The organism is Methylobacterium sp. J-070 (genome assembly GCF_022829385.1).
Taxonomy (GTDB): domain Bacteria; phylum Pseudomonadota; class Alphaproteobacteria; order Rhizobiales; family Beijerinckiaceae; genus Methylobacterium.
In genome coordinates this window covers 1-42,038 of the sequence record NZ_JAKSXX010000046.1, presented here as the reverse complement: position 1 = coordinate 42,038, position 42,038 = coordinate 1, and the positions used below count along the sequence as shown (strand labels likewise).

The 42,038-nt window shown below is 72.2% G+C and carries 45 protein-coding genes and 1 tRNA gene; 24 read left to right on the top strand and 22 right to left on the bottom strand.

The window, feature by feature from the left end; all coding sequences use genetic code 11:
* Positions 1 to 272: 272 nt before the first annotated feature.
* From MKL01_RS02675 to MKL01_RS02665, 3 genes are all read right to left on the bottom strand, one after another.
* Entirely contained in the window at positions 273 to 875 is a 603-nt protein-coding gene (locus MKL01_RS02675; protein WP_243903691.1) for a hypothetical protein, read from the bottom strand.
* Positions 876 to 945: 70 nt separating this feature from the next.
* On the bottom strand, positions 946 to 1,167 hold the full coding sequence (locus MKL01_RS02670) for a hypothetical protein (protein WP_243903690.1): 222 nt from the start codon (positions 1,165 to 1,167) through the stop codon (positions 946 to 948).
* A gap of 442 nt (positions 1,168 to 1,609) precedes the next feature.
* The gene (locus tag MKL01_RS02665; protein WP_243903689.1) at positions 1,610 to 1,765 is read right to left on the bottom strand and encodes a hypothetical protein; all 156 of its coding nucleotides are present in this window, start codon (positions 1,763 to 1,765) and stop codon (positions 1,610 to 1,612) included.
* 876 nt (positions 1,766 to 2,641) lie between these two features.
* Here MKL01_RS02665 and MKL01_RS02660 point away from each other — a divergent pair.
* The 4 genes from MKL01_RS02660 to MKL01_RS02645 are packed head-to-tail and all read left to right on the top strand — an operon-like array spanning position 2,642 to position 4,042.
* Positions 2,642 to 3,061 carry a hypothetical protein gene (locus MKL01_RS02660; RefSeq protein ID WP_243903688.1) on the top strand — a complete coding sequence of 140 codons (420 nt, stop codon included), beginning with the start codon at positions 2,642 to 2,644 and terminating at the stop codon, positions 3,059 to 3,061.
* Positions 3,058 to 3,444, top strand: a complete 387-nt coding sequence (locus MKL01_RS02655; RefSeq protein ID WP_243903687.1) for a hypothetical protein — start codon at positions 3,058 to 3,060, stop codon at positions 3,442 to 3,444. The genes MKL01_RS02660 and MKL01_RS02655 overlap by 4 nt, the downstream gene beginning before the upstream one ends.
* On the top strand, positions 3,441 to 3,851 hold the full coding sequence (locus MKL01_RS02650; RefSeq protein ID WP_243903686.1) for a hypothetical protein: 411 nt from the start codon (positions 3,441 to 3,443) through the stop codon (positions 3,849 to 3,851). Before MKL01_RS02655 ends, MKL01_RS02650 begins: the two co-directional genes overlap by 4 nt.
* Positions 3,842 to 4,042 carry a hypothetical protein gene (locus MKL01_RS02645; RefSeq protein ID WP_243903685.1) on the top strand — a complete coding sequence of 67 codons (201 nt, stop codon included), beginning with the start codon at positions 3,842 to 3,844 and terminating at the stop codon, positions 4,040 to 4,042. Before MKL01_RS02650 ends, MKL01_RS02645 begins: the two co-directional genes overlap by 10 nt.
* A 475-nt stretch (positions 4,043 to 4,517) precedes the next feature.
* Here the strand turns inward: MKL01_RS02645 and MKL01_RS02640 are convergent, their stop codons facing one another.
* The 5 genes from MKL01_RS02640 to MKL01_RS02620 all read right to left on the bottom strand — a co-directional run bounded on the left by MKL01_RS02640 (position 4,518) and on the right by MKL01_RS02620 (position 10,463).
* Entirely contained in the window at positions 4,518 to 6,239 is a 1,722-nt protein-coding gene (locus tag MKL01_RS02640) for a PAS domain-containing protein (RefSeq protein WP_243903684.1), read from the bottom strand.
* Between the two features lie 140 nt (positions 6,240 to 6,379).
* Positions 6,380 to 6,598: a hypothetical protein gene (locus MKL01_RS02635; RefSeq protein WP_243903683.1), complete on the bottom strand. Its 219-nt coding sequence runs from the start codon at positions 6,596 to 6,598 to the stop codon at positions 6,380 to 6,382.
* Between the two features lie 122 nt (positions 6,599 to 6,720).
* A complete protein-coding gene (locus MKL01_RS02630) occupies positions 6,721 to 7,773 on the bottom strand; it encodes a LacI family DNA-binding transcriptional regulator (protein ID WP_243903682.1) in 1,053 nt (350 codons plus the stop codon).
* A 503-nt stretch (positions 7,774 to 8,276) separates the two neighbouring features.
* A complete protein-coding gene (locus MKL01_RS02625) occupies positions 8,277 to 9,140 on the bottom strand; it encodes an SMP-30/gluconolactonase/LRE family protein (protein ID WP_243903681.1) in 864 nt (287 codons plus the stop codon).
* Positions 9,141 to 9,155: 15 nt separating this feature from the next.
* On the bottom strand, positions 9,156 to 10,463 hold the full coding sequence (locus tag MKL01_RS02620) for a sugar MFS transporter (RefSeq protein ID WP_243903680.1): 1,308 nt from the start codon (positions 10,461 to 10,463) through the stop codon (positions 9,156 to 9,158).
* 162 nt (positions 10,464 to 10,625) lie between these two features.
* On the opposite strand from MKL01_RS02620, the gene MKL01_RS02615 reads away from it, so the two are divergent.
* Together MKL01_RS02615 and MKL01_RS02610 are read left to right on the top strand one after the other, a co-directional pair.
* A complete protein-coding gene (locus tag MKL01_RS02615) occupies positions 10,626 to 11,774 on the top strand; it encodes an aldose epimerase family protein (RefSeq protein ID WP_243903679.1) in 1,149 nt (382 codons plus the stop codon).
* Positions 11,771 to 13,570, top strand: a complete 1,800-nt coding sequence (locus MKL01_RS02610; RefSeq protein ID WP_243903678.1) for an IlvD/Edd family dehydratase — start codon at positions 11,771 to 11,773, stop codon at positions 13,568 to 13,570. Before MKL01_RS02615 ends, MKL01_RS02610 begins: the two co-directional genes overlap by 4 nt.
* 161 nt (positions 13,571 to 13,731) lie before the next feature.
* Here the strand turns inward: MKL01_RS02610 and MKL01_RS02605 are convergent, their stop codons facing one another.
* The gene (locus MKL01_RS02605; protein WP_243903677.1) at positions 13,732 to 14,472 is read right to left on the bottom strand and encodes a FadR/GntR family transcriptional regulator; all 741 of its coding nucleotides are present in this window, start codon (positions 14,470 to 14,472) and stop codon (positions 13,732 to 13,734) included.
* A 144-nt stretch (positions 14,473 to 14,616) separates the two neighbouring features.
* On the opposite strand from MKL01_RS02605, the gene MKL01_RS02600 reads away from it, so the two are divergent.
* The 6 genes from MKL01_RS02600 to MKL01_RS02575 all read left to right on the top strand — a co-directional run bounded on the left by MKL01_RS02600 (position 14,617) and on the right by MKL01_RS02575 (position 21,705).
* The gene (locus MKL01_RS02600) at positions 14,617 to 16,212 is read left to right on the top strand and encodes an aldehyde dehydrogenase (NADP(+)) (protein WP_243903676.1); all 1,596 of its coding nucleotides are present in this window, start codon (positions 14,617 to 14,619) and stop codon (positions 16,210 to 16,212) included.
* Positions 16,213 to 16,295: 83 nt separating this feature from the next.
* Positions 16,296 to 16,706 (top strand): hypothetical protein, encoded by a 411-nt coding sequence (locus tag MKL01_RS02595; RefSeq protein ID WP_243903675.1) that lies wholly within the window; start codon positions 16,296 to 16,298, stop codon positions 16,704 to 16,706.
* 1 nt (position 16,707) lies between these two features.
* Positions 16,708 to 17,634, top strand: a complete 927-nt coding sequence (locus tag MKL01_RS02590) for a Gfo/Idh/MocA family protein (protein ID WP_243903674.1) — start codon at positions 16,708 to 16,710, stop codon at positions 17,632 to 17,634.
* 424 nt (positions 17,635 to 18,058) lie between these two features.
* On the top strand, positions 18,059 to 18,259 hold the full coding sequence (locus tag MKL01_RS02585) for a hypothetical protein (RefSeq protein ID WP_243903673.1): 201 nt from the start codon (positions 18,059 to 18,061) through the stop codon (positions 18,257 to 18,259).
* 461 nt (positions 18,260 to 18,720) lie between these two features.
* Positions 18,721 to 18,990, top strand: a complete 270-nt coding sequence (locus tag MKL01_RS02580; RefSeq protein ID WP_243903672.1) for a hypothetical protein — start codon at positions 18,721 to 18,723, stop codon at positions 18,988 to 18,990.
* 453 nt (positions 18,991 to 19,443) lie between these two features.
* Positions 19,444 to 21,705: a cyclic nucleotide-binding domain-containing protein gene (locus tag MKL01_RS02575; protein WP_243903671.1), complete on the top strand. Its 2,262-nt coding sequence runs from the start codon at positions 19,444 to 19,446 to the stop codon at positions 21,703 to 21,705.
* 19 nt (positions 21,706 to 21,724) lie between these two features.
* Here the strand turns inward: MKL01_RS02575 and MKL01_RS02570 are convergent, their stop codons facing one another.
* The gene (locus MKL01_RS02570) at positions 21,725 to 22,120 is read right to left on the bottom strand and encodes a DUF3307 domain-containing protein (protein ID WP_243903670.1); all 396 of its coding nucleotides are present in this window, start codon (positions 22,118 to 22,120) and stop codon (positions 21,725 to 21,727) included.
* A gap of 320 nt (positions 22,121 to 22,440) precedes the next feature.
* Here MKL01_RS02570 and MKL01_RS02565 point away from each other — a divergent pair, with 320 nt between their 5' ends.
* Together MKL01_RS02565 and MKL01_RS02560 are read left to right on the top strand one after the other, a co-directional pair.
* Positions 22,441 to 22,578, top strand: coding sequence for a hypothetical protein (locus tag MKL01_RS02565; protein WP_243903669.1), 138 nt, complete (start codon positions 22,441 to 22,443; stop codon positions 22,576 to 22,578).
* Between the two features lie 2 nt (positions 22,579 to 22,580).
* On the top strand, positions 22,581 to 23,366 hold the full coding sequence (locus MKL01_RS02560; RefSeq protein WP_243903668.1) for a GNAT family N-acetyltransferase: 786 nt from the start codon (positions 22,581 to 22,583) through the stop codon (positions 23,364 to 23,366).
* Positions 23,367 to 23,378: 12 nt separating this feature from the next.
* Here the strand turns inward: MKL01_RS02560 and MKL01_RS02555 are convergent, their stop codons facing one another.
* Together MKL01_RS02555 and MKL01_RS02550 are read right to left on the bottom strand one after the other, a co-directional pair.
* Entirely contained in the window at positions 23,379 to 23,687 is a 309-nt protein-coding gene (locus MKL01_RS02555; protein WP_243903667.1) for a hypothetical protein, read from the bottom strand.
* On the bottom strand, positions 23,684 to 24,424 hold the full coding sequence (locus MKL01_RS02550) for an SGNH/GDSL hydrolase family protein (protein WP_243903666.1): 741 nt from the start codon (positions 24,422 to 24,424) through the stop codon (positions 23,684 to 23,686). The genes MKL01_RS02555 and MKL01_RS02550 overlap by 4 nt, the downstream gene beginning before the upstream one ends.
* A gap of 346 nt (positions 24,425 to 24,770) precedes the next feature.
* On the opposite strand from MKL01_RS02550, the gene MKL01_RS02545 reads away from it, so the two are divergent.
* Positions 24,771 to 25,535, top strand: a complete 765-nt coding sequence (locus MKL01_RS02545; RefSeq protein WP_243903665.1) for a 3-hydroxyacyl-CoA dehydrogenase — start codon at positions 24,771 to 24,773, stop codon at positions 25,533 to 25,535.
* A gap of 7 nt (positions 25,536 to 25,542) precedes the next feature.
* On the opposite strand, the gene MKL01_RS02540 is transcribed toward MKL01_RS02545, so the two are convergent.
* Positions 25,543 to 25,791 carry a hypothetical protein gene (locus MKL01_RS02540; RefSeq protein ID WP_243903664.1) on the bottom strand — a complete coding sequence of 83 codons (249 nt, stop codon included), beginning with the start codon at positions 25,789 to 25,791 and terminating at the stop codon, positions 25,543 to 25,545.
* A gap of 165 nt (positions 25,792 to 25,956) precedes the next feature.
* Between MKL01_RS02540 and MKL01_RS02535 the strand changes: the two genes are divergently transcribed.
* The 3 genes from MKL01_RS02535 to MKL01_RS02525 all read left to right on the top strand — a co-directional run bounded on the left by MKL01_RS02535 (position 25,957) and on the right by MKL01_RS02525 (position 29,577).
* A complete protein-coding gene (locus MKL01_RS02535; RefSeq protein WP_243903663.1) occupies positions 25,957 to 26,526 on the top strand; it encodes a PepSY domain-containing protein in 570 nt (189 codons plus the stop codon).
* A 361-nt stretch (positions 26,527 to 26,887) separates the two neighbouring features.
* Positions 26,888 to 27,172, top strand: coding sequence for a BrnA antitoxin family protein (locus tag MKL01_RS02530; RefSeq protein ID WP_243903662.1), 285 nt, complete (start codon positions 26,888 to 26,890; stop codon positions 27,170 to 27,172).
* 113 nt (positions 27,173 to 27,285) lie between these two features.
* Positions 27,286 to 29,577 carry a xanthine dehydrogenase family protein molybdopterin-binding subunit gene (locus tag MKL01_RS02525; protein ID WP_243903661.1) on the top strand — a complete coding sequence of 764 codons (2,292 nt, stop codon included), beginning with the start codon at positions 27,286 to 27,288 and terminating at the stop codon, positions 29,575 to 29,577.
* 59 nt (positions 29,578 to 29,636) lie between these two features.
* Here MKL01_RS02525 and MKL01_RS02520 read toward each other — a convergent pair whose 3' ends face one another.
* The 6 genes from MKL01_RS02520 to MKL01_RS02495 all read right to left on the bottom strand — a co-directional run bounded on the left by MKL01_RS02520 (position 29,637) and on the right by MKL01_RS02495 (position 36,247).
* The gene (locus tag MKL01_RS02520) at positions 29,637 to 30,773 is read right to left on the bottom strand and encodes an aldo/keto reductase (RefSeq protein WP_243903660.1); all 1,137 of its coding nucleotides are present in this window, start codon (positions 30,771 to 30,773) and stop codon (positions 29,637 to 29,639) included.
* 49 nt (positions 30,774 to 30,822) lie between these two features.
* The gene (gene larB, locus MKL01_RS02515) at positions 30,823 to 31,503 is read right to left on the bottom strand and encodes a nickel pincer cofactor biosynthesis protein LarB (protein WP_243903659.1); all 681 of its coding nucleotides are present in this window, start codon (positions 31,501 to 31,503) and stop codon (positions 30,823 to 30,825) included.
* The gene (locus MKL01_RS02510) at positions 31,500 to 32,318 is read right to left on the bottom strand and encodes an adenine nucleotide alpha hydrolase (RefSeq protein WP_243903658.1); all 819 of its coding nucleotides are present in this window, start codon (positions 32,316 to 32,318) and stop codon (positions 31,500 to 31,502) included. The genes larB and MKL01_RS02510 overlap by 4 nt, the downstream gene beginning before the upstream one ends.
* On the bottom strand, positions 32,315 to 33,628 hold the full coding sequence (locus MKL01_RS02505; protein WP_243903657.1) for a LarC family nickel insertion protein: 1,314 nt from the start codon (positions 33,626 to 33,628) through the stop codon (positions 32,315 to 32,317). The genes MKL01_RS02510 and MKL01_RS02505 overlap by 4 nt, the downstream gene beginning before the upstream one ends.
* A gap of 122 nt (positions 33,629 to 33,750) precedes the next feature.
* Positions 33,751 to 34,461, bottom strand: coding sequence for a Crp/Fnr family transcriptional regulator (locus MKL01_RS02500; protein WP_243903656.1), 711 nt, complete (start codon positions 34,459 to 34,461; stop codon positions 33,751 to 33,753).
* Between the two features lie 616 nt (positions 34,462 to 35,077).
* Positions 35,078 to 36,247, bottom strand: a complete 1,170-nt coding sequence (locus MKL01_RS02495; RefSeq protein WP_243903655.1) for a YihY/virulence factor BrkB family protein — start codon at positions 36,245 to 36,247, stop codon at positions 35,078 to 35,080.
* A 291-nt stretch (positions 36,248 to 36,538) separates the two neighbouring features.
* On the opposite strand from MKL01_RS02495, the gene MKL01_RS02490 reads away from it, so the two are divergent.
* Positions 36,539 to 37,300 carry a sigma-70 family RNA polymerase sigma factor gene (locus MKL01_RS02490; protein WP_243903654.1) on the top strand — a complete coding sequence of 254 codons (762 nt, stop codon included), beginning with the start codon at positions 36,539 to 36,541 and terminating at the stop codon, positions 37,298 to 37,300.
* A 296-nt stretch (positions 37,301 to 37,596) separates the two neighbouring features.
* Here MKL01_RS02490 and MKL01_RS02485 read toward each other — a convergent pair whose 3' ends face one another.
* The 3 genes from MKL01_RS02485 to MKL01_RS02475 all read right to left on the bottom strand — a co-directional run bounded on the left by MKL01_RS02485 (position 37,597) and on the right by MKL01_RS02475 (position 38,966).
* Complete coding sequence (locus MKL01_RS02485) at positions 37,597 to 37,845, bottom strand: NepR family anti-sigma factor (protein WP_243903653.1); 249 nt, start codon at positions 37,843 to 37,845, stop codon at positions 37,597 to 37,599.
* 59 nt (positions 37,846 to 37,904) lie between these two features.
* A complete protein-coding gene (locus tag MKL01_RS02480; protein WP_243903652.1) occupies positions 37,905 to 38,201 on the bottom strand; it encodes a hypothetical protein in 297 nt (98 codons plus the stop codon).
* Positions 38,202 to 38,408: 207 nt separating this feature from the next.
* Positions 38,409 to 38,966 (bottom strand): metallophosphoesterase, encoded by a 558-nt coding sequence (locus tag MKL01_RS02475; RefSeq protein ID WP_243903692.1) that lies wholly within the window; start codon positions 38,964 to 38,966, stop codon positions 38,409 to 38,411.
* 264 nt (positions 38,967 to 39,230) lie between these two features.
* Between MKL01_RS02475 and MKL01_RS02470 the strand changes: the two genes are divergently transcribed.
* From MKL01_RS02470 to MKL01_RS35600, 5 genes are all read left to right on the top strand, one after another.
* Positions 39,231 to 39,899: a DNA-3-methyladenine glycosylase 2 family protein gene (locus MKL01_RS02470; RefSeq protein ID WP_243903651.1), complete on the top strand. Its 669-nt coding sequence runs from the start codon at positions 39,231 to 39,233 to the stop codon at positions 39,897 to 39,899.
* A 37-nt stretch (positions 39,900 to 39,936) separates the two neighbouring features.
* Positions 39,937 to 40,012: transfer RNA gene (locus MKL01_RS02465), tRNA-Ile, on the top strand.
* A gap of 172 nt (positions 40,013 to 40,184) precedes the next feature.
* Complete coding sequence (locus tag MKL01_RS02460) at positions 40,185 to 41,315, top strand: acyltransferase family protein (RefSeq protein WP_243903650.1); 1,131 nt, start codon at positions 40,185 to 40,187, stop codon at positions 41,313 to 41,315.
* Between the two features lie 94 nt (positions 41,316 to 41,409).
* The gene (locus MKL01_RS02455; RefSeq protein WP_243903649.1) at positions 41,410 to 41,622 is read left to right on the top strand and encodes a molybdopterin-binding protein; all 213 of its coding nucleotides are present in this window, start codon (positions 41,410 to 41,412) and stop codon (positions 41,620 to 41,622) included.
* A gap of 92 nt (positions 41,623 to 41,714) precedes the next feature.
* Positions 41,715 to 41,840, top strand: coding sequence for a hypothetical protein (locus tag MKL01_RS35600; protein WP_279604365.1), 126 nt, complete (start codon positions 41,715 to 41,717; stop codon positions 41,838 to 41,840).
* Positions 41,841 to 42,038 lie beyond the last annotated feature (198 nt).

Below are 42,038 nucleotides of genomic sequence, written 5' to 3'. Positions count from 1 at the left end.
CGCCCACGTAGAAAAAACAGCCACAGCAGGATGACGATGGGGATCGGCACTCCGATGAGCCACAGCAGGCTGCCTGTCAGCATGTCGCCCTCTCTCCAACCTGCCGAGCAACTCGGCGATCGAGAGTCCGTTCCACGCCGGGCCTACGCGATGGCGGCCAACAGTGGGCAGGCGTAGCGCATCCCGGCAGGGTGACCGCCGGGGTGACGGTGTCGAGAAATTTCAAAAAATCGCGCGCGACCTATATTTCTATTGAGATAAAATAGAAGAAGTTAAGGAAAGACAGTAGCTGCAATCTGCATGTACGAAGAGTCAAATACTTGGCCGACCATTGTATCAGGCAAATCAAGATTTCTAGCGATACCCGCTGCGCCTAAATTCGCGAGCGAACCGTCCGATATCATTCGCTGACGAACTGAAAAAGGGAGCAAAATTTCCATCGCACAAACTTCTGCAAGGCGCTCTGCGTTGACCGCCATCCCCAGTGCCGACCCAGATTGAACGCTACTATATAAAGCCAGTGTAGTTATCAAGGTTGTGACAGCCTGCGCAGAGACAGTATGAGCACCAGATCGACTGTCCATAGCGTGGCACAGTTCTTTTGTGACCACAAATCTACGCCATTCGACAGGCAAATGATTTGCGTATCGAATTTCGACAAGTTCTTGTCTTCCGCGGTAAGGAAGAAAAGACGTGAACCGCAGGAACTCGCCCCATATAGGATTTGTTGGACTGACGTTGTATCCCAGAAATCTCACGTCATCTATCTGCGTGTATGCCTCTATCGCATTCGAAACCTGCTGCAGGGTGAATGTATCAGTAGTTGGGAAGGTCTTTCTGCACGCATCGCGAACGGCAATAACTGCGGGAACCATGATGAAGCCCAAAAACAACAAAGGCGGGCCTTGGCCCGCCTAAGCTAGTAGATGCGCGGATTATTTGATGTCAAGCTTCGTAGCTTGACCCTTCCGCCGGCGCATCGCCATTCCATTTGAAATGGCGCACGCAATTGCCGGACGAGATCGCATCTTCAATCTCATTAAGCCCGGCAAAAATCTCCTCCGGCTGGACCGCCCTCGACGGGTGGAAGAGAAACTTCACATCCACCAGCCCTTCCTGACGGGCAGTTTCGAGCCGAGCGAGAAACTTTTTCTGCTCGCTCATCATATCACCTCACCCTGTAACGAAGCCCCCGCTTCGCGAATGGTTCGAACGCGCAGCTCCCATGGCCGGTTCGCCCATTCCACGCCGATTTGGCAGGAATGGAAAAAACCGTCAATGCGCATCGTATGCCATGTTCGCAACATGACACGAGAAATTAAATGGGGTGCTAATTCTCGGATGCAAATTTGTCCGCGGGAAATTTGCGCCATGCTCCTCAGCCCGCAAGAGTTTTTCATCCGAGGGGCTGTTTCAAATTCACCTTTGGGTTTCGCCCCTATGCGTTCTAATCGCGCACACGCTTACTCGGCTGCTGTCTTTCGTAGCCGCACCCCCGGCCCCTCGCCGTTCTCCTCGATGAAGATGACGCCAGCGGCCTCGAAGAGGTTGTTCCGCGGAACAATTCGGCCCAGCCTTCAGCGCCTTTTCCTCGAGGCGGGGGATGGGGTCAGGCCTCGTCCCCAGTGATGTCGTCCTTGAAGCCGTCGAAGCCCGGCAACGGCACACCGGTCCTGAACACGTCGTACTTGCGGCCGATCGCGTCGAGCTGCTTCCCCTGGGCCCTCTGCACGCGGTCGCGATCGTCCTGAGAGACCTCTCGCATCAGACGTTCACGGAACGCGGGATCGGGCTCAGGATCGCTCATACGTCCCCCTACGACTGCTTCGCCTTCATCGCTACTTCTACCAGCCGGCGTATGGCTTCGGAGTGGGCTGGCTTCCATCTGCCCCGAGCCCCTTCAACGGCACGCCAGTTCTGAACCGATCGTACTTGCGGCCGAGGACATCGAGCGTAGACCCGCGCGCAAAAAGCGCAGTGTGGCGATCGTTTTCGGCGACCACGCGCAGCAACCGTTCGCGAAAGATATCGTCAGGCTCAGGGTCACTCATTTCAGATAGCCCTTCGCCGTCAGGTGCTCAGTGAGCCGAGCTATTAAAGCGCATCCAAAATCCACGCCGCTCCCATCATCGCGCCTCCGCCGATCATCAAGGCGACTACGATGTAGGCGTGCAGGCGATCGTAGATGGATATGGGCATCGCAGGCAGCCCCAATCGAGCGAAGTCGTATGATCTCGCGGGCTTAGGGACGCGCCATCAGCATATGTTAACAAGCCGTAAATCCACGAGCCGCGTGATCTGGTTGCCACAGTTTCGGCTCATTTTAACAGGTCCGGAGCAGGCCCTCGCCCAGTAATTACGACTGCCTCGCCTTCAAGGCTTCCTCTACGAGGCGGCGGATGGCTTCTGAGCGTGATGGCTTGTCAGGCTGGCCCTCGCGCCAATCGTCGATGCCGTCACGCAGGGTGTCCGACATACGGAAACCGTACATGGGATCGCGTCCTGTCGCCGGGCGACCACGCTTTTTTGGTTCAGCCATAATTGACAGGAGCATCTTTTAGGTTTAGCAGAAAAGGCGAGCCGGAGCAAGGCTGCAACCTCGCTCACGGCTCTAACCACGCAACGCCTTGGGAACCGTCACATGGCTATCCACCACCCTACACCGCGCCTCGGCGGCGGTGAACGCCCGCGCTTGCCTTCAGCACAGGTAGGACCGGTCACACAGGCCATCCGCGCCATGCGGGCGGCCGAGCCGGTCAAGAAGAGTCGCCAAGTTGTCGACTCTACTGTCCTCAGTCACGGCGCCTTCGTTCACGGCATCCGCGCCCTGTCCCGCACCGAGGTCGAGGATCTGATCGGCGGCCTGATCGACCTCCTCGACGCGATGGACGGCGACACGGACTTGGAGGCCGATTACGCGCACACCGGGCGCAAACGTGACGGTAGCCTCTGCACCTTGGGTAGGAGCAGCGACGACGAAGGGTTCACCGACGACAACGGCATTGCCGACCTTGAAGCGGCGGCCGAGCAGGGCTTCCCGGGCTATGGGGGCTGCTTATGAGCGGCCCGGCCAACCGCCGCGGGTTCCTGCGCGGCCTCACCACGCTCCCGCTGATCGGCGGCAGTGTGGCTCTCATCGGCACCCCGGTTCGGGCGGCCCAGCCCGTCACACCCGGCATGCTCGCGACCTACTCGGCGTGGCTGCACTTCGAGCAGCGCGCCATCCAATGCGCGGTGGGCATGGAGAACGGCACCTTCATCCCGTGCCTCAACCCGGGCTCGCACTTCCATTTCGACCACTTCAGCAAGGATCGGTTTGCGCTTGATGCGCAGTTGCGCGCGCCGGTCGTGTTGTCGGCGGTCGGCTGCCCGCTCACCTCAGTAGAGGCTGAGGAGGCTTGGGCGACGACGTTCCGGCCGGTGGTACAGGAGGGTAGACGATGACCGCCCCCACCCGCCGCGCCGCTCTCGGCGCCATACTGGCCACTCCGCTCACAGGAGGGGCTGTCATGGCCCTCCCTTCCGTAGCGGCCGCACCCCGATCTGACCTGGCCGAAGCTTGCCTCTGGGCCATCCGGCATATCGACTACATCAACACGGCCGCCGTCTCAGACCATTGGGATGACGACCGGATCAGTGATGAAGGCGACCGGTCCGACGCGGTGGTAGATCGGGCCATCGCGGAGCCGTCGCGTTCGCTGTCAGATCTGCAGGCCAAGGCACAGCTCTGCCTCAAGGACTTCGCGGATCACGCGCTGCCCTTCAAGGATAACCAGGACGAGAGCGCCCTCGACGTAGGACAGCGGCTTGTCCTTACCGTCCTGCGGGAGGTGATCAAGCTATGCGGCTGATCCGCCCGTTCATCATCGCGGTGGCGTGGTGGCACACGCGGCGGGTCCGCCGTGCCACCCACGACATGCGCAGGGCGAACTACTACGCCACGCGCAGCCTGCGGACGCTGGTCGCTGTCGGGCGTGGTCCGATCCCGCTCACCGCCAGCGGCGTGCCGGCGATCCCGACGATGCCGGTGCTGTGCCAGTAGGGGGGGGTGGTGAATACCCACCCCCTTGGCATCCACGCCCGCCCTGCCTCGGCGGAGACGTTGTCGGGCGGGCGTGGAGTTCAGCTAGGCCCGTCGGCAACCTGCTGACTCGCTCAGCCTACGCACTGCCGAGCAAATGCGAAACAGTTTCGCTTTTCGAAAAACGGAAACGGTTTCCGTTTTGCTGGCCCCGGCCCGGTTGCTCGCGCGGTCGGCTCACTCTTCAAATCTTATGAGCAGCAGTTTGAACCCAGCCGGGCCTCACGACAGCCCTCGGCATCCACGCCCGCCCCTCAGCCTTGTGAGGGAGGAGCCTCGGGACGAGCGTGGAAGGCCGGGGTGGATCCACCGACGAAGAAGCCTTGCACGCCAACTTTGCCGGTTGATGTCCGCCCTTCACGAACGCCGCTCACGCATCCGGTGCGGGCGGTAGAGTCCACCGGCTTTCACTCCCGCTTATTGGACATTTTCTGGTTCAATCATCTGCCATTTCAGCATAAGTTGCTGATTTATATATATCTTCGGCTTCGATTTTCTTTTGATCGGTGCCGGGATCGGGCACCGCCGTCCACATCACCACCCGGCGCTCGCCGGCCTGCGTCAGGACGCGGTCGACGAAGCCGGTCACCCGCTCGCCGGCCGCGAGGCGGGCCACCACCGCGGCGGTCTCGGCATGGTCGGCCGGATCGACGAGGGCCGCGAACGGACGGCCGAGGAGGTCCGGCTCGCTCCAGCCGAGCATGCGCGTCCAGGCCGGGTTGACGCTCTTCAGGAAGCCGTCGAGGCCGGCCGTGCCCATCAGGTCGTTGGTGGTCTCCCACAACCGGTCGCGCTCGCGCGTGCGCTGCGTGACCTCGGTGAGCAGGGCGGTCTCGACCCGCTTGCGGTCGGTGATGTCCTGCACGAACACGTGGAAGCCGTCGACCGCGCCGTCGGCGTCCCGCCGGGGCAGGTAGCGGATCTCGGCGTCGCGGTGGCGCCCGTCCGCGTGAGGCCACACGGTCTCGAACAGGACCGCCTCGCCGGCGAGCGCCCGGGCCATGTAGGTCCGCCGCACCTCCGCGTTCGCCGGGCTCAGAAGGTCGCGCACGTCCCGGCCGACGATCTCGGAGGGCGGGCGGTAGAACCAGTCCTGGTAGGCCGCATTGGCGAAGCGGTAGATGAAGTCCCGGTCGATGAAGGCGATGAGCACCGGCAGCGCGTCGGCGACGAGGCGCAACTCGCGCTCGTTGGCCTCGGCCCGCAGCTCGGCCAACTTGTGATCGGTGATGTCGCGCACCGCCCCGACGAACCGGACCGCGCGTCCGGCGCCGTCGCGCTCGAACTCGCCCCGGCGGGCGATCCAGCGCTCCTCGCCGGTATCGGCCCGGCGGATGCGGTAGGCGACGTCCCGCGCGACGAGGCCGGCCCGGCGGTCGGCGGGCTGCGAGACGATCCCGGCATCCTCGGGGTTCACCAGGCGGATGATGGCGTCGGTGAAGAGCCGCTCCTGCTCCCGCAGGCCGTACAGGCGGAAGAAGTTCGGCGTGGCGTGGACGGTGTCGCTGGCGATGTCGACGGAGAAGATCCCGACCCCGCCGGCCTCCTGGGCCCGGTGCAGCCGGGTCTCGGAGGCGCGCAGCGCCGCCTCGGCGCGGGCCTGGGCGCCGATCTCGGCATTGACCCCGAACCAGCGCACCACCCGGCCGGTGGCGTCCCGCAGGGGCACGATCCGCGTGAGGAACGGCCGGAACACCCCGTCGGCCCCGCGCAGGGGGAAGACCATCTCGAAGGGCGCGCCGGTGGCGATCGAAGCGGCCCAGACCTCCATGACCCGCGGCAGCTCGGCGGGATCGTGGACGCTCCGCCAGCCCCAGCCCGCCATGGCCTCCTGCGTGGTGCCGCAATAGTCGAGCCAGCGGCGGTTGTACCAGAACAGGTAGCCGTCGCTGCGGGCGAGCCAGCACAGGATCGGGAGGTGATCGGCGAGGCGGCGGAACTCGGCGTCGTCGATCCGCTCCGGATCGGGCTCGGACAGGATCGTGTCGATCCGGGCGGACACGTGCCAGAACGCGCGGCCGAAGGCGGTCTCGTCCGCGGGTTCGACCGCGACCCCGGTCCCGGCCCGGTCGGCCGCGAGGGCGGCGCGCAGGCGCTCGACCTCCTGCGCGAGGGCGCGGTTGCGCCGCCGGAGATCCGCCGTCTCGTCCGCGCTCATGGCGCAGGGCGCCCGCCGCGTCGGCCGGCGGCGGTCGGCGCACGGGCGCGGGCGGATCTGAAGACGTGACGCCGTCTCATGGCGGCCTTGTTGCAGAACCGGCCGGCCCTTGCCAGCCCGCGGCCGCGGATCGGATCGTCTCAGCGTCCGCGGGCGCCGCCCGCGTCGGGGCGCAGGTGCAGGAAGCTGCGCTCGCCCGTGGCGGCCTCGGCCACGTGCTGGATCGTGTCGAGCAGCTCGGTCACGGCCTGCGGCGCGGCGGGGCGGAACTCCGCCTTCGGCTCGACCCAGCGCTTCCGGGTCCGTCCCGCGGCGATCTGCGCCTCGCTCAGTGCGTCGAAATCCCGGCGTCGGGTCATGGCTCAGCCCTCCGGCCGAGAATCTGTTCGGGATATGGTTGATGAACGGTTAACGGCGGGCGCCCGGGCGCGTCCGTCAGGCTCGGTCCCGCCCGTGGAGCGGGCCGCCAGGCGGCCCGCCCCTAGGAGAGCTGCGCCCGCCCGTCGGATCCGGTGGACTCGCGCACGACGAGGCGGGTGGGGAAGTGCCGCTGCGCCAGGTCGTCCGGGGCGCGCGTGCCCTCGATGACCTCCACCAGGGTCGCGAAGGCGAACCGGACCATCTCGAGGGTCGGGACCTCGATCGAGGTCAGGCTCGGGATCGTGTAGGCGCTCTGGATGGAGTTGTCGAAGCCGACGACCCGGATCGCCTCGGGAACCCGGATGCCGCGATCGTGCAGCGCCTTCAGCACCCCGAACGCCACCCGGTCGTCGGCCGCCACGATCGCGTCCGGCCGGACCGGGCCGTCGAGCAGGCGGAGCGTCGCGCGATGGCCGCTCTCGGATGTCCAGTCGCACGGGACGACGAGGTCGTCCCGCAGCGGCAGCCCGGCCTCCGCCAGGGCCTCCCGGTAGCCCCGGAACCGCTCGGCGACGGTCCGCATCCGCCTGCCGTCGCGCTTGCCCTCGAGAAAGCTGATCGCCCGGCTGCCCGTCCGCGCGAGGTAGCGCACGGCCTCGTAGACCGCATCGCGCTCGGCCCGCATCGCGAAATGCGCGCCGGGCGTGTCGAGGCCGAAGATCACGAAGGGGAACCGCTTGGCCTGCAGCATCGCGATCAGCGGATCGTCCCGGCGCTCGGCGAAGAGCACGAGGCCGTCGACCCGGGCCTCGCTCACCAGGCTGGTGATCCGACCCACGCTGTCCGGGTCGTCGCTGCACCAGCGCCGGTGGACCAGCGTGTATCCGTGCTGGTCGGTCACGTACGCGAAGGCCTGCAGCAGGCCGCCCTGGTCGGCCTCCTGCATCAGGCCGGACGCGTCGGCCCGCGCGCCCACCGAGAACACGCAGGCGATGCTGCGGCTGGGCTTCTTGCGCAGCGAGCGGGCCGCGAGGCTCGGCACGAATTCCAGGTCGCGCATGGCGGCCTCGATGGTCTCGCGCGTGGTCCGGGCGACCTTCTCGGGGTGGTTCAGGACCAGGGAGACCGTCTGGAAGCTGACGCCGGCCCGCCGGGCGACGTCCTTGATCGTCATCTGGCCCATCGTCACCTCAGCCGCGGTCGGTCCGGCAGGCCCGGCGCGCCCGGGACGCGCGCCGCGCGAAGCCCAGAGACGGCCATGTCCGTTCGACCAGTCTAGGACCGGCCCGATCGGAGATAAAGCTGCGGACTGAGCGCCGACAGACCAACGAATAATCCGAATACCGGCGCGCCGGGCTCGAAAACCGGCATCGCCGCGACGGCGCCGGGACCTCCCCGCCGGCGCATGCGGGCCGGTCCGCCCGGCGCGGGCATCGAACCCGACAAGAAACCCGCCGCGGCACGGGCCGGGCGGGTCTGAGGCGTCTCGTCTCGGAGATGGCACGACCGTAGGGGCCGGGCCGGGGCGGCGCATCCCTCATCCGGATGACGTCGCCGGCCCGAAGCCGCCCGGAAGGCGACCGGCAGGGGCGCGGAGCCGCTGGTCCGGGCGGCGTCGGATGCCGCCCGGACCAGCGGCACGCGGGCGTGGTGGGGCGAGTCCGGAGTAGAACCCGTTCAGCCCCCGAAGGCCCGCGGCGGCAGGCCCCGGACGCCGGCGTCGAGTTCGAACAGGGCCCCGGCCTCCGGCACGTCCTCGGCGCCCCGGGCGGCCGAGGTCACGAACAGGCGGTCGAGCCCGTCCCCCGCGAAGGCGCAGCTCGTGATGTTGGGGGCGGGCAGGGGGATCGCCCGCATCAGGCGCCCCTCCGGATCCACCCGGCTGAGCCGGCCGCCGCCCCAATGGGCGATCCAGAGGCAGCCCTCTTCATCCGTGGTCATCCCGTCGGGCCAGCCCCAATCGTCCGGGAAGCGCAGGAAGGTCCGCTTGCCCGTGAGAGTCCCGTCCGCGGCGAGGTCGAAGGCGTAGACCGTCCGGGCGGCGCTGTCGCTGTGATAGAGGATCCGGCCGTCGAGGCTGAAGGTCGGGCCGTTGGCGACCCCGTAACCGCCGTCCATCCGCCGCCAGGTCAGGTCGGGGTCGAGCCGGTGCAGGGAGCCCGAGACCGCCGTCTCGGCCTGGTGCATGGTCCCGGCCCAGATCCGGCCGGCGCGATCGACCTTGGCGTCGTTCAGGCGGTTGTCCGGGTGGTCGGGCTCCGGATCGCCGATCGGCGTGATGCGGTCGGCCTCCAGGTCGTAGGTCGAAAAGCCGCTCTTCAGCCCGACGATGAAGTCCCGCCGTCCGGCGCGGGGGATGATCCAGCCCAAAGGCTCCGGGAAGGGCCGGGTGCCGGTCCCGCCGCCGGCGAGGTCGAGCCAGTTCAGGGCCGGCGCGTCGATGTCGACCCAGAACAGACGCCCCCGCTCCGGCACCCAGACCGGGCCCTCCCCGAGCCGGTCACGGCCCGTGCGGGCGACGATCCGGATCCCCGCAACCATGGCCGGCCGCGCCGATCAGGCCGGTTGCCCGGGGGCCGGCCGGCAGCCCCAGAGCGCGTAGAAGAGGACGTAGAGTTCGCAAGCCGCGGTGATCAGGAAGGACGGCTGCAGGCCGAACCGGTCCGCCGCCCAGCCCTGCACCACCACCAGCGCGCCGCCCGCGATCGCCATGATCAGCAGCCCCGCCCCCTTCTCGGTGAGCGGCCCGAGGCCGCGGATGCCCAGGGTGAAGATCGTTGGGAACATGATCGCGTGGAACAGCCCCACCGAGATCAGCGCCCACATCGCCAGATGGCCCGTGGCGAAGGTCGCCACCAGCATCACCGCGCCGGCGCCGACCGCCGCCCCGGCCAGCACGGTCTCGGCCGGCCGGGTCTGCATCAGGTAGCTGCCGACGAAGCGGCCGACCATCATCCCGCCCCAGAGCAGGAACAGGTAGCGCGCGGCCTGGGCGTGCGTCAGGTCGCCGATCGCCGGCTGCGAGACGAAGTTGATGAACAGGTTCGAAACCCCGATCTCGGCGATCAGGTAGATGAAGATCGCCGGCACGCCGAGCACGAGGTTGCGGTGCCGCCAGAGCGACGGGCCGGCGCGCCCGGCCTCGGCGGCCCGGCCGGTGCCGCCGCCGATCGCGGGCAGCGGGAAGCGGGCGATCGCCACGGCGAGGACCACCAGGATCGCCGCCACGATCAGGTAGGGGAGCTGCACCGACTGCGCGTCCGCCAGGCGCTCGGCCGGGCTCAGCACGGTGCCGGCCGCCGCATTGCCCGAGGCGGAGCGGCCGAGGATCAGGTAGCCGCCGAACAGCGGCGCCAGGGTGGTCCCCAGCGAGTTGAACGCCTGCACGAGGTTGAGCCGTGCCGGGGCGCTCTCGGCCGGCCCGACCACCGCCACGTAGGGGTTGGCGGCCACCTGCAGCAGCGTGATGCCGCTCGCGATCACGAACAGCGCGGTGAGCGTGATCGCGTACGAGACCCGGTGCGCGGCCAGGACCATGCCGAGCGTGCCGAGCGCCATGATGCCGAGCCCGGTCGCCAGGGCGCGCTGGTAGCCGATCCGCGCGATCAGCTTCGCCGCCGGCAGCGAGGCCATGAAATAGGCGATGAACCAGACCGACTCGATCAGGGTGGTCTGCGTGTAATCCAGGTCGAACACGCTGCGCAGGTGCGGCAGCAGCGTGTTGTTGATGACGGTGATGAAGCCCCACATGAAGAACAGGCTTGCGAGCAGCGACAGGGCCGGGCGGTGGCGGCCCTGATCGCGCGTCGCGGCCTCCGCCGTCCCGCCCGCGGACGGCCCGGCGTTCGCCATCGGTCCTGCCATCCAGCCTGTCTCCCTGGCCATGCCCTCTTGCCGGGGCCCCGTGTTGTCGAACGCAATTGTCTGAGTATATAGCGGAGTCGCGGTCGTCAACCGCGACCGCCCGCTCGAGCCGCCTCAGAAGCGGCAGGGCGGGCGCGGTCATCACCGGAGGGGGAGGAATCGATGCGGAGCGTGGGAATGGCGGCGCTGTGCGCCTGCGTGGCGATCCCGGCGGCCCGGGCGGCCGAGCCGGTCAGGAGCGTGTTCGGCACCCTGCCGGACGGCCGCACGGTCGAGGAGGTGACGCTGGCCAACGGCCACGGCATCACCGCGCGGGTGCTGTCCTGGGGGGCGCTCCTGCGGACCCTCGACGTGCCGGACCGCGCCGGCAAGCCGGCGGACGTGGTGCTCGGCTACAACGACCTCGCCGGCTACCTCGCCAAGCCCAACTATTTCGGCGTGAGCGTCGGGCGCTACGCGAACCGCATCCGCGCCGGCCGCTTCACCCTGGACGGGCAGAGCCACGCGCTCGCCACCAACGACGGCCCGAACGCCCTGCACGGCGGGACGGCGGGCTTCGACAAACGGCTCTGGACGATCACCGCGGTGACGGGCGGCGCGGCGCCGTCGGTGACCCTGCGCTACGTCAGCCCGGACGGCGAGGAGGGCTATCCCGGCACGCTGACGGCGACCGCCACCTACACCCTCGACGACGCGGACACGCTCACGGTCACCTACCAGGCGACCACCGACAAGCCGACCATCGTCAACCTGACCAACCACAGCTTCTTCAACCTCGCGGGCGAGGGCTCGGGCCGGTCGATCCTGGACAACGTCCTCACCATCCCGGCGGAGCGCTACACGCCCGTCGACGCCACCCTGATCCCGACCGGGGAACACCTGCCGGTGGCGGGCACGCCCTTCGATTTCCGCAAGCCCGCGGTGATCGGCGCGCGCATCCGCGAGGGCCGCGACGTCCAGATCGCGCGGGGGCGCGGCTACGACCACAATTGGGTGGTGACCGACGCCCCCACGGCCGAGCCGCATCCGGCGGCGCGGGTCGAGGATCCGCATTCGGGCCGCATCCTCGACATCGCCAGCAACCAGCCCGGGGTGCAGTTCTACGCCGGCAACTTCCTCGACGCGACCGCGGTGGGTAAGTCCGGCCTCGCCTACCGGCAGTCGGACGCCCTGGCGCTGGAGCCGGAGCTGTTCCCCGACACGCCGAACCAGCCGGCCTTCGGCTCGGCCCGGCTCGACCCCGGCCAGACCTACCGGAACGTGATCACCTACCGCTTCTCGACCAGCCCCGCCCACCGGACCCGCAAATGACCGATCGACCGATTGCCCGGCCCCTGCGCTCGCGCGCCTGGTTCGACAACCCCGACAATATCGACATGACGGCGCTCTACCTGGAGCGCTACCTCAACTTCGGCCTGAGCCTGGAGGAGCTGCGCTCGGGCAGGCCGATCATCGGCATCGCCCAGACCGGCTCGGACCTGTCCCCGTGCAACCGCCACCACCTCGTCCTCGCGGAGCGGATCCGCGAGGGCATCCGCGAGGCCGGGGGCATCGTGCTCGAATTCCCCGTCCACCCGATCCAGGAGACCGGCAAGCGGCCGACCGCGGGCCTCGACCGGAACCTCGCCTATCTGGGCCTCGTGGAACTGCTCTACGGCTACCCCCTCGACGGCGTGGTGCTGACCACGGGCTGCGACAAGACCACCCCGGCCTGCCTGATGGCGGCCGCCACCGTGAACATCCCGGCCATCGCCCTCTCGGTGGGGCCGATGCTGAACGGCTGGTTCAAGGGCCAGCGCACCGGCTCCGGCACCATCGTGTGGAAGGCCCGCGAGATGCTGGCGGCGGGCGAGATCGACAACGACGGCTTCATCAAGCTGGTGACCTCGTCGGCGCCGTCCACGGGCTTCTGCAACACGATGGGCACGGCCACGACCATGAACACCCTGGCGGAGGCCCTGGGGATGATGCTGCCGGGCTCCGCGGCGATCCCCGCCCCCTACCGCGACCGGCAGGAGGTCGCCTACCAGACCGGCAAGCGCATCGTCGCCATGGTGGCGGAGGACCTGAAGCCCTCCGAGATCCTCACCCGGGACGCGTTCCTCAACGCCATCGTGGTCAATTCGGCCATCGGCGGCTCGACCAACGCGCCGATCCACCTGGCGGCGATCGCCCGGCACATGGGGGTCGCGCTCGACGTCACCGACTGGCAGACCTACGGGCTCGACGTGCCGCTGCTCGTCAACCTGCAGCCGGCCGGCGCCTATCTCGGCGAGGATTACTACCGCGCCGGCAGCCTCCCGGCGGTGGTGGCGCAGCTCATGCGCCGCGGCCTGATCCGCGAGGGCGCGCTGACGGTGAACGGGCGCTCCATCGGCGAGAATTGCCGGGACGCCACCATCGAGGACGAGGACGTGATCCGGCCGATCGACCGGCCCCTGAAGGAGGCGGCGGGCTTCCTGGTGCTGCGCGGCAACCTGTTCGAGGCGGCGGTCATGAAGACCAGCGTCATCGGCGCCGAGTTCCGCAACCGCTACCTGTCGAACCCGGAGGATCCCGACGCCTTCGAGGGCCCGGTCGTGGTCTTCGACGGGCCCGAGGATTACCACGCCCGGATCGACGATCCGAGCCTCGGCATCACCGACGAGACCCTGCTGGTCATGCGCGGGGCCGGGCCGGTGGGCTATCCCGGGGCCGCCGAGGTGGTGAACATGCGCCCGCCCGCGCAGCTGATCCGGGCCGGCGTGCACGCCCTGCCGTGCCTCGGCGACGGGCGCCAGTCCGGCACCTCGGCCTCGCCGTCGATCCTCAACGCCGCGCCCGAGGCGGCGGCCGGCGGCGGCCTCGCGCTGCTGCGCACCGGCGACCGGGTGCGGATCGACTTGCGCCGGGGCACCGCCGACATGCTGGTCGACGCGGACGAGATCGCCCGCCGCCGCAGGACCCTGGAGGAGGCCGGCGGCTACGCCTATCCGGCCTCGCAGACCCCCTGGCAGGCGATGCAGCGCGCCGCGGTGGGGCAGATGCACACGGGCGCGATCCTCGAGGGCGCCGAGCGCTTCCAGCGGATCGCGCAGACCAGCGGCCTGCCGCGCGACAATCACTGAGCCGCACAGGGTCCCGGATTCGAAAGGTCCGGGAGCTTTCGTGGGTGCAGGGCAGCGCCTTGCTGGGTATCGGGGCAAAGCCCGACATCGGGGCAAAGCCCGACATCGGGGCTCCGCCCCGATACCCTGCCAAAGGGCTCGCCCATTGGAAACCCGGACTCTTAAGGCCGCATCGCCATCTCGGTGTCGGCGAGGGCGAAGCGGATCAGCTCGGTCATGGTCTGGCGGGCGGCCTCCGGCTCCCCCGCCACGATCGCCTCGTAGAGGAGCCGGTGGTCGGGCATCGCGTCCCGGGGCAAGCCCTTGCGGCGATGCTTGAAGATCGTGGTCCAGGTGACCGCGGCGGCGATGGAGCTCGACAGGGCCATCAGCGGCCCGTTGCGCGCGGCCTCGAGGATCGCGTTGTGGAAGGCCTGGTCGGCGGCCCGGCCGGCCTCGGTGGCGAGCCCGTGGCGGCCCATCTCCTCGAGGGCGTGGCCCATCCGGGCGATGTCGAGGCCCGAGCGCCGCTCGGCGGCCAGCGCCGCCGCGGCCGGCTCGACGATCATCCGCAGCTCGAACAGGTCCCGGATGAACGCCTCGCTCGGCTCCGCCTGGAAGGCCCAGGCGAGGATGTCGGGATCGAGCAGGTTCCAGCGGCTGCGCTGGCTCACGCGGGTGCCGGTGCGCGGCCGGCTCTCCACCAGGCCCTTGGCGCTCAGGATGCGGATCGCCTCGCGGTAGGCGGTGCGCGACACCTTGAGCTGCTCCGAGAATTCGATCTCCCCGGGCAGCACATCCCCCGGGGCGTAGCGGCCGCCCAGGATCGCGATGCCGAGGTCGCGCGCCACGGAGCCGTGGATGCGGCGCCAGCTCGAGGCGAGCGGGAGCCGGACATCCTCGTGACCGCGATCCTGCCTCACCCGTTGCCTCCGGTCCGAGCCACCGGGACGGGGCGGGATCGCCGAGACTGTATCCTGAAGTTGTAGGAGCGCAAGCATCGACACCTGTCGGCAGCGGGGGCCGAACCGCTTGCGAGCCGCTACGAACTGCTCTAACCTATTTGTATGAGTAAACAAACCGCAGCCCCCGGGACGATCTGGGGCGTCGGCCTCGTCGGCGCCGCGGACGTGACGGCGGCCGAGACATTCGTGGCGCTGAATCCCGCCACCGGGACTCCGCTGGAGCCGGCCTTCTCGGCCGCGGGCGCCGCGGAGGTCGAGGCCGCCTGCGCGCTGGCGGAGGCGGCGTTCCCGAGCTTCTCCGAGACCGCACCCGCGTTGCGCGCGACCTTCCTCGAATCCGTGGCTGCGGCCGTGACCGATCTCGGGGCTCCCCTGATCGCGCGGGCCATGGCCGAGACGGGCCTGCCGCAGGCGCGCCTGGAGGGCGAGCGCGCCCGCACGGTCGGCCAGCTGCGCCTGTTCGCCGACCTCGTCCGGGCGGGCGATTGGGTCCAGGCCACGATCGATCCGGCCCTGCCGGACCGCAAGCCGCTGCCCCGGCCGGACCTGCGCCGGCGCCACGTGGCGCTGGGCCCGGTGGCGGTGTTCGGTGCCTCGAACTTCCCGCTCGCCTTCTCGGTGGCGGGGGGCGACACCGCCTCGGCGCTGGCGGCGGGCTGCCCGGTGGTGGTCAAGGGTCACCCCGCCCATCCGGGGACCGGCGAGCTGGTGGCGCGGGCCGTGCGCGCGGCCGTGGCCGCCTGCGGCCTGCACGAGGGCGTGTTCTCGTACCTGCCGGGGCCGTCGACCGCGCTGGGCACCGCCCTGGTGGCGGATCCGCGGATCAAGGCCGTCGGCTTCACCGGGTCGCGCGGGGGCGGGCTGGCGCTGATGCGGGTGGCGGCCGGCCGGGCCGAGCCGATCCCGGTCTACGCCGAGATGAGCGCGGTCAACCCCGTCCTGCTCCTGCCCGGGGCCCTCCGGGCCCGGAGCGCGGCGCTGGCGGCGGGCTTCGTCCAGTCGCTGACGCTCGGGGCCGGGCAGTTCTGCACCAATCCGGGCCTGCTGATCGGGATCGCCGGCCCGGAGCTCGACGCCTTCGCGGAGGAGGCCGGCGCGCTGATCCGCGCGAGCGCGCCGCACGCGATGCTGACCGCCGAGATCAGGGCCCGATTCGAGGTCGCCGTCGCCGCCATGGCGGATCGCCCGGGGGTGACGGTGGCGGCGCGCGGGGCGGCGGCCGGGCCGGGGGGGGCCCCCGCCGCCCTGCTGCGCACGGAGGCGCGCCGCGTCCTGGCCGATCGGGCGCTGGCGGACGAGATGTTCGGCCCGGCCGCACTTCTGGTGACGGCCGCCGATCCGGCGGAGCTCGCCGGACTCATCGGGTCCCTCGGGGGCCAGCTCACCGCGACGCTGCATCTCGACCGGGCGGACGAGCACCTCGCCGCCGGGCTGGTGCCGCTGCTGGCCCGCAAGGCCGGCCGCATCCTGGCCAACGGCTGGCCCACCGGCGTCGAGGTCGCCCCCGCGATGGTGCATGGCGGCCCGTTCCCGGCGACGTCGGACGGTCGCAGCACCTCGGTGGGCACCCTGGCGATCGAGCGGTTCCTGCGGCCGGTCTGCTACCAGGACCTGCCCGACGCGCTGCTGCCGCCGCCCCTGCGCCCGGACAATCCCTGGCATCTGCCGCGCCGGATCGACGGCACCCTCAACGGGTAGCCCGGCCGCTGACCGGGCGCCGCGCGGCTCCGGACAGCCGTGCCACGGGACGGCACCGGAGAGGCCGCCCTCGGGAGATCGAGATGGGTTCATCACGCCTGCAATCCCGGGGCGCCGACGGGCAGCGCGGCACGGCGCTGCCCGCCGAGGGCGTGATGCGGCCGGTGCTCCACGCGCGGCCGGCGGCCAGGCGCGGCACCAGCCGCGTCCGGCGCGACGGCACTCTCCTCCGGGAGCGACCGTTCCTCACGGGGGAGGCGACCCTGTCCCAAAGTCTCGCCAACCTGGGGCGGCTCCCCTTCAAGAATACGCGGTTCCGCCGCCCCGGCGACCGGCATGTCCGCCTCTTCGGGACCGCCACCCGCGCGTTCAGCGACGGCGTCGCGACCCGGCCCGGCGACGTGGTCGAGATCGAGGCCGCGCCGTTCACGCGGCCCCCGCGCAACCCGCCGGTCGCCGCCCCGTCCGTCGACACCGTCGTGCGGGGGCTCTGAGATGGCGAACCCGATCCGCATCGGCCTGGTGGGCGTCGGCAAGATCGCCCGCGACCAGCACCTGCCGGTCATCGGCGCGTCGCCGGATTACAGCCTCGTGGCGGTGGCGAGCCGGCAGGGCGGCCTGGACGGGGTGCCGAACCACCGCAGCCTGCCCGAGATGCTGGCGGCGGGGCACGGCCTCGACGCGGTCGCCCTGTGCCAGCCGCCGCAGGCCCGGTTCGCGGCCGCCCGGGCGGCGATCGAGGCGGGCCTCCACGTCTTCCTGGAGAAGCCGCCCGGGGCGACCCTGGCCGAGGTCGGGCTCCTGGTCGAGGCCGCGCGGGCACGCGGCGTGAGCCTGTTCGCGAGCTGGCATTCCCGCTACGCGCCCGGGGTCGAACCCGCGCGGCGCTGGCTGTCGGGCCGGCGCATCCGCGCGGTGTCGATCGCCTGGCTGGAGGATGTTCGGCATTGGCACCCGGGCCAGGACTGGATCTGGGACGCCGGCGGGATGGGCGTGTTCGACCCGGGGATCAACGCCCTGTCGATCGCGACCCACATCCTGCCGCCCTTCTTCCTGACCGAGGCGACCCTGTCGGTGCCGGAGAACCGTCAGGCGCCGATCGCCGCCGACCTGCGCTTCGCGGATTCCGCCGGCACCCCGATCCACGCGGTGTTCGACTGGCGCCAGACCGGCCCCCAGACCTGGGACATCCGGGTCGAGACCGAGGACGGCACGCTCGTGCTGTCGCGGGGCGGCGCGGCCCTGGCGATCGACGGTCACGACCAAACGCTTCCGCCCGAGGCGGAGTACCGCGGCCTCTACGACCGCTTCGCCGCCCTGGTGCGCTCCGGCGCCAGCGACGTCGACCTGACTCCCCTGATCCACGCCGCCGACGCCTTCCTGCGCGGCACGCGCCGCACGGTGGCGGCCTTCACCGACTGACCGGGCAGGATCCCGGCGGGACAGGGGACGCGCCAGGGCCGCGCGTCGAGGGGCAGGGATCGCGGCGGGAAGGCCCGAACGGTGGGCCGCACCCGCGCGGCGCCGTCATCCACGGGTCACCGCCCGGCCGGGCGCAGGACGACAACGGCCACACCACCGGCGTGCAGGCGGTCGACGGCGGCCGGCGATCTGTGCCCGGTTCGCCCCGATGGTCTGGCGCTGCGCGGCCGTTCCGCGTGCGCGGGAGCCACGGCGGCAGGCCGGACGTCCGGGCACGCCACCCGAAGACGCCCTCCGGATGCGCGAGACGGGGTCCAGCGGCGGAACTCCGCCCCGAGTCGAGGATTGACTCATAGATTGTAGCTGTTCTAATTCTTATGTGAGAACGGCGCGACGCCGATCCAGAGACCGGGAGACACGCGACATGGCCAGCGCGCATTGCGAGAGCTGCAAGTTCTTCGACGAGCACAAGGGCAACGGCGCCCCCGCCCAGGGCGATGCCGGCCTCTGCCGCTTCAACCCGCCGGTCAGCCAGCCGGAGCCGGACTCCAAGGGTCTGTGGCCGGTGGTCGCCTCGAGCGACTGGTGCGGCCACTTCACCGCTGAGATGAACGCCGCCGAATAAGCCTCGGGCGCGGCGGTACGATCAGGGCCAGCCATCGCGGCTGGCCCTGTCTCGTTTCCCGCCGACGCGCCAGCGAGGGCGTCGCGGGATCGCCCGGCGGCGCCGGACCGGCGCGCCTGCCCAGGCGCGAGCGAGCGGTCGCGCAGCACTGCCGGGTCGGGATCGGCCCGCCCCCCGGGCCCGCGACCGAGCGAACCTGCCCTCCCGACCGGGACTGCCTCGGGATCGAGCCCCGGCGGTCGACGTCCGGCCCGGCAGCGTTGCGCGACGTGCCGGAGGCCGCACGGGCAGTCCGGTCGCGGGGTTGAGTTGCCCTGGACTCGACCCGTCCTGCAGTATTGGGCATGGCTGACCTGCATTCGAGTCGCTCGAACGTCATGGTGATGCCATCCTTGGCGTCCATCGGCTCCCTCTATCGCCGCGCGACACGCTCGTGCGGCTCGGATGAGCGAAGGATGTCCATGACCTCGACCAAGACGGCCCTGCTGGCCATCGGTCTCTGCCTGGGTCCCGTGGCGGCCCGCGCCGAGTCGTCGCCGGCCCGCGAGGCCCTCAAGCAGCATTGCACCGGCGACTACATGGATTACTGCAGCGCCTACGCGCCGGGCGGTCCGGAAGTCGAGGCTTGCTTCAAGACCAACCTCAAGAAGCTCTCCGCCGGCTGCTCGGCGGCGATCACCGCCTACAAGAAGGAACAGCGGGCGACCAAGCGGTTCAGCGAGGCGCGCTGAGCGCCCGCGCCGTTCGCGGCGCCGCCGCGGCAGATGCGGGCGCGGCGCGTGCCGACGGGAGCGCGAGCCCGTGACCTGCGCCGCCGGCGCGCAGCCCCGTGCCCCGGGACCGCGAGCGGCCCTAGCCCCCGCGGATCGGGGCTGGTCGGGCCGCCGATCCTGCGGCTGCGCATGATCCCGGACAGATTTGACCGAGATCCTGCGGCCGGAGCCATCCCATCCGGCCTGATCCGGTCGCGACCGAGAACGGTGACACACCGATCTCTCCAGGAGAGGTTCGGTCAAAGCCGCACTCAGATCGATCAACCAACCTGACATTTTGCGCGTGCGGCCGCGATCGCCGGGCGCTAATCAGTCCCGCGTGAATCCGGTGCTTCGCCTGAACCTCGCGCGACCGTCGAGCGCGTGCGGTCACGGCCTGTGCCGGCCCTTCGAGACCGGGATCCCACACCGATGACCACCGCCGATCGATCATCCGCCGGGGGCGGGGGGAGGCTCGGGGATGCGGCGGGCGCGGCGACCCTGCGCCTGTCGCGCACCGTCGTGGCCGCCGCGGTGGCCACGATGATGATCGTCGTCGATCTCATCAGCTTCTCGCAGCTCATCTTCTCGGGACCGCTCGCGGAGAGCCGGGCCGCCGGGGTGTCGGCGATGCTGACGGCCTACCTGGCCGGCAGCCTGGTCTTTCTCGCGCTCCGGCGGACGGTGGTGATCTCGCTGTCCTTCTTCGGCGCCGCGGCGATCGTGCAGGCGGCGATCGCCGCGGCGGTCGCCGAGCAGCTGCGCGCGGCGGGCGTGACCGATCCGGACTCGGTCGGCCGGATCGTCCTCGTCGCCTGCGGCCTGTCGACCCTGATCACCGGCCTCGTCTTCGCGCTGCTCGGCACCCTGCGCGCCTCGCTGCTGGCGCAGCTGCTGCCGCTCCCGGTCCTGACCGGGTTCCTCGCCGGCGTCGGCCTCCTGCTCCTGCGCAGCGGCGTGCAGATCGGCGCGCAGCTGTCCGATCCGCTCGCCACGCTGCTCGGCGCCCTCGGGCCGGCCGGCGCCGATCCGGGCCCTGTCGATCCCGGGGCGCTCGGGCGCGTCGGCCTGACGCTCTGCATCGGGGTCTGCGCCTTCGCCCTGCCCCGGCGCCTCCCGCACTGGGCGACCTACCCGGCCGTCATCCTCTCGAGCCTCCTCGTGGTGCATCTCGGCCTCGCCTGGCACGGCGTCGACAGGGCCGCCGCGCAGGCCGCCGGATGGCTGATCGACCCGCTGCCGACGGGTTCCCTGTTCCAGGCGCCGGCGATCGGCAGCCTCGCGGCCCTCGACCCGGCCCTGCTCGTGCCGATCCTGCCCAAGATCGTGACCTACGTGGTCGTCGCGGTCATCGTCCAGATCCTCTACGTCGTCACCGCGGAGCTGGACCTGCGGCGCGAATTCGACGTCGACCGGGTCTTCGTGGCGTCGGGCTGGGCCAACCTGGTCGGCAGCCTGTTCGGCAGTCCCGTGATGGGCTTCGACCGGACCTCGACGCTGCTGCTGCACAACATCGGCGGCGGCCGCTGGCTGGGGCGGTGGCTCACCCTCGCGGTGATGGCGGCCCTGCTGGCCTTCGGTGCCGGGATCCTCGCGCTCCTGCCGCGCCCGCTCGCCGGGGGCGCCCTGGTCGCCATCGGCATCGGCCACCTGACCAACCTCGCGCTGGCCAGCCGGACGCTCCTGCGGTGGGAGCTCGTCATCGCGCTGGCGGTGTGCGCGGCCACCGCGCTGCTCGGCGCCCCCGTCGGCTGCCTGGTCGGCATCGTGCTGGCGATGCTGATCTTCGCCGTCCAGTACGCGCGGATCCCGGCGCTGCGCCGGGCGCTCACCGGAACGGAGCGGCGCAGCAGCGTGATCCGCGCCCCCGACACGGCCGAGCGGCTGCGCGCGGCCGGGACCCGGACCCGGATCTACAGCCTGCAGGGCTACCTGTTCTTCCTCAACGCGCAGGCGATCTACCGCCGGGCCGCCGCCGAGGCCCCGGACCTGCGCGTGCTCATCCTGGACTTCCGCGACTGCGTCGGGCTCGACAGCTCGGCGCTCGTGGCGTTCCGCAAGATCGGACAGCGCGCCGAGCAGTGCGGCTTCGACCTGCTGCTCGTCCATCTCGGTCCGACGGCGCTGCGCCAGGTCGAGCGCGGGCGCCTCGCCGCCAACGCCCGGATCCGGATCCTCGACACCCTGGACGCCGCCCTGCGCGAGGCCGAGGCGACGCTCCTGGCGGAGACCGGGACCGCCGGGGAGGAGGAGGTCGCGCCCTTCGCCCGGCACATGGCGGACCGGCTGGGCTGCGCGTTCGGGGCGGCCGACTGCGCGCCCTATCTCGCCGTGCGCGAACTCGCCCCCGGGGAGGCGCTGATGCGCCAGGGCGAGGCGGCCGACGCCCTCTACTTCCTCGAGCGGGGGCTGGTCTCCATCGAGATGGCGTTGCCCGGCCGTCCCAGCCTGCGCCTGCGCACCACCACCGCGGGCACGGTCATCGGCGAGATCGCCCTGGTGCAGGGCGGGCGGCGCACCGCGACGGCGGTGGCCGAGAGCGCCTGCCGGGTGGTCGGCATCGACCGCGCCGCCCTCGCCCGCATGGAGCGCGAGCGCCCGGACCTCGCGCTGACCTTCCAGCGCTTCCTGATCCTCGAACTCGCCGGCAAGGTCGTCGACACGAACCGTCTGCTCGAGGTCGAGCTGCAGTGACGGCCCTCGGCGGCCGGGATCAGGCCGCCGCCAGCACCAGGGCGAGCCCGATATGGGTCACCTGATGCAGGAACTGATCGACCCCGATCAGCCACCAGAACCGGGCATCCGTGGTGGGGAAATGGGTGCGCTGGCCGACCAGCGCCTTGCCGCGGTCGATCACCGAGTGGATCGCGAAATCGGCCAGGGCGAGCCACCACAGGGCCGGCGCGACCATCAGGGCGATCAGCAGCGTGCCGAGCCCGTGCAGGCTTGTGTGGGCGCAGAGCGGGGCGAGCCACGCGGAGGCGCGCTCCTTGCCTTGCGCCATCCAGCTGCTCTGCAGCAGGAAATCCGCCCCGAGCTGCTTCACCGCGAAGGCCACGAGGATCAGCGCGAAGGCTCCGACCGGGACAGGCGTGTCGAAGGACGGCATCGCGGCGCGGGCTCTCCTGTCCGCCCGTCCGCGCGCGCGACGGTCGGACCCGTCGCGCGAGCCGAATCGGGATGTGCCCAGCATACACGCCAGCCCAGGCCCTGGCTTGCCTCGGGCTGCCGGTGCGGCGCAGGCGCAGGCCGCCGGCGCGGCATATCCGCGCCCGTCGTGCCGCCGAATTTCCGGGATCGTCCGACAAAAATGGCACCCGGAACGGTCGTATTCTAATTTTAATCTTTCTAATTCTTGAACATAGAGATTGTTGATCAGTCATCACCCGTGATAGCCGCAGTCTCTGCACGGATTTCGCGAGCACGACGGTGGCGGTTCTCAAGGGCGGCCTGAGCGGCATCGTCGCGGCGGTCGGGCGGGCTCGCACCGAGGACGCGGGGCCCCGTAACATCGCCGCGCCACCGCTGGCCGGGGAGGGGGCCCGGGCTCCCGGGACCGCCGCCTGACCATGCGGAACCCCGACCGGGCCTTCGAGACCCTGCGCGACCTCCACGTGGCGGCGCTGACCGGCTCCCTGATCGACGGCGTCGCGCACGGACCCGGCGGTGCGGGCTACGTCTGGTCGCGGGGCATCCCGGACCCGACCCTGAACTTCGCCTACGGGGTGCGGCGGCCCGACCAGTTCGCCTGGGCGGGGGCGGCGGCGCTGGGGCGCGCCCGGGCGCCCGCCTTCCTGGCCCGGGATGCCGCGGAGGTCGCGCTGCTGCGGGGCTTGTTCGAGCCCGCGATCCTCGACCCGGTGCGCTGGATGGTGGCGCGGCCGCTGCCGGCACCGTCCCGGCCGGACGTCGCGATCACCGTGCGGGCCGCGCCCGCGCCGGGTCCGGACTTCGAGGGCGTCTTCGCCAACCTGTCGGACGACCCGGCCGTGCGGACGCACCTGCGGCGCACCTACCTGCCGGCCCTGCGGGGGGCGCGGGGCCGGACCGGTGTCACGGCATTCCACCTCGTCCTGCGCGACGCCACCGGCCCGGCGGCCTGCGGGAGCCTCTACCTGCGCGGCGACACGGCCGCGCTCTACAACGTCGGCACCCGGGCCGACCGGCAGCGCCGGGGCCTCGGCACCGCGGTGACGATCGCGGCCCTGCGCGCGGCGCAGGCGCGCGGGGCGGGCCAGGTCTTCTGTCAGGTCTTCCTGCATCGCCCGGCGGGCGCCGCCCTCGCGGCGCTCTGTGCCCGCACCGGCTTCCGGACGGTCTGCGCGCCGACGCTGCTGTGCACGAGCCCCTCCTGATCGGGCGCTCCCTCAGAAAGCCTCCTCGCCGTACCCGTAGGGCGTGAGATGGAAGACGAACCCGATCTCGGCCTCCCGGTCGCGCAGCGCCAGGGCGCTGGCCGGCCCGGTCACGATCGTGCCGGCGCCCACCGCCCGGGCGGCATACCGGCCGCCCGGTTCCAGGGTCGCCAGGGCCGCGAGGGCGTGCCGCGCCGCCCGGGGGCATCGGGCGCCGTTCTCGTCGAGCCAGAGCGTCGCGTCCGTCGGCCAGGTGCGCAGGGGGAGGGGCCGCCCGAGGCGCGGCTCCGGGCGGACGGCCAGGGGCGCGCGGATCCTCACCGGCGGCCGATCCAGGCGGCGCGCAGAACCCGCAAGGGCTCCGCCGGGCGCGGGGCGGGCGGCCGGCGCGGCGGGCGGGCCCCCGGCTCCGCGTCGAGCGCCACCAGTCGGACGATGGCCGCGGCCAGGGGCGCGTAGTCGGCCAGATGCACGCCGTCCCGGTGGAGACCCGGGCCGGCGAGCCCCCCGGCGCCGTCGCGCCACGCGGCGAACGGGTCGACGTAGCGGTGGCCCCGCTCGGCGCAGAGTCCCGCGAGGCGTTCCGAGAAGGCCGCGACGGCGGCCGGATCCCGTCCCGTCGCCCGGGCGCCGATCGGCGGGAGCGCGCTGACGAAGACCTGCGCCGAGCGATCCTCCAGGATCCGCAGGATGCGCCGGGCATCGGCCTCGAACCGGTCGACGGCCCGTTGCCGCTCCGGATGCCGCCAGCGCTGGATGTCGTTGGTGCCGATGATCAGCACGGACGCCGCGCAGCGGACCGGAACCCGAAACCCCGCGAGATGGCGGGCGCAATCGGCCGCGAGGCTGCCGCCGACGGCGAGGTTGATGCAGGGCCGGCCGCCGAAATCCGGCGTCCCGAGGAACTCCGCGTGGGAATTGCCCGCCAGCAGCACGCTGTCCGGCCCGGCGACGCGCAGCGCCGCGCGGATCCCGGGGCGCCGCTCCGCGAGGCGCCGCCCGACGATGCGCCCGTGCCGCCAGCGCCGCGCGGCGGTCTCGATCCAGAAGGCGCACATGGCGGTCCCATCGGACGTGGGGGATCGACCGCTCCCGGAGGGCCGGGATCGGGCGGGCGACGGATGTCGTGGAGGTCGGACGCGCGAACGCGCGGCCTCGACCGGTCATCGGCGGCGGACCGTCGTTCCGGTGCGGTAGCGAAGCATCGGCGGGACGGGGAACGACCCTCCGCGGCTTTGAACCCTGGCGACGATCATTATGTGGGAAAAATTCACACGTCAAGGGCGAGGGCGCCGGATCGGATCGCGCCGGGCGGGGGCGGCTTCCAGCCTTCCCGGTCCCGCGCTACGTGGCGGGCCGGGATCGGGACGCGCCGTCGTCCGCCCGGCCGGACGGGGAACCAGGATGATCAGGGATCGCGTCTACATCGTCACCGGCGCGGGATCCGGCCTCGGGGAGGCGGCGGCGCGCGGCCTCGTCACGGCGGGCGCCCGGGTGGTCGTGGCCGACATCGCCCGGGAGGCCGGCACCCGGGTCGCGGCGGATCTCGGCGCCCGGGCGCGCTTCGTGGCGACCGACGTCACGTGCGAGGCGGACGGGCAGGCGGCGATCGCGACGGCCCTCGAGGCGTTCGGGCACCTGCACGGGCTCGTGAACTGCGCCGGGATCGCCCCGGGCGAGAAGGTGGTCGGCCGCGACGGTCCGCACCGGCTCGAGACCTTCGCGCGGGCGGTCTCGGTCAACCTCGTGGGCACCTTCAACATGATCCGGCTGGCGGCCGAGGCGATCGCCCGGGAGTCGCCGGACGCGGCGGGGGCCCGGGGCGTGATCGTCAACACCGCCTCGATCGCCGCGTTCGACGGGCAGATCGGGCAGGCCGCCTACGCGGCCTCGAAGGGCGGGGTCGTCTCCATGACCCTGCCGATCGCCCGGGAACTCGCCCGGCACGGCATCCGGGTCGTCACCGTCGCGCCGGGTATCTTCGAGACGCCCATGATGGCGGCGATGCCGCAGGACGTGCAGGACGCGCTGGGCCGTTCCGTGCCGTTCCCGCCGCGGCTCGGCCGCCCGTCCGAATACGCCGACCTCGTCCGGCACATCTGCGAGAACCCGATGCTCAACGGCGAGACGATCCGGCTCGACGGGGCGCTGCGGATGCCGCCCCGCTGAGGGCGCGTCAGCCGATCGACACGCTGGTCAGGACCTCGGCGGCCCGGCGCACCTCGGCGGCGATCATCTCCTCGCTCGGCCCGTCGATCGGCATGTCGGCGAGGATCGCCGCCACGTCGCGCTTCACGTCCTCGCGGATCTCCGGGTTCTCCTCGGACAGCCGCCCGATCAGGACGCCGAGCACGATCTCGAGCGCGGACAGCTTGGCGTGCAGGCGCGTGAACTCGTCCAGCGGCTCGGGCTCGTTCGCGGTCATGGCCTGCTCCGTCGCGGGTGGGTCGGCCTCTCATACAGACGGGGCGGCCGGTCGTCTCGCCGGACGGGCGGCGGGGGCGGCGGGTTTTCCCCTGCGGCCGGCAACCGTCGTCCGGGTCCGGCGTTTCACGCTCCCGTGAACGAACCCGCAAAGGGATAGCCCGCCATGATCACCCGTCTCACCGCCGCGGCCGGCCTGCTGGCCTTCTCCGCGAGCCTGGCCCTCGCCCAGACCGCCACGACGACGCCCGCCGAGCCGGCCAGCAAGGCGGACAGCAGCATGAAGGAATGGCAGGTCGCCAAGGTCGCCAAGGTCGGCCTCGCCCAGGCGCTCACCACCGCGGAGGCCCAGGGCGACGAGAAGGGCGGCCGCGCCATCGACGCCGATTTCGAGAAGGCCGGCAGCAAGGACCCGGCCCATTACGCGATCAAGGTCGTCTACCCGAGCGGCAAGCTCGTGGAATACGGCATCAACGCCGACACGGGCGCGCTGTACAAGACCGAGAACCAGCCGATCGAGCGCTACTTCACCCGGCTGAAGGCCTCCGATTTCCAGAACGCCAAGACCTCCCTGAAGGACGCGCTCGCCATCGCCGAGCAGAAGGCCGGCGGCGGCAAGGCCTACGAGGCCGAGGTCGAGAAGGACGGCTCCGCGGTCCAGTACGAGATCAAGGTGGCCGGCGCCGACAAGGACCAGAAGGTCAAGGTCGGCCCGGACGGGAAGGTCCTGAACTGAGCCGATCCCGGCCGCGACGGTGGACGCCGTCGCGGCCGGCCGTGCGAAGCCTCGTATTTTCGTACGTACATTTATTGCGGGTCGCCCGGAGAGCGCCTACAAGGCTTCCGTGCCGATCACCTTCGACCCGGCGAAGAGCCGCAGGAACGCCGCAGCGCGCGGCATGCCCTTCGAGATGGCCGAGGGGGTTCGATTTCGACACGGCCCTGGTCCGACAGGACAGCCGATTTCCCTAGCCGGAGCGCCGCTTCCAGGCGATCGGCCTGATCGGCCACCGCACCGCCATGCTGGTCTTTACGCCGACCGCGGACGGCTTCCGCGGGATCTCCCTCCGCCCCGCTCACCGCAAGGAACGCGCGCTATGGCTCGCAAGCCGCCCGTGACCGATCCGGACGCCCCCGTCCTCACGGAGGCCGAGTTGCGGGAGATGCGCCCGGCGCGTGCCGTCCTGACCGCGGAGGAATTCGCCGCCGTCTCCTCCGTCCGCAGGGCGGGACGCCCCGCCGCCCCCAGCCCGAAGGTGCCGGTGACGATCCGGCTCGATTCCGCCACGGTGGACGCCTTCAAGGCGACGGGCCGGGGTTGGCAGACCCGGGTGAACGCGATCCTGGCCGAGGCCGTGAAGACGGGCCGGCACGACGGGTAGGGCAGCCCCCGCTGCATCCTGTCGCCCCATCGCCCATCCGGGGAGCCGAACCGTCCCCTCGGCAATTCCCTCCGTGCGAGGCGGCCCGGACGGCCGCGGACGGGGAGGGCGGCATGGACGCGGGCGCACAGGACACCGACGGCCGTCTCGGCCGGCCCCACACCCGGGTCGAGGGCCCCGACAAGGTCACCGGCCGGGCCCTCTACAGCTCCGACCTGACCGGTCCCGACAGGGACACGGCCCATGCCGCCCTGGTGACCAGCGCCATCGCCCGCGGCCGGATCACCGGGTTCGACCTCGCCGCCGCCGGGCGGGTGCCAGGCCTTCTGGGGATCTTCACCCACCGCGACTTCGCGGGGGCGGTGGCGCCGGTGAAGCACCTGATGGCCGGCGGCTACGCCAACAGCGCGCACCGGCCGCTCGATTCCGACGCGGTCGCGTATGCCGGCCAGATCGTCGCGCTGGTGGTGGCCGAGACCCGGGAGGCCGCCGAGGCCGCGGCCGGCGCGGTCCGGGTCTCCTACGCGTCCGAGCCCGCCGCCGGGGGCTTCGACGCCCCGGGCGCCGAGACCGTGGGGCTCGCCGTTCTCAAGCCCCAGCACGAGGACATCGCCCGGGGCGACGCCGAGGCCGGGCTGCGGGAGGCTGCCGTGCGGGTCGACGCGCAGTACGAGACCCCGGTCCAGCACCACAACCCGATCGAGCTGTTCACCACCCGGGCGGCCTGGGACGGCGACAGGCTCACCGTGCACGAGCCGACCCGCTACGTCGGCGCCGTGCAGCACGGCCTCGCGGCCCAGCTCGGCCTGGATCCCGACAGGGTGCGGGTGGTGGCCGGCCTGATCGGCGGCCATTTCGGCTCGAAATTCGCGCTGTCGCAGCACACGGCGCTGGTCGCCCTGGCGGCCAAGCGCCTCGGCCGGCCGGTCTCCCTGGTGCCGAGCCGGCGGCAGGGCTTCACCATCGCCAATTACCGGCCGGAATCGCGCCACCGCCTCCGGCTCGGCGCCGACCGGACGGGCCGGTTCACCGCCCTGGTGCACGAGGCCGAGACCGTGACGTCGCGGTTCGACCCCTTCGTCATGGAGGGCGCCGAGGTCTCGGCGAGCCTCTATGCCTGCCCGAACATCCGGACCGAGGAGCGGGCCGTGCGCGTCGACCGCAACACGCCGGGGCCGATGCGGGCGCCCCCGGAGGTGCCGTTCCTGTTCGCCCTGGAGAGCGCCGTCGACGAGATGGCCGTCGCGCTGACCATGGACCCGATCGCCCTGCGCCGGCTCAACGACACGGCGGTCGATCCGGTCTCGGGAAAACCGTTCTCGACCCGGCCGCTGATGGCCTGCTTCGACGCGGGGGCGCGGGCCTTCGGCTGGTCGCGCCGGGTGCCGCGCCCGGGTTCGATGCGCGACGCAACAGTGCGTGACGGACCCTGGCGGGTGGGCCTGGGCTGCGCGACCTCGGTGCGGCCGGCCAAGATCGCCGCCGCGACGATGCGGGTCCGGCTCGGCCCGGACGGCGCCGCGGAGGTGTCCTGCGCGCACCACGAGATCGGCAACGGCATCACGACGCTTCTGGCGCTCGGCACGGCCGACGGGCTCGGGGTGCCGGTGGAGCGGGTGACGGTCCGGCTCGGCGACACCGCCCTGCCGGCGGCCGGCATCTCCGGCGGATCGAGCACGACCACCAGCCTGATGAGCGCCCTGGCGCTGGGCTGCGGACAGATCCGCGATGCGCTGGCGCGGGCCGCGACCGGGCCGGGCGGCCGCCTCGCCGGACGGGATCCGGGCACCCTGCGCCTCGCAGGCGGACGGCTCGCGGCCCCGGACGGGACCAGGATCGCCCTCGCCGAGGCGGTCGGCCCAGCGGGCGTCGAGACGCTGGCCGAGTTCGTCCCCGTGGGCGGCGACCGGGAGACGGCCCTGGCCGGCCTGCGGCGGGGCCATATCGGGCTGGCCTTCGGCGGGGGCGGCCGGGCCTTGTCCTGGGGCTTCGGCGCGCAGTTCGCGGAAGTTCACGTCCATGCCGAGACCGGGGAGATCCGGGTGGCCCGGCTCACCGGCGCCTTCGCGGCGGGGCGGATCCTCAACCCGCTGACCGCGCGGAGCCAGCTCACGGGGGGGATGATCTGGGGCCTCGGCTCGGCGCTTCTGGAGGAGACGGTGGTCGACGGCGCCGCCTACCGCAACCCGGACCTCGCCGAGTACCTCGTGCCCACCGCGGCCGACGCGCCGGAGGTGGAGGCGCTGCTGGTGGACGACCCCGACGACCAAGTGGACGCGCTGGGCCTCAAGGGCCTGGGCGAGCTCGGGATCATCGGGGTGAACGCGGCCATCGCCAACGCCGTCCACCACGCCACGGGGCGTAGGATCCGGAGCCTGCCGATCCGGCTGGAGGACGTGGCGTAGAGGGCGCCGTCTCTCCCTCCCCCCTCCGCGGGGGAGGGAAAGCCGCACCCGCCCCGCCCTTACTCCATCGTCGGCGCGAGGGTCTTGACCCCCTGCACGTCCTCGCCCAGCCACGCGGCGTTCTTGGCGGTGCCGTCGAAGGTGGCGCTCGTCTTGAACAGCTCGTACTTGCCCTCCAGCGCGTAGGGCCTGGACCGCGCCAGCAGCTCGGCCACGGCGGCCTTGTCCATGGGCTTGAAGGTCTTCACCGCCTCGAAGGCCTGGTCGAGGTCGCGCTGGTTCTGGATGCCGGTGATCACCACCGAGACCGGCAGGTTCAGCGAGAAGTGCAGGTACTCGATCGGCTGGATCGGGGCGTCCGCCTTCAGGATCACCCCGTCGCCGAAGGTCTTCATGGCGAGCGGCGCGATGCCCTCGGCCACGAGGTGCGGCAGCACCAGATGGCCGAACGAGCGGAAATGCGCGTCCATCACGTTGAGCGGCATCTGGCAGGAATCGAAGTGGAAGCCCCGCTCCTGCGCCACCGCCAGCATCTGCAGGTGGATGCGCGGGTCCTTGTGGCCGGTGAAGCCGATATAGCGCAGCTTGCCGGCCTTCTTGGCCTCCAGGAAGCCCTCCATCGCCCCGCCCTCGGCGAAGACCCGGTCCGGGTCGTCGAAGCGCAGGATCTCGTGGTGCTGGACGAGGTCGATCCGGTCTGTGCGCAGGCGCAGCAGCGACTGGTCGATCTGCTTGAGCGCCTCCTCCTTGGTCCGCCCGTCCATCTTGGACATCAGGAAGACCTTGTCGCGGTAGCCGCCCTGCGCCAGCGCCGCGCCCATGCGCAGCTCCGAGCGGCCGTCGTTGTAGTCCCAGCAATTGTCCAGGAAGGTGATGCCGCGGTCGACGCCTTCGTGGATCAGCCGGGTCGCCTCGTCGTCCGTCACCGCGCTCTTGCCGAGGTGGAAGCCGCCCATGCCGATGGCCGAGATTTTTTCGGACGTTCGCCCGAACGAGCGGTAGAGCATCTCGCCCCGGCGCTCGCCGGGGTCGGTGACGAGGGGCAGGTCGGCCGGGTCCTGCGGGCGGGTGTTCGGCAGGGGGCTGGCGTTGGCGGGGGCGTTCACGGCCGCACCCGCGCTGCCGGCACCCGCGAGGCTCGATCCCGCAAGGCCTGCGCCGAGCGCGGCCCCCTGAAGGAAGCTGCGGCGTTCCATCGGCTGACTCCGTTCGAGAAGGTCGGGGTGGGTAACGGTTGGCGCCGGCTCATCGTTCGCGCGCCTCGGCGAGGCGTCCTGCCGCGTGGAGCAGGCGCAGGGCGGCGCAGGCGGCGCCGTAGCCGTTGTCGATGTTGACCACCGCGATGCCCGGCGCGCAGCTCGCCAGCACGGCGTCGAGGGCCGCACGCCCGCCCGCGGCGACGCCGTAGCCCACCGAGGTCGGCACCGCGATCACCGCGCCGGCCACGAGGCCGCCCACCACGCTCGGCAGCGCCGCGTCCATGCCGGCGGCGACGATCACCACCGGATGGGCCCGGATCTCGTCGAGCCGCGTGGTCAGCCGCCACAGGCCGGCGACGCCGACATCGGCGAACAGCGTCGCGGCCCGGCCGGCATAGGCGAGCGTCCGCAGGGCCTCGCGGGCGACGGGGACGTCCGAGGTGCCGGCCGCCACCACGGCGACCCGGGCCGGACCCGCGATCCGGGGCGCCGCGCCGAACACCGCCGTGCGCGAGACCGGGCAATAGTCGAGCCGCGCGGCCTCGCGGAGCCGGTCGCGCTTCTCCGGATCCAGGCGGGTGAGGAGGAGCGAGGCGCCCCGGGCCTGCGCGGCCTCCAGGATCGCGTCGATCTGCTCGGGCGACTTGCCGGCGCAGAAGATCGCCTCCTCCAGCCCGATCCGCTCGGGCCGGGCGAAGTCCAGGGTGAACTCGTCCGCGACGCTCACGGCCGGTCCCCCCGCCGATCGACCAGGAAGGCGCTGCCGACCCGGTAGGGCGCGAACCGGACGCCGCCGGCGAGACGCGGCGGCGCGAGGTCCCGGATGCCGGCCCCGAGGGCGGCGCGGCTGTCGGGGTCGAGGGCGGCGAGGCTCGCCGGATCGAGCTCCACCACCACGCCCTCGGCGCGCACCCGGCAGCGGACGGCCCGCATGGCGCCCCCCGTCTCCAGCGCCCCGCCGACCAGCCGCTCGACGGCGTGGATGAAACCCAGGGTCTCCGGCTCGATCGCGATACCGGTCTCGACCCGGCTCGACAGGCAGGGCGCCGCCGGCAGCTCCGCCACGGCGCCGAGGCCGAGGTCGCGGGCGAGGGCCCGGACCGCCGCCTTGTCGAACCCGGCCTCCACGTAGGGGTGGCGGACGCCGTGCTCCCGGGCGGCGTCGAGGCCGGGGCGGTACTCGCCGAGGTCGTCGCGGTTGGCGCCCGACAGGATCTGGCGGTCGGTCACCTGCCGGACCGCCCCGTACAGGTTGGTCTTGCAGAAGAAGCAGCGGTTGACCGGGTTCGCCCGGTAGGCCGGGTCGGCGAACTCGCCGGCCTCGATCACCCGCAGGGTCCAGCCCTCGCGGGCCCCCTCGGCGCGGACCCGCGCGGTCGCCTCGGCGGGCACCGCCGGCGAGACCGCGTGGACCACCAGGGTCGCGGCCGGCGCCAGCCGGTGGGCGAGGGTGGCGAGCGTGAGGCTGTCGACCCCGCCGCTCACCGCCACCGCGACGGGGCCGAGCCCCGCCAGGACGGATTCGAGAATCTGGCGCGTCACCGCTCCTCCTCCGGCCGCTGGTCCGGCCGCTGCTGAAGGGCGAGGCGCTCCGCCTCCCGGCGCACCTGCGCCCGGACGGCGTGGCCCGCATGGTCGCGGGCATCGTCGGCCTCGGCCTTGGCGCTGCGCCCCCCCGGCCGGTCCACGACCTTCACCCGGACCGGCCGGCCGCCGTGCTCCACCGTGCGCGACTCCCGGTCGAGCACCGCGCCCTCCACCCGGTGGTACCGCAGGCCGATCGTGGTGGTCTCCCGGAAGCAGGCCGTGATCGCCGCATCCAGGCTCTCCGGGCGCACCAGGGCCTGGATGTGGGCCATCATCCGGCCCTTCTTGCCGACGACCGGCGCCTGCACGACGTCGAGCATCCCGGGCTCGGCGCGCAGCCGGTCGAGCCCCATGGCGAGATCCTCGCCGGACTGGTCGTCGACCTCGAAGGCGATCACCGCGAGGTCCCGCCGGCCCGGCCGGGCCGCGGCTCCGTCCTCCAGCACGAGGGCGCGCAGGCAGTTGCTCAGGCCCGGCAGCACCTTCGTGCCGAAGCCGATGCCGGTGCGCGAGAGGATGCCCCGGGGGCGGGTCCGCCCGGGATCGTCGCCGCAGAGGTGGCGCAGGATCGCCGCGCCGGTGGGGGTGACGCGCTCGCCGGGCACGCCGTCGTCGAGGGTGGGGAACCCTTCCAGCAGCAGGGTCGTGGCGGGGGCCGGGACGGGGAGGGGGCCGTGCTGGGTCCGCACCCGGCCGGATCCCAGCGGCAGGGCGGAGACGCTCCAGCTCCGCACCTCCAGCGCGGCGATCAGGTGGGCGGCGGCCACGATGTCGGCGATCGAGTCGAAGGCCCCGACCTCGTGGAACGCCACCGCGTCGACCGGGATGCCGTGGACCCGGGCCTCCGCGTCGGCGAGGTGGCCGAAGATGGCGAGCGCGTGCGCCCGCACCGCCGGCGCGAGGTCGGCCGCCTCCAGCGCGGCGCGGATCTCCGACCAGGGCCGGTGGCCGGTGCGGTGATCGTGCGGGCGGGCATGATCGTGGGCCTGCCCGTGATCATGGGGCGCGTGGTGATCGTGGGGCGCGTGGGGATCGTGTTGGTGCCGGTGCGGCGCCGGCCCGGGCTCCGCGCCGGGCGCCGACACGGCGAAGCGCGCGCCGCTCAGGATCCCGTCGTTGTGCGCCTGCGCCGCGCAGGCGACGCGCGCGTCGACCGCCCGCACGCTCGCGCGCAGGCCGTCCAGGTGCTCGGGGAAGGCATCGAGCAGCGCGGCGGCGAACATGTCGCCGGCCACGCCGCCGAGGGCGTCGAGGTGGATATGCATCGTTTCTCGGTCGGCCCGTGCCGGAAGGGCGGTCCGGCTCAGATCGGCCGGCGCGGCCCCAAGACAAGGCTCGCGCCGCGCCCCAGGCGGCGACCCGGGCCGCGGCGTTTCGCCCGCCGCCCTCAGGCGAGCTGCAGGTAGGTCGGATCGAACAGCCCCCGCTCCATCAGCCCGTCCAGGTCGCGGATCGTCAGGAGCCGGCCGCGGAGGGTGACGAGGCCGCTGGTGCGCAGTTCCTTGAGGGTGCGGTTGATGTGCACGCTCGTCTGGCCGAGGGCGTCGGCGAGGTCCGGCTGCGTGACCGGCATCGGCACCGTGGCGCCGTCCGCGAGTCCGACCCGGGAAAGACGCAGGTGCAGCTCGCAGAACAGATGCGCCAGCCGCTCGATCGCCGAGCGCCGGCCGACGCTGGCGATCCACTCGCGGTGGATGGCCGTGGTGGCGAGCAGCTCCCGCCACAGGCATTCCTCGACCATCGGCCGGTCGCGGATCGCGTCGCCGATCTGATCCGGCGTGATGCGGGCGACGGTGACCGGGGTGAGCGCCCCGATGGCATGGTCGATGCGCACCCGGCGGAACGCGAAGGGGTCGCACAGGTCGCCGGGCAGGAGCAGCGCGACGATCGCCCGGCGCCCGTCCGGCAGCTGCTTGTACCGGCAGGCCCAGCCGTCGAGGATGAGATGCGCGTGGTACGGGTTGCTGTGCTGGCCCTCGATGTCCTGGCGGGCCGCCACGTGGCGGACGTGCTGGCGCGCGAGGCCGTCCAGCGTCGCGCGGTCCTCGGGCCCGAGCCGGACATGCCGCTCCATCTTGCGCACGAACGGGTTATCCACGTCCGCCTCCGGTCAAAGCGCGGCCGCGCCGACGCCGTGCGAGCCGGGTCGTCTCATGCGGCCCGCCCCGGGACCATCGGGGAACATGCGGTCCGGGCCGGATGCGGACGCGGCGCGGCCTCTTCGCCGGTCTTCGTCCGCAGGACGCCACGGCCAGCATTTTCCATGAAGTAGTGATGCACAGATATTTGTATTAGCCAAGGACCAGCGATCTTTCGAGCATCGAAATCCGGATGTGCTTGATCGGCTTGTGCCCAGACCGGGAAAACGCGCGCCAACCTGTGTTAAGTTGTCCGATCGAAGCGTTCGCGCGGGTTCGAGGCGCTCCGGATGGTCTCCGGGTCCGCGTCGCGGCCCGCGGTTGCTTGATCGCGCGCAGGAATGGACGGCGCGCGTCCTGTCGGCGCCACGCGGGCGTGCTGCAGCCCGACCCGCCTCGTCCCCCACTCCGACCCGCTCCCGATCAGGCCCGGGGGTCGGTCGCCCCGCGCCCGAGAGGGGCGACCCTCGGGGCAGCCGCGGGCACGGGATCCTGCCCCGCCTGCCGACCGGGCGACGATCCCGAAGCCGGACCGGGGGCGACGCGCGGGCCGGCGCCGCGCGACGCGCGATCCGGCTATTGCGCGGCGGCGCCGACCGTGTCGGCCATGCGCGCCCGGCGCGTGCCCAGCGGCTTCGGCTCGCCGACGGTCGTGTCCTCGGCGGTCTGGTGCTCCATCTCGGCGTTCAGCTGGGCGCCGGTCAGCACGATCATGGTCGACAGCCAGATCCAGGTCATGAAGCCGATCGCCGCGCCGAGCGAGCCGTAGGTCTTGTTGTAGCTGCCGAAATGGGCGACGTACCAGGAGAACAGCAGCGACGCGACGAGCCACAGCACGGCCGCCAGGGCGCCCCCGGGCGTGACCCAGCGCCAGCGCGGCGCGTCCCGGCTCGGGCCGTAGCGGTAGAGCAGCGCGAGACCGAGCAGCACCGCCACGAGCAGGGCCGGCCAGCGCAGCAGCGTCAGCCACCACGCATCCGTGCCGAGGCCGACGTAGGCGAGCACCACCGGCAGCACCACGACCGCGCCCAGCGCCAGGATCAGGAACAGCAGCGCCCCCGCGGTGAAGGCCAGGGAGACGAGGTTGAGCACGAAGACGTTGCGCGTCTCGCGCTCGTTGTAGACGAGGTTGAGCGCGTCGAAGACGTGCTTCACGCCCCCGTTGGCGCTCCACACCGACAGGGCGATGCCGAGCAGCAGGCTGAAGCCGAGCGTGGTGTTGCCCTGCTCGTTCAGCCGCTTGACCTGGTCGCCGACGATCTCGAGCGCCCCCTGCGGCAGGAGGCCCTGGAGGCTGGTGAGCTGCGCGTTGATGGTCGAGGCGTCGGCCACGAGGCCGTAGCAGGAGACCAGGGCCGCCACCGCGGGGAAGATCGCCAAGAGCGTGAAGAAGGTGACGCCGGCCGCGATCAGCGACAGGCGGTTCTCGCCGATGTCGTGATAGGCGCGCAGCGCGATGTCCTTCCAGCCCTTGGCGGGGATCTCGGCGGGTGTCGACGCGCGCCGCCCACGATCGGCCTGGGTCCGGGCGACGGCCTGGGCCTCGCCGCCGACGTGCGAGGGCGAGGGACGGCGCGCCCCATCCCGGTCGGACGCCGGCTCGGACGATCGCGGGGCCGGCCGGCCCGGCCGGCGGGGGAGGGCGACAAGGCCGATCAGCGCGGTGGCGAGGGCCAGCGTCCAGACCGTCGAAGCCTGTCCCTGCGGACCGGCTGGCTCGGTTCGGACTGGATCGGGGGCTGGCATCGGTGGACCTCGGCGCGGAGCGGAAGGCAGACGGACGGCCGTTCAGCGGTCTGCGCGCAGAACGTGGCAGGCAGACGCGGCCGGATGGCCGCGATCGGCATGGGAACGCCGCGGCGCCCGCAACGGTTCGCTGTAAAGTTGCAGCAAGTCGCGGCGATCCGGCGGGGCCCGGCCCCCGCGGCCGAGCCCGGTTCGGGCGCAGCGCTAACCCATGTTGCGGCATTGCCGCCCCGGGCGGCCCACAAACGGTGCGCGGGTGCGAACGGCCCGCGCGCCGACGACCGGACCTGAATGCCCGACACCGAAGGCCTCTCTCTCCTCGAACCCGTCGCGGACCTCGCAGAGGATCCGGGCGCCGATTCCCGGCACGGCCTGCCAAAGGCGGTGCGGGCCCATCTCGGCACCCTGCTCGGCCGCGTCTACGAGCAGATCGACCCGGCGCCCGGCACCGCCGCGACGCGCTTCGCCGACCTGCTGGCGCGCCTCGACGCCGCTCTCACGCGGGCCGAGGGCGGCCGGGACGCGGCGTTCCGGGCCGGCCTCCTGGAGGTGGTGCCGGCGCTGCATCGCTTCGCCGTGTCGCTGACCCGCGACCCGGCGGCGGCCGACGACCTCGTGCAGGATACGCTGCTGCGCGGCTGGCGCGGGCGCGGGGGCTTCACCCCCGGCACCAACCTGGAGGCGTGGCTGTTCACGATCCTGCGCAACGTGTTCTACAGCCAGCACCGCAAGCACGGCCGCGAGGTCGCCGACACCGACGGCAACCACGCCGAGCGGCTCACCAGCGTGCCCGAGCAGGGCGGTCACCTCGACCTCCAGGACGTGCGCGCCGCCCTCGACCGGCTCGCCCCCGTGATGCGGGAGGCGCTCGTCCTCGTGGCGATCGAGAACCTGAGCTACGAGGAGGCGGCGGCCGTGATGAACTGCCGGATCGGCACCGTGAAGAGCCGCGTCTGGCGCGCCCGCGAGCAGCTGGCGCGCATGCTCGGCTACAGCGGGTCCGAGATCGGCAACGACGGCGTGATGCTGTCGGTGACCAGCGCCACGGCCTGAACCGACGCGCGGTCAAGCCGCCCGGACCGGATCGGCCGGGAGGTCGGACAGGCCCGGATCCGCGGCCGACCCAAGCAGATTTGATGGCCCATCACCAGAATTCCGCATTTCGACTGCGGTATTCGGCGGGAAATTTGATGTAGGTGAAAGCGCCCGGGCTCGCGCTTGGGCGACATGAAGCGGGTTGGGTCGATCCGTCGGCTCGGCTCGGCTCCCGTCGGTGTGACATCCCCCCGATCCACCGGCGGGAGCTCCCGTCCGGCCCTCGCTCGGCCGGATGCGGGGGCGAAGGCCCCTCAGGTCGGAGCGCCGCTCGTCCGGTCCGCGTCGAGCTGCCGCAGCAGCTCCGCCAGCCGCGGATCCAGCGCCTCGTCGATCACCGGATCGTACAGCGCCCGCAATTGGCGGCCGAGGCGCTGGCGCGTCGGCCCGTCGAGAACCGGGCCGCTCGCGACGGGCATCACCCGCAGGGGGATGGCGGCGCCACCGCCGGTGGCTCGGGCATCGGGTCTCGGGGCGGCGCGCTGGCGTTCGGGTTGGGACATGCCCCTTACATCGGCCGTCACCCGCGCCGCGGCAACCACCCGGCCCGGCCGCGCCGCGCTCAGGCATCATCCTCGGGCGCGAACACCTCGCCCTTCTCGGCCAGGACGGTGTCGGCCTCGTCCCGGGCCAGGGCATCGCCGTCCGGATCGGCGCGGCCCGAAGCCCGGGCCAGGGCGCGCTCCCAGCCGGGCGGCGGGGTCTGCCCCTGTCCGGCGAGGATCGCCCCGGCCCGGCGGCAGACCTGCTCCCAGGCCTCCGGATCCATCACCGCGAAGGCGGTCCCGAGACCGAGTTCGGTCCCGGCGCGCGCCGCGGCCTCGGCCCATCCGGGCGGCACAGACGACGTGTCGGTCATGGCGGTACGGCCTCCCGCGGACTTCCCGGACGGTCACATAGGGCGCCCGCGCCGGACGGCCGCAGGAGGCCGGGCTAGCGGCGGCGTCCCGCGGCAGAACCCGCCGACGCTCCGAGCCGACGAGGCGTCGGACCGCCCCGGGGCCCCGGCATGCCCGCGATCCCGGGGCTGGCAACGTGTGACGCGTGGCCCGCCGGCGCAGGTCTGCTAGCGCAGGCCGTGCGCGGCGAGTTCCTCCGGGGCGAGGGTGGCCGCATCCTGGCGCGCCAGGATGGCGTCGAGCGGGATCGGGCGGTCGCCCCAGGCGTCGACGCCGACGTCGCAGGAGCGGGTGGTGTCGGGGAGCCAGCCGTGGCTGTGCCCGTAGAGGTGGCGCGTCTCCCGCCACAGGCCCGGCCAGGCCCGGTGCGCGTAGTGCGCCAGGAACAGGCGGTGCGCCCGGCCGCCCGCATCCGGGACCGAGAGGCGGGCGGTCTCCACAGGCGCCTCAGCCCAGGGCAGGTCCAGCACGCGGTTCGAATCGTGGTTGCCCCGGACGAGGCGCTTCGCGCCGTTCAGCCGGGCGAAGATCGCCGCGCAATGGGCGCGGCTCGCATGCGCGGCGAAGTCGCCGAGGTGCCAGACGACGTCCTCCGGGCCGACGACGGCGTTCCAGCCGGCGACGAGCGCCTCGTCATGGGCCGCGACGTCGCCGAACCGGGCCCGGCGGTGGCGGAGGATGTGCGGGTCGCCGAAATGGGTGTCCGCGGTGAAGAAGATCGCCATGCCGCCGAGACCCGCGCCCGAGATCACACCCTCGCGATACCGACGCGGCAGGCCGCGCGGTTCCGGAGCGAGGTGGTCCGGCCCGCGTCCGGAGCAAGGCCGCGCGGCATCCTGACTCCGGACCGCGCCGCACGCGCGCATCGTCCCGGACATCGGAACCGGGACGCGGCGCCCGGCTTTTGAACCGCGACGGGCCGATCCGAGAGCCGGCAGCCCCGTATCGGGACGGGCCCGGCGGCCTCCGGCGGCCCCGGGGCTCTGGCGATGATCGATCCCGAGATCCACGCGCATCTCCTGGACGCGGCCGGCGCGCACCCGGCCCTGCGGGACGCCCTCGTCCAGGCGGGGCCGATCGCCGTGGCGCCGCCGGTGCACACGCACGTCGCCGACCGGCTGTTCGTCGAGGTGGTCAACCAGCAGCTCTCCACCCGGGCCGCCGCGGCGATCTGGGCGCGGATCGAGGCCGCGGCCGCGGCGGACGGCTCCAGCCCGCGCGGCCTGTTCGAGACCGGCGACGCGGACCGGCTGCGGGCCTGCGGCGTCTCGGGCGCGAAGGTCCGCGCCCTCGGCGCGATCGTCGCCGCCGAGGCGGCGGGCCTGCTCGGCCCCGGCCTCGCCGGGCTGCCGCACCCCGAGCGCGCGGCGATCCTGTGCGGCATCCGCGGCGTCGGCCCCTGGACCGCCGACATGGTCGGCATCTTCCACTTCCGCGATCCCGACATCTGGCCCGCGGGCGACGTGGCGGCGGTGGGCTGCCTGCGCCGGCTCACCGGCCGCGCCGACACGCGCGCCGTGGCGGCCGCCTTCGCGCCGTACCGGTCGATCCTGGCGCGCTACCTCTGGCGGATCAAGGACGCCGCCCCCGTGCCGGCACCCGCCCGGGCGCCCGTCCCTCGGCCCCGGGGCGGGCGCGGGGCGGCGGAAACCGGGTGACGGGCGGCCGGGGATCGGCTATCCGTCGGCGCCTCCCGGGCCCGTAGCTCAATGGTTAGAGCCGGCCGCTCATAACGGTCTGGTTGCAGGTTCGAGTCCTGCCGGGCCCACCATCGGATCCCGCGGTCTCCCGGGGGCGATCCGTCCCGAGCGGGAGGTCGCCCGGCCAGTTCGCGTCGCAGGCTGCCGCGCCCCTGTCGATCCCGCCGCCTGACGGAGGCCGATACGCAAACTTAACGCCGCACCGCTTAGCGTCGCCGCCGGACGATGAGACCCTGTACGGCGATGGACGCGCAGCGCGAGATCAAATCCCTCACCGGGATCCGCGGTGTCGCCGCCTGCTTCGTGGTCGTCTACCACTATCTGGCCCTGGGCGCGGGATCGGGCCCGGCGGGCACCGTCCTCCGGCACGGGTATCTCGCGGTCGATCTGTTCTTCGTGCTGAGCGGATACGTCATGGCCCTGACGTATGGTCGGGACTTCCACGACCGCGTCGAGGCCGAGACCTTCGCCCGCTTCCTGACGCGCCGCCTCGCGCGCGTCTATCCGCTCTACATCGTCACCAGCCTGGCCTGCCTGATCCTCGCCTACGCGGATCCGCAGCCCCAGAGCCTGCTGCCGGACCTGTCCTGGCTGACCGTCGGATCGAACATCCTGCTCGTCCAGGCCTGGGGTATCGGCCACAGCATCAACGGACCCGGGTGGTCGATCAGCACGGAGTTCTTCGCCTACGCCCTGTTTCCCGGCCTGGTGTCGATCCTGATCGTCGGGCCCGCGCGCAGCGCCGCGGCGTTCGCCGTGCTCGGCGCCGCCGGGTTATGCGCCCTCGCCTCCGTCCCCGACGCCGCGGCCGGGCAGACCATCCGCTTCGGGCCGCTGGACCTCTACATGGGGGATACCGTCTTCCCCCTCGCGCGCTGCGGGATCGAGTTCTGCTTCGGGCTGCTCGCATGGCGGTTCATGACCGTCCCGCGTCTCCGGCGCCTCGCCGGCCGCAGGGGCGTGGGCGACGCGCTGGCCGTCGCGGCGCTCCTGCTCCTGGCGATCCCGAACACCGACGTGGTCCTGGTCCTCCTGTTCGTGCCGCTGATCATGGCGCTCGCGGCCGGCGCGAGCGTCGCGGCCCGGATCCTGGGATCGCGCCCGCTCCACGGGCTCGGCATCCTGTCGTACTCGATCTACCTGATCCACCGGCCGATCCTGGATCACCTGGAGCCGCCCGCGGTCCGGCTGTTCGAGGGCTGGCAGATGCCCCACCCCCACCTGCTCTCGGCGGTGATCCTGCTCCCCTGCACGGTCCTGCTCTCGATCCTGACCGTCCGCTGGGTCGAGGTGCCCGGCCGGCGCCTGGCCGGCGGCATCCGGTTCCGTCGGCGCATCCTGGCGCCCGCGGCGATTCCCGGACCGCGCCCCTGAGACGATCCGGTGGCCGCCCCGCCGCGTTGGACCCGGATGCCGGCGCCGCGTTAGGCCAGGGCGGCCGCGACGGTGGCGCGAGGAGGATCGATCCATGAAGCACGGCGCGCGCAACGATATCCCCGCTACGGTGACGGCGATCAAACGCGGGGATGTGATGGCCCAGGTCGAGGTCGAGCTGATCGGCACCGCCTACCGCATGGCCTCGGTGATGACCCGCGACTCGCTGGAGGCGCTGGGTCTCCAGGAGGGCGACACCGTCCACGTGCTCGCCAAGGCGGTGAACGTGCTGCTGGTGAAGCCGTAGAGGCGGCATACGGTCATCCGGCCGTCACGGGGACCGCCTAAGCGGCACGCACCCCCCTGCGACCCGATGTTGATCCGATGGACTGGTTTGACGTGTCTGAAGAGGTCCGCTCCCCGGCGGCCGAGGGAAGCCGGATGCGCCTCTACATCGCCGCCGGGCTGATCGGCTTCGGCGCGCTCGGCCTGGTCGGCGGCCTGCTGCACCTGCTCCCGGCCTGACGGCGGCCGCCGGGCCGGAGGCCGCCGGGCCGCCCCGTCAGGCGGCCTGGATGTCGAGCAGGAAGCCGTCGATGTCCTGCTTGACGGTGAGCGACTGCGTGGCGAGCGCGGCGGCGGCGTCGAGCAGCTGGGCGGCGGCGCTGCCGGTCTCCCCCGCCGCCGCCCGCACCCGGGCCACCGTGGCCGAGACGTCCTGCG

Coding starts and splice junctions, on each gene's coding strand:
- MKL01_RS02675 (WP_243903691.1), bottom strand. CDS start 875: ATGGTTCCCGCAGTTATTGCCGTTCGCGATGCGTGCAGAAAGACCTTC.
- MKL01_RS02670 (WP_243903690.1), bottom strand. CDS start 1,167: ATGATGAGCGAGCAGAAAAAGTTTCTCGCTCGGCTCGAAACTGCCCGT.
- MKL01_RS02665 (WP_243903689.1), bottom strand. CDS start 1,765: ATGCGAGAGGTCTCTCAGGACGATCGCGACCGCGTGCAGAGGGCCCAG.
- MKL01_RS02660 (WP_243903688.1), top strand. CDS start 2,642: ATGGCTATCCACCACCCTACACCGCGCCTCGGCGGCGGTGAACGCCCG.
- MKL01_RS02655 (WP_243903687.1), top strand. CDS start 3,058: ATGAGCGGCCCGGCCAACCGCCGCGGGTTCCTGCGCGGCCTCACCACG.
- MKL01_RS02650 (WP_243903686.1), top strand. CDS start 3,441: ATGACCGCCCCCACCCGCCGCGCCGCTCTCGGCGCCATACTGGCCACT.
- MKL01_RS02645 (WP_243903685.1), top strand. CDS start 3,842: ATGCGGCTGATCCGCCCGTTCATCATCGCGGTGGCGTGGTGGCACACG.
- MKL01_RS02640 (WP_243903684.1), bottom strand. CDS start 6,239: ATGAGCGCGGACGAGACGGCGGATCTCCGGCGGCGCAACCGCGCCCTC.
- MKL01_RS02635 (WP_243903683.1), bottom strand. CDS start 6,598: ATGACCCGACGCCGGGATTTCGACGCACTGAGCGAGGCGCAGATCGCC.
- MKL01_RS02630 (WP_243903682.1), bottom strand. CDS start 7,773: ATGACGATCAAGGACGTCGCCCGGCGGGCCGGCGTCAGCTTCCAGACG.
- MKL01_RS02625 (WP_243903681.1), bottom strand. CDS start 9,140: ATGGTTGCGGGGATCCGGATCGTCGCCCGCACGGGCCGTGACCGGCTC.
- MKL01_RS02620 (WP_243903680.1), bottom strand. CDS start 10,463: ATGGCAGGACCGATGGCGAACGCCGGGCCGTCCGCGGGCGGGACGGCG.
- MKL01_RS02615 (WP_243903679.1), top strand. CDS start 10,626: ATGCGGAGCGTGGGAATGGCGGCGCTGTGCGCCTGCGTGGCGATCCCG.
- MKL01_RS02610 (WP_243903678.1), top strand. CDS start 11,771: ATGACCGATCGACCGATTGCCCGGCCCCTGCGCTCGCGCGCCTGGTTC.
- MKL01_RS02600 (WP_243903676.1), top strand. CDS start 14,617: ATGAGTAAACAAACCGCAGCCCCCGGGACGATCTGGGGCGTCGGCCTC.
- MKL01_RS02595 (WP_243903675.1), top strand. CDS start 16,296: ATGGGTTCATCACGCCTGCAATCCCGGGGCGCCGACGGGCAGCGCGGC.
- MKL01_RS02590 (WP_243903674.1), top strand. CDS start 16,708: ATGGCGAACCCGATCCGCATCGGCCTGGTGGGCGTCGGCAAGATCGCC.
- MKL01_RS02585 (WP_243903673.1), top strand. CDS start 18,059: ATGGCCAGCGCGCATTGCGAGAGCTGCAAGTTCTTCGACGAGCACAAG.
- MKL01_RS02580 (WP_243903672.1), top strand. CDS start 18,721: ATGACCTCGACCAAGACGGCCCTGCTGGCCATCGGTCTCTGCCTGGGT.
- MKL01_RS02575 (WP_243903671.1), top strand. CDS start 19,444: ATGACCACCGCCGATCGATCATCCGCCGGGGGCGGGGGGAGGCTCGGG.
- MKL01_RS02570 (WP_243903670.1), bottom strand. CDS start 22,120: ATGCCGTCCTTCGACACGCCTGTCCCGGTCGGAGCCTTCGCGCTGATC.
- MKL01_RS02560 (WP_243903668.1), top strand. CDS start 22,581: ATGCGGAACCCCGACCGGGCCTTCGAGACCCTGCGCGACCTCCACGTG.
- MKL01_RS02550 (WP_243903666.1), bottom strand. CDS start 24,424: ATGTGCGCCTTCTGGATCGAGACCGCCGCGCGGCGCTGGCGGCACGGG.
- MKL01_RS02545 (WP_243903665.1), top strand. CDS start 24,771: ATGATCAGGGATCGCGTCTACATCGTCACCGGCGCGGGATCCGGCCTC.
- MKL01_RS02540 (WP_243903664.1), bottom strand. CDS start 25,791: ATGACCGCGAACGAGCCCGAGCCGCTGGACGAGTTCACGCGCCTGCAC.
- MKL01_RS02535 (WP_243903663.1), top strand. CDS start 25,957: ATGATCACCCGTCTCACCGCCGCGGCCGGCCTGCTGGCCTTCTCCGCG.
- MKL01_RS02530 (WP_243903662.1), top strand. CDS start 26,888: ATGGCTCGCAAGCCGCCCGTGACCGATCCGGACGCCCCCGTCCTCACG.
- MKL01_RS02525 (WP_243903661.1), top strand. CDS start 27,286: ATGGACGCGGGCGCACAGGACACCGACGGCCGTCTCGGCCGGCCCCAC.
- MKL01_RS02520 (WP_243903660.1), bottom strand. CDS start 30,773: ATGGAACGCCGCAGCTTCCTTCAGGGGGCCGCGCTCGGCGCAGGCCTT.
- MKL01_RS02505 (WP_243903657.1), bottom strand. CDS start 33,628: ATGCATATCCACCTCGACGCCCTCGGCGGCGTGGCCGGCGACATGTTC.
- MKL01_RS02495 (WP_243903655.1), bottom strand. CDS start 36,247: ATGCCAGCCCCCGATCCAGTCCGAACCGAGCCAGCCGGTCCGCAGGGA.
- MKL01_RS02490 (WP_243903654.1), top strand. CDS start 36,539: ATGCCCGACACCGAAGGCCTCTCTCTCCTCGAACCCGTCGCGGACCTC.
- MKL01_RS02485 (WP_243903653.1), bottom strand. CDS start 37,845: ATGTCCCAACCCGAACGCCAGCGCGCCGCCCCGAGACCCGATGCCCGA.
- MKL01_RS02480 (WP_243903652.1), bottom strand. CDS start 38,201: ATGACCGACACGTCGTCTGTGCCGCCCGGATGGGCCGAGGCCGCGGCG.
- MKL01_RS02475 (WP_243903692.1), bottom strand. CDS start 38,966: ATGGCGATCTTCTTCACCGCGGACACCCATTTCGGCGACCCGCACATC.
- MKL01_RS02470 (WP_243903651.1), top strand. CDS start 39,231: ATGATCGATCCCGAGATCCACGCGCATCTCCTGGACGCGGCCGGCGCG.
- MKL01_RS02460 (WP_243903650.1), top strand. CDS start 40,185: ATGGACGCGCAGCGCGAGATCAAATCCCTCACCGGGATCCGCGGTGTC.
- MKL01_RS02455 (WP_243903649.1), top strand. CDS start 41,410: ATGAAGCACGGCGCGCGCAACGATATCCCCGCTACGGTGACGGCGATC.